General features: G+C 65.8%; 38 protein-coding genes, 1 tRNA gene and 1 rRNA gene (1 of these 40 running past the window's edge). All 40 read left to right on the forward strand.

The genetic code is table 11. The features are described 5' to 3' along the window. Positions 1–92, forward strand: a 5S ribosomal RNA gene (gene rrf / locus B2747_RS18845); the annotation flags it as partial. A gap of 156 nt (positions 93–248) precedes the next feature. Further along, positions 249–1,127: a GTPase Era gene (gene era, locus B2747_RS18850; RefSeq protein ID WP_291164706.1), complete on the forward strand. Its 879-nt coding sequence runs from the start codon at positions 249–251 to the stop codon at positions 1,125–1,127. A gap of 77 nt (positions 1,128–1,204) precedes the next feature. Beyond that, on the forward strand, positions 1,205–2,116 hold the full coding sequence (locus tag B2747_RS18855) for a PorV/PorQ family protein (RefSeq protein ID WP_291164709.1): 912 nt from the start codon (positions 1,205–1,207) through the stop codon (positions 2,114–2,116). Beyond that, positions 2,116–3,057 (forward strand): hypothetical protein, encoded by a 942-nt coding sequence (locus B2747_RS18860; protein WP_291164711.1) that lies wholly within the window; start codon positions 2,116–2,118, stop codon positions 3,055–3,057. The genes B2747_RS18855 and B2747_RS18860 overlap by 1 nt, the downstream gene beginning before the upstream one ends. A gap of 201 nt (positions 3,058–3,258) precedes the next feature. Beyond that, entirely contained in the window at positions 3,259–4,320 is a 1,062-nt protein-coding gene (locus tag B2747_RS18865; RefSeq protein WP_291164713.1) for a GGDEF domain-containing protein, read from the forward strand. Next, positions 4,317–5,123, forward strand: a complete 807-nt coding sequence (locus B2747_RS18870) for a zinc-ribbon domain-containing protein (protein ID WP_291164716.1) — start codon at positions 4,317–4,319, stop codon at positions 5,121–5,123. The genes B2747_RS18865 and B2747_RS18870 overlap by 4 nt, the downstream gene beginning before the upstream one ends. A 143-nt stretch (positions 5,124–5,266) precedes the next feature. Beyond that, positions 5,267–6,392 (forward strand): peptide chain release factor 2 gene (prfB, locus tag B2747_RS18875; protein ID WP_343125931.1). Its coding sequence is split into 2 segments (ribosomal slippage): positions 5,267–5,329 and positions 5,331–6,392, totalling 1,125 coding nucleotides; the frame shifts between segments, so codons are not numbered across the junction. A 20-nt stretch (positions 6,393–6,412) separates the two neighbouring features. Continuing rightward, complete coding sequence (gene lysS, locus B2747_RS18880; protein WP_414652209.1) at positions 6,413–7,879, forward strand: lysine--tRNA ligase; 1,467 nt, start codon at positions 6,413–6,415, stop codon at positions 7,877–7,879. Positions 7,880–7,883: 4 nt separating this feature from the next. Beyond that, the gene (locus B2747_RS18885) at positions 7,884–9,128 is read left to right on the forward strand and encodes an ABC transporter permease (RefSeq protein ID WP_291164722.1); all 1,245 of its coding nucleotides are present in this window, start codon (positions 7,884–7,886) and stop codon (positions 9,126–9,128) included. After that, on the forward strand, positions 9,121–9,852 hold the full coding sequence (locus B2747_RS18890) for an ABC transporter ATP-binding protein (protein ID WP_291164725.1): 732 nt from the start codon (positions 9,121–9,123) through the stop codon (positions 9,850–9,852). The genes B2747_RS18885 and B2747_RS18890 overlap by 8 nt, the downstream gene beginning before the upstream one ends. After that, the gene (locus tag B2747_RS18895; protein ID WP_291164728.1) at positions 9,852–10,349 is read left to right on the forward strand and encodes a UvrB/UvrC motif-containing protein; all 498 of its coding nucleotides are present in this window, start codon (positions 9,852–9,854) and stop codon (positions 10,347–10,349) included. The genes B2747_RS18890 and B2747_RS18895 overlap by 1 nt, the downstream gene beginning before the upstream one ends. Continuing rightward, entirely contained in the window at positions 10,346–11,446 is a 1,101-nt protein-coding gene (locus tag B2747_RS18900) for a protein arginine kinase (protein WP_291164731.1), read from the forward strand. Before B2747_RS18895 ends, B2747_RS18900 begins: the two co-directional genes overlap by 4 nt. Positions 11,447–11,474: 28 nt before the next feature. Next, complete coding sequence (locus B2747_RS18905; RefSeq protein WP_291164733.1) at positions 11,475–13,994, forward strand: ATP-dependent Clp protease ATP-binding subunit; 2,520 nt, start codon at positions 11,475–11,477, stop codon at positions 13,992–13,994. Between the two features lie 194 nt (positions 13,995–14,188). Further along, entirely contained in the window at positions 14,189–16,642 is a 2,454-nt protein-coding gene (bamA, locus tag B2747_RS18910; protein WP_291164735.1) for an outer membrane protein assembly factor BamA, read from the forward strand. Between the two features lie 15 nt (positions 16,643–16,657). After that, entirely contained in the window at positions 16,658–17,266 is a 609-nt protein-coding gene (locus B2747_RS18915; protein ID WP_291164738.1) for an OmpH family outer membrane protein, read from the forward strand. Then, positions 17,263–18,342 (forward strand): UDP-3-O-(3-hydroxymyristoyl)glucosamine N-acyltransferase, encoded by a 1,080-nt coding sequence (lpxD, locus tag B2747_RS18920; protein WP_291164741.1) that lies wholly within the window; start codon positions 17,263–17,265, stop codon positions 18,340–18,342. The genes B2747_RS18915 and lpxD overlap by 4 nt, the downstream gene beginning before the upstream one ends. After that, positions 18,339–19,667 carry a bifunctional UDP-3-O-[3-hydroxymyristoyl] N-acetylglucosamine deacetylase/3-hydroxyacyl-ACP dehydratase gene (locus B2747_RS18925; RefSeq protein ID WP_291164744.1) on the forward strand — a complete coding sequence of 443 codons (1,329 nt, stop codon included), beginning with the start codon at positions 18,339–18,341 and terminating at the stop codon, positions 19,665–19,667. Before lpxD ends, B2747_RS18925 begins: the two co-directional genes overlap by 4 nt. Further along, the gene (gene lpxA, locus B2747_RS18930; RefSeq protein WP_291164747.1) at positions 19,664–20,476 is read left to right on the forward strand and encodes an acyl-ACP--UDP-N-acetylglucosamine O-acyltransferase; all 813 of its coding nucleotides are present in this window, start codon (positions 19,664–19,666) and stop codon (positions 20,474–20,476) included. Before B2747_RS18925 ends, lpxA begins: the two co-directional genes overlap by 4 nt. An 18-nt stretch (positions 20,477–20,494) precedes the next feature. Then, a complete protein-coding gene (locus B2747_RS18935) occupies positions 20,495–21,571 on the forward strand; it encodes a Gfo/Idh/MocA family oxidoreductase (protein WP_291164750.1) in 1,077 nt (358 codons plus the stop codon). Next, positions 21,564–22,709 carry a lipid-A-disaccharide synthase gene (gene lpxB, locus B2747_RS18940; protein WP_291164753.1) on the forward strand — a complete coding sequence of 382 codons (1,146 nt, stop codon included), beginning with the start codon at positions 21,564–21,566 and terminating at the stop codon, positions 22,707–22,709. Before B2747_RS18935 ends, lpxB begins: the two co-directional genes overlap by 8 nt. After that, positions 22,706–23,416: a lysophospholipid acyltransferase family protein gene (locus B2747_RS18945; RefSeq protein ID WP_291164755.1), complete on the forward strand. Its 711-nt coding sequence runs from the start codon at positions 22,706–22,708 to the stop codon at positions 23,414–23,416. Before lpxB ends, B2747_RS18945 begins: the two co-directional genes overlap by 4 nt. Beyond that, positions 23,416–24,543: a tetraacyldisaccharide 4'-kinase gene (locus tag B2747_RS18950; protein ID WP_291164757.1), complete on the forward strand. Its 1,128-nt coding sequence runs from the start codon at positions 23,416–23,418 to the stop codon at positions 24,541–24,543. Before B2747_RS18945 ends, B2747_RS18950 begins: the two co-directional genes overlap by 1 nt. 23 nt (positions 24,544–24,566) lie before the next feature. After that, positions 24,567–25,877: a Glu/Leu/Phe/Val dehydrogenase gene (locus B2747_RS18955; RefSeq protein ID WP_291164759.1), complete on the forward strand. Its 1,311-nt coding sequence runs from the start codon at positions 24,567–24,569 to the stop codon at positions 25,875–25,877. Positions 25,878–25,942: 65 nt separating this feature from the next. After that, positions 25,943–26,407, forward strand: coding sequence for a 23S rRNA (pseudouridine(1915)-N(3))-methyltransferase RlmH (locus B2747_RS18960; RefSeq protein ID WP_291164762.1), 465 nt, complete (start codon positions 25,943–25,945; stop codon positions 26,405–26,407). Positions 26,408–26,436: 29 nt separating this feature from the next. Next, positions 26,437–28,140 (forward strand): bacillithiol biosynthesis protein BshC, encoded by a 1,704-nt coding sequence (gene bshC / locus B2747_RS18965; protein WP_291164764.1) that lies wholly within the window; start codon positions 26,437–26,439, stop codon positions 28,138–28,140. Further along, a complete protein-coding gene (gene murJ, locus B2747_RS18970) occupies positions 28,137–29,735 on the forward strand; it encodes a murein biosynthesis integral membrane protein MurJ (RefSeq protein WP_291164766.1) in 1,599 nt (532 codons plus the stop codon). Before bshC ends, murJ begins: the two co-directional genes overlap by 4 nt. After that, entirely contained in the window at positions 29,732–31,657 is a 1,926-nt protein-coding gene (gene uvrC / locus B2747_RS18975; protein WP_291164769.1) for an excinuclease ABC subunit UvrC, read from the forward strand. The genes murJ and uvrC overlap by 4 nt, the downstream gene beginning before the upstream one ends. After that, a complete protein-coding gene (locus tag B2747_RS18980; protein ID WP_291164772.1) occupies positions 31,654–32,799 on the forward strand; it encodes a threonine synthase in 1,146 nt (381 codons plus the stop codon). Before uvrC ends, B2747_RS18980 begins: the two co-directional genes overlap by 4 nt. Before the next feature lie 46 nt (positions 32,800–32,845). Then, positions 32,846–34,339 (forward strand): hypothetical protein, encoded by a 1,494-nt coding sequence (locus B2747_RS18985; RefSeq protein WP_291164775.1) that lies wholly within the window; start codon positions 32,846–32,848, stop codon positions 34,337–34,339. Between the two features lie 170 nt (positions 34,340–34,509). Further along, positions 34,510–35,805: a DUF512 domain-containing protein gene (locus B2747_RS18990; RefSeq protein ID WP_291164778.1), complete on the forward strand. Its 1,296-nt coding sequence runs from the start codon at positions 34,510–34,512 to the stop codon at positions 35,803–35,805. A gap of 8 nt (positions 35,806–35,813) precedes the next feature. Next, entirely contained in the window at positions 35,814–37,124 is a 1,311-nt protein-coding gene (der, locus tag B2747_RS18995) for a ribosome biogenesis GTPase Der (RefSeq protein ID WP_291164781.1), read from the forward strand. Further along, positions 37,124–37,756 (forward strand): glycerol-3-phosphate 1-O-acyltransferase PlsY, encoded by a 633-nt coding sequence (gene plsY / locus B2747_RS19000; RefSeq protein WP_291164783.1) that lies wholly within the window; start codon positions 37,124–37,126, stop codon positions 37,754–37,756. The genes der and plsY overlap by 1 nt, the downstream gene beginning before the upstream one ends. Further along, entirely contained in the window at positions 37,753–38,757 is a 1,005-nt protein-coding gene (locus tag B2747_RS19005; RefSeq protein WP_291164786.1) for an NAD(P)H-dependent glycerol-3-phosphate dehydrogenase, read from the forward strand. Before plsY ends, B2747_RS19005 begins: the two co-directional genes overlap by 4 nt. 2 nt (positions 38,758–38,759) lie before the next feature. After that, positions 38,760–39,134, forward strand: a complete 375-nt coding sequence (locus tag B2747_RS19010) for a MerR family transcriptional regulator (RefSeq protein WP_291164789.1) — start codon at positions 38,760–38,762, stop codon at positions 39,132–39,134. A 15-nt stretch (positions 39,135–39,149) separates the two neighbouring features. Then, positions 39,150–39,908, forward strand: a complete 759-nt coding sequence (gene surE / locus B2747_RS19015; RefSeq protein ID WP_291164792.1) for a 5'/3'-nucleotidase SurE — start codon at positions 39,150–39,152, stop codon at positions 39,906–39,908. Next, positions 39,890–40,549 (forward strand): protein-L-isoaspartate(D-aspartate) O-methyltransferase, encoded by a 660-nt coding sequence (locus tag B2747_RS19020; protein ID WP_343125934.1) that lies wholly within the window; start codon positions 39,890–39,892, stop codon positions 40,547–40,549. Before surE ends, B2747_RS19020 begins: the two co-directional genes overlap by 19 nt. A 68-nt stretch (positions 40,550–40,617) precedes the next feature. After that, on the forward strand, positions 40,618–41,694 hold the full coding sequence (locus B2747_RS19025; protein WP_291164797.1) for a hypothetical protein: 1,077 nt from the start codon (positions 40,618–40,620) through the stop codon (positions 41,692–41,694). A gap of 32 nt (positions 41,695–41,726) precedes the next feature. Then, entirely contained in the window at positions 41,727–42,008 is a 282-nt protein-coding gene (locus B2747_RS19030; protein WP_291164800.1) for an acylphosphatase, read from the forward strand. A 56-nt stretch (positions 42,009–42,064) separates the two neighbouring features. Continuing rightward, positions 42,065–42,625: an adenine phosphoribosyltransferase gene (locus B2747_RS19035; RefSeq protein WP_291164803.1), complete on the forward strand. Its 561-nt coding sequence runs from the start codon at positions 42,065–42,067 to the stop codon at positions 42,623–42,625. Positions 42,626–42,648: 23 nt separating this feature from the next. Next, positions 42,649–42,677: transfer RNA gene (locus B2747_RS19040), tRNA-Ser, on the forward strand (it continues 34 nt past the right edge of the window).

Here is a 42,677-nt window from a genome sequence, read left to right on the forward strand (position 1 = left end):
TACCCGTTCCCATCCCGAACACGGTCGTCAAGCCTGACAGCGCCGATGGTACTCCGGGCGAGAGCTCGCGGGAGAGTAGGCCGTTGCCGGCACCCTTAGCAACGCCCCCGTCATACTCCGGTATGGCGGGGGTTTTGCGTTTGTGGCCGTTCAGTTTCCATGGCCCCTTTCCATCAAATGACGGTAGCGTCACCACGCGCCACCGTGTACCCTTCGACTCGCTTGAATCCCACCTCTGTCCCTTTCGCATGACCCGAGCTGGCATCGTTACCGTGGCTGGATTCCCGAACGCTGGGAAGTCCACGCTGCTCAATCGGCTGGTCGGGGAGAAGCTGGCAATCACCTCGAACAAGCCGCAGAGCACGCGGCATCGGGTGGTGGGTATTCGCACCGAGGGCGAGGCGCAAATGATCATCCTCGACACCCCCGGTCTGCTCGAGCCGCGCGATACCTTGCATAGCGCCATGCGGAACGCCGCCCTGGCGGCCGTTCGCGACGCCGATGTGCTGGTGCATGTCGTGGACGCCACAGGTAATATCCCCGGCTCCTTTGCCGAGGCGGCCCATCTGGAGCAGGCGCCGCGCGCCGTGGTGCTGCTGGCGCTCAACAAGGTGGATCTGCTCGATGCCGCGAGGCGCGAGGCGTTGACGCTGCGCTACCCTGAGGCCGTGCAGATCTCCGCCATCAAGGGCGAAGGCATGGAGCAGTTGGTGACAGCCATCACCGACAGATTGCCAACGAGTCCGTATTACTATCCGGACGATGAAATCTCCACGCAGCCCGTGCGGTTCTTCTGCGCGGAGTTCGTGCGAGAGACGGCCATGGAGCAGCTTGGCGACGAATTGCCACATGCGCTGGCGTGTGAAATCGAAGAGTATCGGGAAGGCTCGTCCCCGCTGTACATTCGGGCCGTCCTGCATGTTGAACGTGAAAGTCAGAAGCGCATCGTGATCGGAGCCAACGGACAACAGATCAAGAAGTTGGGCAAGAGCGCGCGAGCCAAGATCGAGCGCTTTGTTGGCCAGCCGGTCTATCTCGACCTCTGGGTCAAGGTGTTGCCGAATTGGCGACGCAACCGCGGTGCGGTCATGCGACTTGGGTACGGCGACCCCAACTCGCGCGCGTGATGCGGTCCTCTGGCAAACGCGCGTGCCGGGATGTGCTGCAGGCTCTCGGCGCGGCTTTCCTTCTTGCTGCAGCGCCCATGTCGCTTGCTGCGCAGAGCGGTGGACTCTTTCTGCTGGCGCCATTCGGTTCGCGTGCCGTGGGCAGCGGTGAAGCCGTGGCCGCCGACACCGCGCTGGGCACTGAGGCCATGTGGTGGAATCCCGCGGCGCTGGCGCGACTGAACAAGCGCGAGCTGGCCGTGCACAACTCGGCGACCATCGTCGCCAACAGCAACATGCTGGCCTTCTCGGTGCCCTCCAAGGTCCTGGGCACACTGGCCGCGTCGGCGTATCTCGTGGACTATGGCGACCAGGAGAACACGGACAATCAGGGCAACATTCTTGGCACCATCACCAATCGCAATTACCAACTCGCGGTGTCGTATGCCACGCCCGTGGGCAAGGCCTTCAGCGCAGGACTGACGTACAAGTTCGTGATGTTGCGCTTCGCCTGTACCGGGATTTGTGGTTCTGTGCCCGTACTCTCCGGCTCAACCAGTGCCCTGGATCTCGGGGCGCAGTATGTCCTGCCGACCCGTCTGCCGATCACGGTGGGCCTGTCGGTACGCAACGTAGGCCCCGCCCTGCAAATCCGTGATGCAGAGCAGGCCGATCCGCTGCCGCGTGTGGTGCAGGGCGGTGTGCGCACCCGTGTGCCCATCAAGGCGCTGGCAGATCGTGAGGCGTCGCTTGAAGTGAGCGGCGACCTCATGAGCGCATCCGCAATTGGCGGTGCGGCGGCTGGGGTGGGGGCGGTGCTCGGCTACAAGGACGTGCTGTTCCTGCGTGGCGGCTACAAGATGCAGGAAGGGCAGGGACGCGGACCGTCGATTGGGTTTGGCATTCAACGCGGGGCATTCGGCCTCGACATCGCCCGTCGCTTCGATGCGTTCTCGTCGTCGCTGGTGGGTCAGCCGCCCACGTACGTCACGCTGCGGACGCGATTCTGATGCGCGCACGGCTGTCCTGGCAGGCTGCGCGACGGCTCGGCCTCGGCATCGTGTGCTGCGCGGCGACGCTGCCGGCACAGGCGCCGGTGGCGCTGCGTCGAGAGATGCCGTCGGTGACGCAATCGCTCGTAACGCCGCTCGTATCGCCGCGCGTATCGCCGCTCGCGTCAACGCTTGCCCCGCCGCAGGCCTGGCGTGCGGACTCGCTGAAGGCCCCCTGGTGGGCCCCACTGGCTTCGCTGGCCATCCCCGGCAGTGGACAGTATGCCCTGGGCCAGCAGCGCAGTGTCGCCTATCTGGTGGCCGAGGGCTTTCTGATCGTGCAGTACTTCTCCGCACTGCGCGACGGAAACCGGGAACGCGATACCTATCGGTCGATTGCCGCTGAGGTGGCCCGCCAGCCCTTTGCGGGACCCAAGCCGCTGGGCACATGGGATTACTACGAGACCATGCAGCACTTCCTCGAAAGCGGCGTCTACGACCGCGTTCCTGGGGGCGCCGTTGATCCCGAAATGGACCCGACCACCTACAACGGGGCTCGCTGGCAACTGGCGCGCGAGACGTACTGGCGGGACCCGGACAATGCGCCGCCGGTGGCCAGCCCCGAGTACCAGCGGGCTCTCGCCTTTTACCTCCAGTACGCCGTCACGGACGAGTACCGCTGGAGCTGGCGTGATGCCCAGCTCCAGCAGGATGTCTACAGGCAGACCATCAACTCGGCCAACCGCAGCTACCAGCGGGCGGTGAACTACCTCGGTGTGGTGGCCGTGAACCATCTGGCCAGCCTCGTGGACGCGTATGTGAGCGTCCGGGTCCGCCGCTTTGGCGGGGTGGCTGGGGTGGCCGTTGGGGACGTCAAGACGCGCTATGTGCCCATGGGCGACCCGGCCAACGGTCAAGGAGCCTGGCAGGCGGGTGTCTCCCTGCGACGGACGCGCTAGCCCAGCCATCCCCCCAGGGCAACGTTTGGGCAACGCGTGAGCAAAGTGTGAGCAAAGTGTGAGCAAAGTGTGACGCTCCGCACGCCGTGCCAAATGCCCGAAGTTGATCGTCCATAGGTTACGGCCCTTATTGGACCGATCCTCCGTTCCGCCGGGCGCTGTCCGGCGGGGCCGGTTTCGTGCCCGCTTCTCCGACTCCGCATGACCGCCACACCAGACGACCAGAGCGCGATGATTCTCACGCGACGCGTGGTCGACCCGTTGTGGCTGACGGAGTTTCTGACCGACGCGACGCGTGGTTGCCTGCGCACGGACCGGGCCGACCTCATCGTCGCAGGCTCCCTCAAGTCGCGGCCGCGTGTCATCGTGCTTGATGCCTCAACGATGGCCGGGGCCGGCGATGCCGGGGCGGACGCAACCACCGATGCTGCCTGGCTGGACGAGGCGCTGGCGGCCTGCCGTCGGCTCAAGCGCGACGCCTTCACGGGAATCATCCCGGTGCTCATGCTGGTGCCCGAAGCGGGTTTGGCGGCCGCCTTTGAGGCGGGGGCGGACGAAGTGCTCCGCGACGATGTGCCGGCCGAGGAAGCGGCCACCCGCGTGCGGGTCATGCTGCGCCGGAGCGACCGTGACGTGGATGTGCACCCGTCTACGCGTCTACCGGGCGCCCGCGAGATTGCTGCGGAGTTGGCCAGACGCGTTGCCAGTGGCGAGAAGTTCGCGGCCTGTTATGCCGATCTCGATCACTTCAAGGAATTCAACGATCGCTACGGCTACCACCAGGGTGACAAGGTCATCCAACTGGTGGCCCGCATTCTCCACGACGTGGTGAAGGGCTGGTGCGGGGCCGAGGGCTTTGTGGGGCACATCGGCGGTGATGACTTCTTGTTCACCATCCCACTCGCGGCCGTCTCGCGCGTGTGCGATGATATCGTGCAGGTCTTCGACGAATTGGTGACCTGGCAGTATTCCGAGCAGGACCGCCGCGTGGGATATTTCTTTGGCAAGGATCGCCGAGGACAGTTGCACCGCGTGCCCCTGATGACGTTGTCGGTGGGCGTGGTCACCAATCAGCGGCGTCATTTCACGCGGGCAATCGAGGTCAGCGAGTTGGCGACGGAGATGAAGAGCTACGCAAAGACGTTACCGGGTTCGGTGTGGGCAGTGGATCGTCGTCGTGATGAGCAGACGCCGGCCTTCACGCCCGCCATCCCCGACTCCCGTGTTCGCGGTGACACCCGCTCGGCCGGAGGTGCCGCGTGAACGTCAGTTGCCCGGAGTGCCGTTCGGTGTTTCGCGTGGATCCGGCCAAGGTGCCGGCCACCGGTGTACGCGCCCGCTGCAGCGTGTGCGGCGGCGTGATTGCGATAAGCGGCGGCACATTGCCGGTGTCCATCACGCCGGCCAACGCCGCGGCCGCCGTGCCGGCCTTTGGTGGTGGTGCCTCGCGCGCTACCCCTGCCCGCGGAGTGGCCGCCAGCGCGACGCCGGCGGCCGTTGCGCCGGTGTCTGCCCCACGCAACACCCCGGTGTATGCGCCGCCGCTGCGCAGCGCGACGCCGCAGTCCTCGCCCGCGCTGGTGCCCCAGTCGCCGTCCATGACGCCGAGGGCTACGCCGAGTTTGACGCCAAGGGCGACGCCCGCCCAGGACGCGCCACCGGCGCCACGTCGTTTCGGCACGCCGCGTTCCGCCACGCCGGTGGTGTCGCCGCGGATCGGCACGCCGGCCGCGGGCACACCAGCGGCCGGCATGGCTGCACGGGCCACCCCCGTCGCCGGCACGCCAGCGGCGGGCCGTCGACCCATCAATCCCTTCCTCAAGGCGGATCCCGCCGAGCGGGCGCGGCGTCTGGCGCGGGCCCTGGTCAGTGACCTCGTGGCGTATCAGCCGAAGAAGCGCGAGGAGGGGCTGCGCGACGGCACACTGCGGCAATTGTTCCGCGAGGAAATCAAGAAGAGCTACGAGGAGTATGTAGAGCAGGTGGGTCGGGACGTAGCGGAGCAGTCGCCGCATTTCCAGGACGCCCTCAACGACATTCTTGCTGGCGGACGCCGCCTCTTCTGAACCCGGCGGGAACACGCGCCCCCGACTGTCGGGACGCGCGTGGACCCGATAGCTTGCAAAGGTTCGAGGCAGGTCATGCAGCAGGCACATCCCGGGCCGCTTTCCCCTGCGGAAAGCGGCTCGCGTCGTACGTGGAGGCGACAATGCAGGACGGCGAACGCCTGAAGGTGCTCGCGCGGGCTGAAGAACGGCTCGCGGACATGCGGAGGTATCTTTGACGTCGAGAGCAAGCGCTCGACGCTGAACGCATACGAAGAAGAGATGGCCGACGCGGCTTTCTGGAACGACCAGGAGCATGCGCGCGACATCGTTCAGCAGGTCAAGGTATTGAAGGGGTGGGTGGAACCCACCGAATCGCTGACGTCGCGCATCGCGAGTGCGCGCGAACTCGACGAACTGCTGGCGATGGAGCCGGACGCGGGCATGAACGCCGACCTCGATGCGGAAGTGGAGCGCATTGTGGTGGAGCTCGATGCCTTCGAGCTCAAGTCGCTGCTCCGCGGCAAGGACGATTTCCGCGACGCGCAGGTCGAAATTTCGGCGGGTGCCGGTGGCACGGAGGCCCAGGACTGGGCCAGCATGCTGCTGCGTCTCTACACGCGCTGGGCCGAACGCAAGGGTTTCGAGATCGAGATGCTCGACTTGTCCGAGGGCGAAGAAGCCGGGATCAAGGGCGCCGTCCTCGAAATCAAGGGACAGTTCGCCTATGGCTTCCTGCGCCCCGAGTCCGGGGTGCATCGTCTCGTGCGAATTTCACCGTTCGACTCGCAGGCGCGTCGCCACACGAGTTTTGCATCGGTCTTCGTGTATCCGGTGGTGAACGAGGAGATCAACATCGAGATCCGCGAAGAGGATCTCCGGATCGACGTGTATCGTGCCTCGGGTGCCGGTGGGCAGCACGTCAACAAGACCTCGTCGGCCGTGCGCATCACGCACTTGCCCACGGGCATCGTGTGTGCCTCGCAGCAGGAACGCTCGCAGTTCAAGAACAAGGCCACGGCGATGAAGCAGCTCAAGAATCGCCTGTATCAGCTCGAGGCGGAGAAGCAGGCGGCGGTGAAGGCCGCGTTCGACGCCAACAAGCAGGATGTGACGTTCGGCAGTCAAATCCGCAGCTACGTCTTCCAGCCCTACACGATGGTCAACGACCACCGCACCGAGCTCAAGATCGCCGACGTGCAGAAAGTGATGGACGGCGACATCGATCCGTTCATCCAGGCCTACCTCAAGCAGGAGAGCGCCGCTGGCGCCGAGGGAGGCGTGGCGTGAGTGAAGAACTGAACTTCCTGATGCAGGCTCGGCGCGAGAAGCTCGACCGCTTGCGGGCGGCTGGCGTGGAACCCTTTGGGTACTCGTTCGATCGCACGCACACGGCGGCGGAAGCCGTGGCGGCATTGGGCAGCAGCGAAGAGGGTCCGGAGGTCACCGTAGCCGGTCGTCTCGTGTCGTGGCGCAGCCAAGGCAAGACGGCGTTCGCGCACCTGGCTGACATGGACGGCCGTGTGCAGTTGTACTTCCGCAAAGACGAAATCGGCGACGCGGCCTTCGCGCAGCTGGGCGATTACGACCTGGGCGACTGGGTGGGCGTGCGTGGCACGATGATGCGCACGCGCACGGGCGAGGCCACGATCAAGGTGGTGCAGGTGGAATTGCTGTCCAAGTCACTGCGTCCGCTGCCGTTGGGCAAGGAGCAGGTGGTGGACGGGCAGCTCGTGCGCTATTCGGCCTTCAGTGATACCGAGCAGCGCGCGCGGCAGCGCTATGCGGACCTCGCGGTGCATCCCGAAGTGCGGGCGCTGTTCCGTGCCCGCTCGGTGCTCACGCGCGCCATCCGCTCGCACCTCGATGGCCTGGGGTACCTCGAAGTGGAGACGCCGGTGTTGCAGCCGCTGTACGGCGGTGCCGCGGCGCGTCCCTTCATCACGCACCACAACACGCTCGACATGCCGCTGTATCTGCGCATTGCCGACGAGTTGTACCTGAAGCGCCTCATCGTGGGCGGCTTCGAGCGCGTGTACGAGATCGGCCACGACTTCCGCAACGAAGGCATCGACCGGACGCACAATCCGGAGTTCACGATGCTCGAGTTTTACGAGGCGTTTGCCGACTACACCACCATGATGGAGCGGGTGGAGTCGCTGCTGGTGGCCGCCTCCGATGCGGTGCGTGCCATTCCCATCGTGGGTGAGAAGGTGCCGCAGCTGGTGACGCCGTTCCCGCGCATTGAGTGGGTGCCCAGTCTGTCGAAGGCGGCGGGTGCCGACGTCATGGCGGCCAGCGATGCCGAGTTGCGAAGCATGGCCGAGCGCATTGGTGTGTCCAAGGTGTCCACCCTGAGTCGGCCCAAGCTGCTCGACGAGATGTTCCAGGAACTCGTGGAGTCGCGCATCGATACACCGACGTTCGTGGTGGATTATCCGAAGGAACTCTCGCCGCTGGCCAAGCCCAAGCGCGGTGGCCCGGAAGGCATCACGGAGCGCTTCGAGCTGTTTGCCAAGGGCAAGGAACTGGCCAACGCCTTCTCCGAGCTCAACGACCCCATCGATCAGCGCGAGCGCTTCGAGGCGCAGGCGGCGCTGCGTGCCGCGGGTGACGACGAGGCGAGCGGTGTGGACGAGGATTATCTGCGCGCGATGGAGTACGGCATGCCGCCCACGGGCGGCGTGGGCATCGGCATCGACCGGTTGTTCATGTACCTCACGGACACGCACAACATTCGCGATGTGATCCTGTTCCCCACCATGCGGCCGGAGTAGTCGCATGCGTGCGCTCGAGATGGCGATTGCCTGGCGTTACCTGCGCAGTCGGCGCGGGTCGCGGCTGTTGTCGCTCAGTAGCGTCATATCCATCGCTGGCGTCGTGGTGGGCGTTTCGGCGCTCATCATCGTGATGGGGGTGATGAGTGGGTTGCAGTACTATCTCCGCGAACGCATCCTCGTGGGCAGTCCTGATGTGCGCGTGCTGCCGTATGGGGACGACATGCGGCTGCGAGACTGGCAGCCGGTCCTGGAGCAAGTGCGTCGTGCGCCCGGTGTGGAACGCGCCGCGCCCTTTGTGCAAACGCAAGCGCTGGTGCGCAACTTGCGCGGGTATCCGACGGGTGCGCAGGTGGTGGGACTGCCACCTGCCGGCGACGGCGAAGTCACCGCCATACGGCAGCAGGCCATTCTGGGGGAGTTCGCGTTCCGCCGCGAAGGCGTGGACCTGCCGGGTGTGGTATTGGGCCGCTTGCTGGCGTCCAAGCTGAACGCGTTCCCCGGTGACACGGTGGTGCTCTACGGTGTCGGCACGCAGGAGATCAACGCGTCCACCGGCATGCTCATCCCGGGCTACGATTCACTGGTGGTGACCGGGCTCTTCGAAACGGGTCTGTACGACTACGACGATGGCTGGGCCTATGTCTCGCTGGAGGCGGCGCAGCGATTCTCTGGGTTTGGCGAGGATGTGACGGGCATCGAAGTCAAGACTGCCGATCGCAACGCAGCGCCGGCGGTCGCCGACACACTGCGCGCCACATTGACAGCGCCGGTGCGGGCGATTTCGTGGCAGGAGCACAATCGCTCGTTCTTTCAGGCCCTCAGTCTCGAGAAGCTGGGCATGGGCTTCATTCTGCTGCTGATATTTGTGGTGGCAGCATTCAACATCGTCAGCACACTGACCATGGTCGTGTCGGACAAGACCCGTGAGATCGGCATTCTGCGTGCCATGGGCCTGTCGGCGACGTCTGTGCGTCGGGTCTTTCTCTGGCAGGGCGTGGTCATTGGGGCGGTCGGCACGGTGGGCGGATTGGTGCTCGGCATCAGCCTTGCCTGGCTGCTGGAGGCCAAGCAGTTGATCGCCCTCGATCCGTCGGTGTACCTCATCGATCATCTGCCGGTGAGGCTCGATATCCCAGACATCGTGCTCATTGTCGGTGTCAGTTTCGTGGTCTCCACCCTCGCGACCCTGTATCCGGCCGCACAAGCGGCCCGCCTCTACCCGGTGGAGGCCATTCGCCATGAGTGAGACCGCTCAGCAAGCCCAAGGCGCTGTGGCCCCAGTGGTGGCAGCCGAGGGTGTGGTCATGGAGTACCGCGGCGGCGATGGCATGATTCTGCGCGTGCTCGATGAGGTCGCCATCGAGGTACAGCGCGGCGAGATGGTGGCCATCGTGGGGGAGAGCGGGGCCGGCAAGAGCACCCTGTTGCATGTGCTGGGGGCGTTGGACCGCCCGACGGCCGGCCGGGTGCGCCTGGATGGTCAGGCGGTGGAAACCCTCAGTGACGAAGCGGTGGACGCGCTGCGCAACCGGACGGTGGGCTTCGTTTTCCAGTTCCACCATCTCCTGCGCGAATTCTCGGCTATCGAGAACGTCATGATGCCGCTGAGGATTAGTGGAATGGAGGAGGCCGAGGCCCGGGAACGGGCGGCCGGTCTGTTGGCCCGCGTGGGGCTGGGGGAGCGCCTGCATCACCGGCCGGCGGCCATGTCGGGCGGAGAGCAGCAGCGTACGGCGGTGGCGCGGGCCCTGGCAGCCCGCCCGGCGGTGCTGCTGGCAGATGAACCAAGTGGCAATCTCGACCGTTACAACGCTGAGCGGTTGCACGACCTGTTTGCGGAACTGGCCCGCGAGCAGTCTCTGGGGTTGGTGGTAGTCACCCACAACCAGAGTCTGGCGGCACGGGCCGATCGAGTGCTTTCGTTGGTGGGAGGACGGTTGGTGGAGTCGGATGTCCGGGGGGACGGCTGATGCTGTGCGACAGCTGCAAGGAACGGGATGCGGTGGTGCACCTGACGCGGATCGTGGATAACGCGGTCACGCAGTTGCATCTCTGCGAAAAGTGCGCGGCGGCGAAGGGCGTGGAGACCACGCTTTCGGTGCCGCAGCACCCGTTGGGTGACATTCTGCAGGCGGTGCAGCAGCAGGCGCCCAGCACAAGTGAAGACGCGGCGGCCTGCGCGTTCTGCGGAGCCACGGCGCGTGATTTCCGCGCCAGTGGCCGGCTGGGTTGCGCGCACTGCTACGATGCCATGGAGCACAGCCTGCGCGAGTTGCTGCGGCGGCTGCATGGCAGCTCGCGTCATGTGGGTCAGCGTTACGATGCGCCGGTCACCCATGTGCTGGAGAAACCGGACACGCTGCACGACTTGCGGGACCGTCTGCGCCGCGCCGTCGAGGCGGAGCAGTTCGAACTGGCGGCGTCGCTCCGCGACCGCATTCGCCAGTTGGAGACGGAAACCGTATGACGAGTCCGCGCCCCGAGCTCGACTTGTCACTGCTGCCCGATGGTGGTGTGCAGTGGCTGGATGCATCGGGCCCCAATAGCGACGTGGTGATCTCCACTCGCATGCGATTGGCGCGCAACGTGAGCGGTTATGCGTTCACCGGACGGGCCCGCGATGGCGAGCGACTGCGTTTGCTGGCCCAGGTGCGTGATGCGCTGGGCGGTGTGCCCACACTGCGCAGTTCGGTGCTGGTGCGCCTCGATGAACTGGAGGCGGTGGATCGCCAGCTGCTGCATGAGCGGCATCTGGTGAGCAAGGAACTGGCCGGCCTCGATCCGCAGCATCCGGTGCGCTCAGGTGCTGCGGCCTTTCTGGGTGAACAGGCCGGCTTGCTGGTCAACGAAGAGGATCACCTGCGGCTGCAGGCTTTGCGGTCGGGCTTCGCCGTGGCGGAGGCCTTCGGAGCCGTAACGCGGCTCGATCGTGAGCTGGGCGCGCAGCTGCCCTATGCCTATCACCGCGAGTTCGGATTCCTCACGGCCTGTCCGACCAATACGGGCACCGGATTGCGGGCCTCGGTGTTGATCCACTTGCCGGGACTGGTGCTGACCAAGGAAATCGGCAAGGTGCTGGCCGGCCTGCAGCAGATGGGCCTCACGTATCGCGGGTTGTACGGCGAGGGGAGTGAGGTTGTGGGCAACTTTTTCCAGTTGTCCAACCAGACCACGCTGGGACGATCGGAAGAGGAGTTGCAGGACCTGCTCGTGCGCGTCGTGCGTCATGTGATCGAGCGCGAGGAGGAAGCCCGTCGTGTGCTGGTGCGGGATGCGGGCTATATTATCGAGGACAAGTTGTGGCGCGCCTACGGCACATTGCGGTACGCCCGCAGTCTGACGTTCGACGAAGCCATGAACTACCTGAGTGGCGTGCGACTGGCGGTCGGTCTGAAACTGATCACCGGGCTCAGTGTATACACTCTCAACAAGCTCCTGATTTTTGCGCAGACGGCACACCTCTCCCATGGCGAGGGGCGGGTGCTGACGGATGGCGAAGCAAACCTGGCCCGTGCCCGCTATGTGCGGCAGGTCCTGGTGAGCGAAGGCGGTGGTGTCGAATGAACCGCTTCCCAACGACCCTGAGGGGACGATGAACGGCTACAACTTCACCGAGCGGGTGCGGAAGGTCCTGGCCATGGCGCGCGAAGAAGCCGCGCGACTGCACCATGAGTACGTGGGCACGGAGCACATCCTGCTCGGCCTGATCCGCGAGGGGGAAGGGGTTGCGGCAGCAGTGCTGCAGAACCTCAACGTCGATCTCGACGACGTGACCACCAAAATCGAGGATACGGTCAAGAAGGGGAAGGCGGCGCAGGCCACCGGCCCGGATCTGCCGTATACATCGCGCGCCAAGAAGGTGCTGGAATTGGCCATGGCCGAGGCGCGCGATCTCAACCACAGCTATGTCGGCACCGAGCACCTGCTGCTTGGCCTGCTCCGTGAGGAGAAGGGCATTGCCGCGCAGGTGTTGACGGACGCGGGCGTCAACCTCGAAGCGGCGCGCGCTGAAACGCTGCGCCTGCTCGGCACGGAAATGCCGCAGGGTGGCACACCGCCGGCCGCCGAAAAGGCGGGCAGCGGGGCACCGCCGTCGGCCGCGTCGTCCTCGTCGGCCAAGGGCGAGAAGAAGTCCAAGACGCCGGCACTCGACCACTTCTGCCGCGACCTCACGCAGCTGGCGGCCGAAGGGCAGCTCGATCCCACGATCGGGCGTGCCAAGGAAATCGAGCGCGTCATGGAAGTGCTCACGCGCCGCAAGAAGAACAATCCGGTGCTCATCGGCGAACCCGGTGTAGGCAAGACGGCCATCGTCGAAGGGCTGGCACAGCTCATCGCGAACGGCGACTGCCCCGATTCGCTGCGCGACAACCGCGTGCTGTCGCTGGACATGGCGGCGGTCATTGCGGGCACCAAGTATCGCGGTCAGTTCGAGGAGCGCCTCAAGGCGGTCATGAACGAGATCGCGCAGAACAAGCAGGTCATTCTGTTCATCGACGAGCTGCACACGCTGGTCGGTGCCGGAGCGGCCGAAGGCGCCATCGACGCCAGCAACATGCTCAAGCCGGCGCTGGCGCGCGGCGAGCTGCAGTGCGTCGGTGCGTCCACGCTCAACGAGTACCGCAAGTACATCGAGAAGGACGGTGCGCTCGAGCGTCGCTTCCAGACCGTGGTGGTCGATCCGCCGTCAATCGACGAGACCGTGCAGATTCTGCAGGGCCTGCGCAAGAAGTACGAGGATCACCACCGGGTGAACATCCCCGACGAAACGCTGTTGGCGGCGGCCAAGCTGTCGGAGCGCTACATCACCGATCGCTTCCTGCCGGACAAGGCCATCGACGTCATCGACGAGGCGGGTGCGCGCGCGCGCCTGGCCGCGCAGGTGCCGCCGGCGGAAGTGGCGGAGCTCAAGGAACAGCTCGAAAAGATCAACGCCGACAAGGAAGCGGCGGTCCGCGACCAGAACTTCGAGCGCGCGGCCTCGCTGCGTGACACGGAGCGCGAGCTGCAGGGCGAAATCCGTCGCAAGCAGGACGAGTGGGAGCAGCGGCGTCAGTCGTTCCGCCCCACGCTCGGCGAGGAAGAGATCTCCTTCATCGTAAGTCGCTGGACGGGCATTCCCGTTACGCGTCTGCAGGAAGCGGAGACGTCGCGCCTGTTGCGCATGGAAGACGAGCTGCACGGCACCGTGGTGGGCCAGGACGAGGCCATCAAGGCGCTCGCGCGGTCCATCCGCCGCAGCCGCGCCGGTCTCAAGGATCCGCGTCGCCCCATTGGCTCGTTCATCTTCTCGGGTCCCACGGGTGTCGGCAAGACCGAGCTGGCGCGTGCGCTGGCCAAGTTCATGTTCGCGGACGCCTCGGCGCTCATTCGCGTGGACATGAGCGAGTACATGGAGAAGTTTTCCGTCTCGCGTCTGATTGGTGCGCCGCCGGGTTATGTGGGCTACGAGGACTCGGGGACGCTCACCAAGGCCGTGCGCCGCAAGCCGTACAGCGTCATCCTGCTCGACGAAATCGAGAAGGCGCATCCGGATGTGTTCAACATCCTGCTGCAGGTGCTCGATGAGGGTCACCTCACCGACAACTACGGTCGCGTCATCGACTTCAAGAACACCGTGGTGATCATGACGTCCAACGTGGGCGCCAAGGACATCACCAAGGGCAAGTCGCTGGGCTTCGCGACCAACGATGCGCGTGGGGATTTCGAGCGCATTGCCGACAAGGTCAAGGAGGAGATGGGCCGGGTCTTCAATCCCGAGTTCCTGAACCGCCTGGACGACGTGATCGTGTTCCACCCGCTGGGCAAGGAGCACATCTCGCAGATCGTGTCCATTCTCTTCGCCGACGTACAGAAGCGTCTGGCCGAAGAGGAAATCACGATCAAGCTCACGGCGGAGGCCACGGAGTTCCTGGTCGACCATGGGCACGACGAGCACTTCGGTGCGCGTCCGCTCAAGCGGGCCATCCAGCGCTATGTCGAGGATCCGCTCTCGGAGAAGATTCTCACGGGCGAGTTCTCACGCGGCGACGATATCGAGGTGGCGGTATCCACGTCCGAGAAGGACAAGTTGGAGTTCCGCGTGCTCAGTCCGACCCCGCAGGCGTCCTGATTTTCGACGCCCCGGGGCGGGATTCCGGGGAAACGATCGCGCGGGACTTGGTGTCAAACGGCTGGCCCCTCTCAGGGCCGGCCGTTTGTGCGTCGGGCCAACGGGATGCCCGTTCGGCGGCGTGAAGAATGGCCCGCCAAGCCACCCCCTTCCGGGGGCGTCGCCCGCTATATTTCGAGGCTATGCTGAAACGCGTGTCCCAAAAACTGGTGCAGTGGGTGCTGCCGGCCGCGGCGGTCCTTGGTGCTTTCCTGGGAAGCCCGAGGACCCTTGAGGCGCAGGACGCGAGTGGACGATGTGCCACCGCCGATTCCGTGGTGGTGCGTGGCAATGTGCGGGTGGAAGCGTCGCGCATTCGGACCGAAGCCGGCATCACACCGGGTATGCAGCTCAGCTTTCCGCCGCTGCAGCGCGCCATCAAGGCGCTCTATCAGTTGGGCGAATTTGACGACGTTCAGATTCTTTGCGATCTGGAGACGGTGCCGGAGCGCGTGCTCACGGTCATCCAGGTGCGCGAGCGTGCGATTCTGGGCGATCTCAAGGTCACCGGGCCTTCGGCGTTGTCCGAGCGCTCCGTGTCGGACAAGATCGATCTTCTCATCGGCCGTCCCATTGATCCGCTGCAAGTCGCGCGTGCGCGCGCGCGCATTGACTCCACCTACGAAGCGGCGGGTTATTATCTCGCCGAGGTGAAGATCGATTCCACCGTCATGGACGACGGGCGCATTGCGCTGACGTACACGGTGGATGAGGGACGGCGCCTGGCCATCTCCGGCATCGACATCGTCGGCAATGACGCGGTGAAGGAGAAGGTTGTCGTGGGCGCCATGAAGACCAAGCCCGAGGGCTTCTGGTTCTTCCGCAAGGGTGAGTACGACGACGACAAGTACGTGGGCGATCTGGGCGAGCGCATTCCGCAGCTGTATGCGCGGCTCGGTCATGTGGACATGCGCATCACGCAGGACACACTCATTGTCGATCGTGAGCTCGGCAAGGGACTCGTCCGCATTGGGGTGGATGAGGGGCCCAAGTTCCGCGTGGGCAGCTTTGAGATCGCGGGCAACCGCCGGTTTCCCACCGATGCCCTGCGTCGTTTTTATCCCTTTGATGGGCAGGACCCCTCGCTCAGTCAGCGTCTCAAGGGGCTCATTCGCCGCCAGCCGGCAGCGCCTGAAGGCATCTTCGATCAGGCCAAGTGGGATGAGTCCATCGAGAAGCTGAACAACGAGTACCGCAACAACGGCTATCTGTATGCGCAGGTGCGGCCGGTGGTGGAGCGTCGCTATGAGGGGGCCGATTCGGTACCCACGGTGAACCTCCGCTGGGAAATCGACGAGCGGAATCCCGCCATCGTGAACCGCATCGAGATCATCGGCAACGACTACACGGCGGATGACTGCATTCGCCGACAGATCTTCCTGGTGCCCGGCGGCCCGTTCAATCAGGCGGCGCTGATTCGCAGCTACCAGAGCATCGGCAACATGAATTTCTTCGAGCAGCCGATGCCGTTCCCCGACTATCGCCCCATCAATGATCAGGGCGACGTGGACATTGTCTTCCGTGTGAAGGAGAAGCGCACGGGCAGCATCAACTTCGGCGCCAGCATGGGCCAGGGTGGCGTGGGCTTCGGCGGCTTCATCGGGCTCGAGCAGCCCAACCTGTTTGGCCTCTGCAAGTCGGGTCGCCTCAACTGGCAGTACGGCCGCTTCTTCAACGACTTCACGGCCACGTACACCGACCCCGCGCTGCGTGGCACCCGTCTGTCGGGCGCCCTCAGCGCCTATCGCACGCAGTCGCGCTTCATCGTCGGCAACCTGGGCCAGAACATCCGCACGGGTGGCCAGTTCCGCCTCGGCCTGCCGGTGCCCTGGTCGCTGTTCTCGAGCCTCGGTATTTCGTACAACGGTGAATCCGCCACGTTCACCTCGGGTACCATTCAGGGGAGCTGCTCGCGCAACTGCTTCCGCTCGAACCTGGGTCTCGAGTACACGTCGGATACGCGCGTGGACCTGCCGTTTGCCACGGAGGGCTCCATGAAGATGATCTCCACCGACTTCAGCGGCGGCCCGCTGGGGGGGACGGTCAACTTCCAGCGTGTCACTACGGAAATGCGGGCCTACTCGCTGCTGGGGCAGCTTGGTGGCGGCAACCCGGGCTCGCAGCCGATCAAGTTCACCATGGGCCTGACTGCCCGCGCTGGGGCCCTGTTCGGCAACTCGGGTCCGTTCTTCTTCCAGCAGCAGTTCGCCGTGGGTGGCGTGATGTTCGGTCAGCAGCTGCGTGGCTACCCGGAGTTCTCGATCACTCCGGGGGGCTTCAATCCGAATACGGACCAGTTCCGCTCGGACCCGGCCTCGTTCGGCAACGCCTTCATGACGATGACGGGGGAGATCGGCCTCCGCTTCAACCAGATGTTCTACGCGAACATCTTCGCCGACGCCGGCAACAACTGGGCCTCGGCCCGTCAGATCAACCCCACCCGCCTCTTCCGTTCTGCCGGATTCGGGGTATCTACCGTTACGCCCCTCGGTCCTCTGGGACTCGACATGGCGTACGGCTTCGATCGCACGACGGTGGACGTGCTGACGGGACGGATCCGCAAGGACCCCCGCTGGCAGTTCCACTTCCGGCTCGGTCAGCTCTTCTAAACCAGGACTTTTCTCATGCGTCTCATCCCCGTACTTGGTGCGTGCGCCCTGCTGGCGGCGGTACCGTCGCTTTCGTCGGCTCAGGCCGCTCAGAAGTTCGCCTACGTGAATTCGCAGGCACTGCTGCAAAACGCCCCGGGTCGTGCCGAGGCGGAAGCGGCGTTCGAGAAGGACATGGTGGGCATCCGCACGCAGCTGTCCAAGCTGCAGGACTCGCTCAACACCATGCAGGAAGCCTTTGCCAAGGAGGAGGTTTCGCTCTCTCCCACGGCCAAGGAGGCGCGCCTGAAGACGCTGCGCGAGAAGGAAGCCGCGTGGCAGCAGCAGGCGCAGAAGCTGCAGGAGCGCGCGCAGGATCGTCAGGAAGAGCTCATGGCGCCCATCATGGAAGGGCTGCGCAAGGTGCTTGACGATGTGCGCCAGGAAGGCGGCTACTCGTTCATCTTCGATGTCACGGCGGGTGCGTTCATCGTCTCGGCCGACAAGAACCTCGACATCACGGATCGTGTGCTCAGCAAGCTGCGTCTGAGCGCGCCCAAGGCCACCGCGGCGCCGGCGGCCAAGCCGGCCGGTCCGACGTCGGCCCCGGCGGGTGTCACCACCAAGAAGCCGCCCACGACGTGAGTCCGGCGCCTGGTGGGTCAACCACCACCTGGCAGCAGAACGGCGGTGATGGGCAAGAGCCCATCACCGCCGCTGCCATTGCAGCACAGGTCGGTGGCGTGCTCATTGGCGATGGATCGGTGCTGGTGCAGGGCATCGCGCCGCTTGATCGCGCGGGTGCACAGCATCTGAGTTTTCTGGCGCATCCCCGTTATGCGGCGTCGTTTGCCGACTCCGCAGCCGGCGTGGTGCTCGTCACCCCGGCCTACGCCGAGCAGCCGGGACGTCCGACCACGCGTATTGTGGTGGAGAAGCCCATCGACGCGCTGGTGGGCCTGCTCGCGCGCTTCCACCGCCGTGAGCCACGCGCCGAGGGCGTGCACGCCACGGCGGTTGTCGCGCCGTCGGCTCGCCTGGGTGCGGGTGTGACGCTCGACGCGCATGCCGTCGTGGGTGACGATGTGGTGCTGGGTGATGGCTGCTGGATTGGCGCGGGCGCTGTCGTGGGGGCGGGCAGTGTGCTCGGGCGCGACGTGCGGCTGTATCCGAACGCGGTCGTGTACCCCTTTACTGAACTCGGGGATCGCGTCGTGCTGCATGCCGGGGCGCAGGCGGGCCGCGAGGGCTTCGGTTTTGTGCCGCGACCCGATGGCGTAGCGCGGATTCCGCATATCGGGCGCTGTGTGCTGGAGCATGATGTGGAGCTTGGCGCCAACAGCTGCGTGGATCGCGGCAGTGTGGACGACACCATCATCGGGGCCGGCACCAAGATCGACAGTCTCGTGCATATCGCGCACAATGTGCGTGTGGGGCGGTTCTGCTTCTTCGCCTCGCAGGTGGGCGTGGCGGGATCGGCGCGCATTGGTGACGGCGTGCAGTTGGGCGGTCAGGTTGGAGTGGGCGGCCACCTTACCGTTGGCGCGCGCGCCCAGTTGGGCGGTCAGGCCGGTGTCATTGGTGACGTACCAGCCGGCGAAACGTGGTCGGGTTATCCGGCACGTCCGCACAAGGAGCAGCTGCGTGCACAGGCTGCGCTGGCGCGACTGGTGAAGCTCATTCGCCCACTCGAGCGCCTTGTGCGTGGAGACTCGGCATGATCGCATTGGCCGGAGAGGGAGCGACCTCCGCGCGTGGACCGCGCTCGTCGCTGCATGCGCCGCGGTACACCATTTCCCGCGACGTGCAGGTCGAGGGTATCGGTCTGCATCTGGGGCAACCCTGCCGCCTGACCTTCCGGCCGGCTGCGCCGGGCACGGGCATCGTGTTCCGCCGAGAAGACCTGCTGGATCGTCCGATCATTCCGGCCAGAGTGCAGATCGCAGTGGAGGCCGAACGCCGGACGCAGTTGGGCACAGGTGCCGCGGCGTTGCACACGGTCGAACATGTGCTCGCGGCCGTCGGTGGGCTTGGCCTCGACGACCTCGAGATTGCGATGGATGGTCCCGAGCCGCCCATCATGGACGGCAGCGCGCGGCCATTTCTCGAGGCACTGCAGGCGGCGGAGCCCGTGGCGCACGGCGGCCGGCCCGAGTGGCTCGTGCTGCGCAAATCGATTCGCGTAGTGGATGGCGAATCGGTCTATGAGGCGCATCCGAGCATGGGCTTCGACCTTGCGGTCACCATTGATTTTCCGCATCCCCTCATCGGCGCCCAGCAGTGGGCGGGGCGCGTGACGCCCTCGACGTTTGCCGGGGAGCTTGCGGCCGCCCGCACGTTCGGCTTCATGCACGAAGTGGACGCGCTGCGGTCGAAGGGATTGATTCAGGGGGCGTCCACGGCCAATGCCATCGTGCTTGATGGGCAGGGGCTGGTGGACACCAGTTTGCGTTGGTCCGACGAGTTTGCGCGCCACAAGGCGCTGGACTGCGTCGGCGATCTCGTGCTGGCGGGGGCCCGGTTGCGGGCTCGCGTCGTGGCCCACAAACCCAGTCATCGGGGCACGGTTGCCCTGGTTCGCGCCCTCGTGCAACACGCTGTCCCGGAGCCTGCCGTGTACACCGTCGAAGACATTCTGCAGGTGCTGCCGCACCGCTATCCCTTCCTGCTGGTCGATCGCATCCTCGATATCGAGGAAGGCAAGCGCATCGTCGGGCTCAAGAACGTCACGATCAACGAGCCGTTCTTCCAGGGGCACTTCCCGGGGCATCCCATCATGCCGGGCGTACTGATCATCGAGGCCATGGCGCAGGTGGGCGGCATGCTGCTCATGCGCACCATCGACGATCCGTCATCGAAGGTGGTGTACTTCATGTCCCTCGACAACGTGAAGTTCCGGCGGCCCGTCAAGCCTGGCGACCAGCTGCGTCTGGAGCTCGATGTGCTGCAGATGCGTGGCACCATGTGCAAGATGAAAGGCACGGCCTACGTCGACGGCCAGGTCGTCACCGAAGCGGAGATGGCGGCCATGGTCCGCGATCGATGAACGCCGAGACTCTCGCGTCTACCACCACGACATCATCCGTGCGCATCCATCCGTCGGCGCTCATCGATCCGTCGGCCGAGATCGGTCAGGACGTGGAAATCGGTCCTTGGGTGATCGTCGGTCCCCAGTGCACCGTGGGGGACGGGTCACGCATTGCGGCGCGCGCCACGCTCGAGCGCAACGTGCGCCTCGGTCAGCGCGTGCAGGTGGGCATCGGGGCCATCCTCGGTGGTGATCCCCAGGACCTCAAGTACCGCGGTGAAGAGACCTGGGTGGAGATTGGAGACGACACGGCTATCCGTGAGTACGCCACGGTCAACCGGGGCACGTCGCACTCCGTCACCACGCGCGTGGGCAAGCACTGCTTCCTCATGAGCTACGTGCACCTCGCGCACGACTGTCATGTGGGCGACCATGTCATCATCTCGAATGGCACGCAGCTCGCGGGCCATGTGATGGTGGAGGATCGCGCCACGATCTCCGGTCTCTGCGCCGTGCATCAGTTTGCCCGCGTGGGCAAGCATGCGTTCATCGGGGGCTGCTCGCGCGTGTCGCAGGATGTGCCGCCCTATGTGCGTGCGGTGGGCAATCCCATCAAGCTCTTTGGGCTCAACTCGGTGGGCCTGCAGCGCAGCGGCTTCGACGACGCGGTGGTGCGTGAGCTCAAGCGCGCGTATCGCTTCTGCTTCCGCTCCGACCTCAACCTGTCGCAGGGCGTTGAGCGCGCGCGCGCGGAGATGACGATGATTCCCGAAGTCGAACACTTCCTGGGATTCATCGAAGCGAGCCAGCGCGGCGTGGGGTTCTGAGCCAATCATGAGCGCCTCATGAGCAGCACCCCGGCGGTGGATCTGCAGCGATTCAGTGGACCGAGTGCCCCGCGTGTTGGTGTGGTGGGCGCCGGTGGCCTCGGCATTCATCACGTCCGCATTCTGCGCGATCTGTGCGGTGATCGGTTTGTCGGCTTTGTCGACGAGAACCCGGCGCGCGCGGCGCAGGTGTCCGAACAGCACGGGGTTCCGGCGCTGCCATCGCTGGAGGCCCTGCTCGAGCAGGCCGACGCGGTCTCCATCGTGGTGCCCACCACGGCGCATCATGCCGTGACCTCGGCAGCCCTGCGAAAGGGGCGTCACGTATTTGTCGAGAAGCCATTCACCGTCACCCTGGCCGAGGCGGACGAGTTGCTGGCGCTGGCGCATGCGGCGGGTGTGGTGCTGCAGGTCGGGCATGTCGAGCGCTTCAATCGGGCGGTGCGTGCGGCCATGCCGTACGTGGACGGACCGCGCTTCATCGAGAGCGACCGTCTCGCACCGTTCAATCCGCGTGGGTCGGATGTGGCGGTGGTGCTCGATCTCATGATCCACGATCTCGATCTCGTGCACACGCTCGTGGGCACGCGGGTGGTGGATGTGCAGGCCATGGGCATTCCGGTCCTCACGCCGCAAGTGGACATTGCGAACGCGCGACTCACGTTTGCGAATGGCGCCGTGGCCAACATCACGGCCAGCCGAGTTTCGCGTGAGCGACTGCGCAAGCTGCGCATCTTTCAGCGCAGCGGCTATCTCTCGCTCGATCTGGCCGCCGGCACGGGTGAGTTCTTCCGTCTGCGCGGCGATTTCGATCCGCGCCTCCTGGCCCGTGCGCCCCGTGCGCTTGAAGAGTTCGTGGAGCGCGTCGAACTCAACGCGCCCGACGGTGAACCGCTGGGGCTCGAACTGGCGCAGTTCATTGGCGCCATCATGGGACAGAACCCGGTGGCGGTGACGGGTGAGGAAGGCCGCGAGGCGCTCGAGGCGGCGCTTCGCATTGTGTCGGCCATCGAACAGGCGCATGCCGCCATGGGCGAGCACGCCCATCGTGACGGTCTGCCCGACGGACCGCCTGACGGACCACCGCGTGCGTGACGTGCTGTTTGTCGTCGGTGAGGCGTCCGGCGACCTGCATGCGGGCAAGGTGGTGGAAGCGCTGCACGCGTCCTGGGATGCGGATGGCGTACCGGCGTCGTCGCGCGCGCGGCTGCGTGGTGTGGGCGGGCAGCACATGGCGCGGGCTGGCGTGGACATCATCGAACCCGTCGAGCATCTCGCCGTGATGGGGTTCGTGGAAGTGCTGCAGCATGTGCCCAAACATTGGGCGCTGCTGCGTCGTCTCAAGCGCGACATGGCGAGTGGTCGCGTGGGGTTGGTGGTGCTGCTGGACTATCCCGGCTTCAATCTCAAGGCGGCGGCGGCGGCGAAGGCGGCGGGCATTCCGGTGCTGTACTACATCACGCCGCAGGTATGGGCCTGGGGCGCCGATCGTTTGCCGCGCATTGCGCAGGTCGTCACCAGGGCGGCGTGCATTCTCCCGTTTGAGGAAGCGCTGCTGCGTCAGCATGGCGTGGATGCCACGTTTGTCGGCCATCCGCTGCTTGATCGCGCGCAGCACTTGCCATCACGCGAGGAGGCCTGCGCGCAACTGGGCCTCGATCCGGCGCGGCCGGTGCTGGCGGTGTTTCCCGGCAGTCGGCGCGCGGAGATCGCTCGCCATCTCGCGCCGTTCGTTGAGGCGGCGCAGGCGGTGCAAGCGCAGCGTGCCGACGTGCAGGTCATCGTGGGCGTAGCGCCCACGGTCTCGATTGATCAGGCGCAGTGTCCGTTCCCCCTCGTATCGGGGCAGGGCTTCGTGGTGCAGCGTGCCGCCACGGCGGGCTTGCTGAAGAGCGGCACCAACACGCTCGAAGCGGCGGTCGCCGGTCTGCCGCACGTGATTGGCTACATGACCAACCCGCTCACCTATCGCATTGCGCGGCGGGTGGTGAAGATCCCGCACATCGGCCTCGTCAACGTGGTGGCCAAGCGCGAAGTCTCGAAGGAGTTTGTACAGCAGGATTTTGTACCGGCGCAGGTGGCGTCCGCGTTGTTGCCGCTGCTGGACGTGCAGAGCGCCGCGCATCGCAACGCACTCGAGGGTTTGACGGCGGTTCGTGATTCGCTGGGGTCCCCCGGCGCTTCCGCTCGTGTGGCGGCCATGCTGCGGCAGCTGCTGGAGCCCGCGACATGACCGCGTCCGAGCCGCGCGCTGCGCAAGGGCTCGATTGGAAGACACGTCTCAGCATTGCGCTGGGCTGGATGGTGTTTCGCGTGCTGGGGCTCACCTGGCGGAGCACCGTGCATGGTCGGGAGGCCATCTGGCCGCGCCGCGAAGGGCAGACCGCCTGTGTATACACGCTCTGGCACGGGCAGATGCTTCCCGTGCTCTGGTCGCATCACGTGCGCACGGGCGTGCTGGTGAGTGAGCACCGTGATGGTGAAATCATCACGCGCATTCTCGAGAAGTTCGGCATGTTCGGCGTGCGAGGCTCCTCGTCGCGCGGCGGCACGCGCGCCTTGCTCGAGGCCGTGCAGGTGGTCAAGCGCGGCACGGACATGGCCTTCACGCCCGATGGACCACGTGGGCCGCGACACAGCTTTGCGCCCGGTGCGCTCATTCTGGCGCATCGGGCGCAGGTGCCCGTCGTGACCATCACCGCGCATGTTGATCGCAAGTGGCAGTTGCGCAGCTGGGATACCTTCGAGATTCCCAAGCCGTTCGCTCGCATTACGGTGGTGTATGGCGAGCCGCGCCTGCTCACCGATGGGGATGTGCGGGAGGCGGCCGCGCGCACCGAAGAATTTGCGGCACATATGGCCGCTGATCAGGCGCAGGCCGCCGCACTGGCCGCGGCGCCGTCAGGTCCATCACGCAACGGATCGTCCGGAGCGACGTGATGGCACCGGAGCTCGGACGTCGCGCGGCCGAATGGCTGTGGTACGCCGATGGGCTGCCGGGCGAGCTGGCGCGGACGGTGTTGTGGCCCGCTGAGGCGCTCATGCGCCTTGTCGTGGCCCGACGCGGCCAGCGCTATGATCGCGCGCAGCGCGAGGGGAGTCTGCCCGCCATGGCGCTGCCGGCGCTTTCCGTGGGCAACCTGACTGTTGGTGGCACTGGCAAGACACCGGTGGCCGCCTGGTTCGCGGCGCGTCTTCGCGAACGGGGCGCCCATCCGGCACTCGTCATGCGCGGCTATGGCGACGACGAGTGGCGCGTGCATCAGGTGCTCAACCCGGCGGTGCAGGTGCTACGCAATCCCGATCGTGTGCACGGCACCGGCGAAGCGGCCCGAGCGGGCGCAGACTGCGTGGTGCTTGATGACGCCTTCCAGCATCGTCGGGCGAGACGAGTGGCCGATGTGGTGCTGGTCAGCGCTGACCGCTTTGACTCCGCGGTGCGTCTGCTGCCCGCCGGACCCTACCGGGAGCCCCTCGCTGCGTTGCAGCGGGCGACGGCCATCGTCGTAACGGTGAAGGCCGCTGGGCCGGAGCAGGTCGATCGGGTACTGCAGGCAGTGCAACGAACCGCCCCAGAGGTGGGGGTGGCGGTGCTGCGGCTGGTTCCCGGCGCCCTGTGCCAGCTTTCGTCATCCGATCCACATGACGGGCTGGCACCGGTGGCCGGCTCTCCCCCGGCAACGGAGGGAAACCGGGAGCGTGGGCCGGTGGTGCTGCTGTCGGCCATTGCCGACCCCCAGGCCTTTGAAACCCAGATGCGCGGGTGTGGTTTGGACGTGCGCGCGCACCTGGCCTTCGGGGATCACCACACGTTCACGGCGGCTGATGTGGAGACCGTGCTCGCGCGGATGGCACAGCAGGCGGCCTCGGCGGGTACCACACCGTCGACGCGTGTCGTGTGTACCCTCAAGGACGCCGTCAAGCTGGCACCGCTCTGGCCTCGCGTCGGACCGGCGCTTTGGTATGTTTCCCAGCATGTCGCGGTTGAACGCGGCGCGGCACTTCTCGACCAGCAGGTCGAGCGGGTCATCACCGCGCGCGACACCGCGGTTCCTCCCCCCGGCTGAGCCGGCCCACCACCTACTGCCTCATGGCCATCGACCTCCTCCGCCTGCCGACGGACAGCATCGTCCGCCCGGACAAGGATCGGTTTCTCAACGAAGAAAATCCCTTCGAAGCGATGATGTCCCGCTTCGACCGCGCCGCCGAGCTGCTCGACCTCGAGCCCGGCATTTACAAGATTCTCCGCAACCCGGAAAAGCAGCTCATCGTGTCCGTTCCCGTCATGATGGACAACGGGGACGTGGAGGTGTTCACCGGCTATCGCGTGCTGTACAACACGTCGCGCGGACCCGCCAAGGGCGGTATCCGCTTCGACATGAATGTCACGCTGGAAGAGGTGAAGGCGCTCGCCGCGTGGATGACCTGGAAGTGCGCCGTGGTCAACCTGCCGTTCGGCGGCGCGAAGGGCGGCGTGATCTGCGACCCCTTGCAGATGAGCGTGGGGGAGCTCGAACGCGTGACGCGCCGCTACACCAAGGGCATCATCTCGCTGCTCGGTCCCGATACCGACGTGCCGGCGCCCGACGTGAACACCAACGAACGTGTCATGGCCTGGCTCATGGACACCTACTCCATGCATGTCGGTCGCACGGAAAACGCGGTCACCACGGGCAAGCCCGTCGAGATGGGTGGCTCACTGGGCCGCAAGGAAGCCACGGGCCGTGGCTGCATGCTGGTCACGAAGGAAGCACTCGCGCACCTCGGCATGGACATCAAGGGCGCGACGGTGGCCGTGCAGGGCTTCGGCAACGTGGGCTCCATTGCCGCCAAGCTGCTGGCCGAGCAGGGGGCCAAGATTGTCGGTATCAGCGACCGCTTCGGTGCCTTCCACAACGCCGCAGGCATTGATGTGGACGCGGCCATCAAGCACGTGCAGAAGCATCGGTCGCTCGAAGGGTTCACCGGCGGTGACGCCATCGATGCGGACACGCTGCTCACGCTGGAAGTGGACGTGCTGGTGCCGGCGGCACTCGAGAACGTCATCACCACCAAGAACGCGCCGAAGATTCGCGCGAAGGTCATCTGCGAAGGCGCCAACGGCCCCACCACGGCGGCGGCCGACCCCATTCTCGACGAGAAGGGCATCTTCGTCATCCCCGACATTCTCGCAAATGCGGGTGGCGTGACGGTGTCCTACTTCGAGTGGGTGCAGGATCGCATGGGCTACTTCTGGTCGGAGGAAGATGTGAACTCCCGACTCGGTGGCATCATGACGCGCAGCTTCCAGGACGTGCTGCAGTTGTCCAAGCAGCACCGCGTCAACATGCGTACCGCGGCCTACATGCTGTCCATCAGCCGTGTGGCCACCGTGCACCGGCTGCGCGGGATCTACGCGTAATGCCTGGCTGTACCCGAGCGTCGGATGCCGGCACGTGCCGGCTCCGGCGCTGACGGCCCAGTCCCATGCGGGTTCTCGTGTGTGTCATCGGCCGGCCTCGCCATGCGGGGCTGGCCGATGCCATTCAGGACTACGAGACGCGGGCCCAGCGGTATTGGCCGCTCGAGGTGCACGAGCTGCGCGAGGAGTCGGGCCGAGCGCTCAGTCCCGAGCAGGTCAAGGATCGCGAAGGCCTGCGATTGCTCGAACGAATTCCCGGAGACACGCTGGTGGTGGCCTGCGATCCGGGGGGCGTGTCACAGGACTCGGCCCAGTTTGCCGCCTGGTTGCAGCAGCAGCGGGAGAGCGCACGTCACGTGGCCTTCATGATCGGCGGCGCGCACGGGCTGTCTGAGGCGGTCCGAACCAGGGCTTCTCGGCGTCTTTCACTGGCGCCGTGGACGCTTCCTCACGAGCTTGCACGTCTGGTGCTGGCTGAGCAGTTGTACCGCGCCGGAACCATCGTGCGCGGGGAGCCTTATCACAAGTAGACTCTCGGGCCAGCTAGCGGAACCGACCCGTGATCCGATCCACCGACCTGACCAACCGACCTGAGCGAGAATCCGAAGGCGTGAGCGACCTTGAAGCGTTGAGGCAGGAAGGCCTGCACATCCGCACGGCCGCGTTGGGAGGCAGCGCCCTCTCGCGTGCGTTGCAGACGGGGCAGGTGGGTGAGAACTGGTTGGCGCCGCGTCCACGCTCCGTTGCCGCGTGGCGCACGCACGCCACCACGGTACGGGCCGATTTCCCCGACGACGCGTGGTGTAGACGGCTGGCGCCGGCATTTGCCGCCACCGGTGCGGCGGCCGAGCGTCTGCAGCGCGCCGCCCAATCGGGCGTGGTGGTGACCACTGGGCAGCAGCCGGGACTCTTTGGCGGCCCCACGTACACGTTCAGCAAGGCCATGGGGGCCATTGCCCTCGCGGATGCACTTGAAGCCGCACTGGGCATTCCGGTCGCGCCGGTGTTCTGGGCCGCGACGGATGACGCCGACTGGATGGAAGCGGCAGTGACCTGGGTGGCTGGTGCCCGTGGTCTCTCCAAAGCGCAATTGGCAGGACCGGCCACCGACGGTGTGGCCATGGCTGATGTCCCACTCGGTGACATCAGCGCCGCGCGCGCGGTCCTGGGCAACGCGTTTGGCTCGGCGGCTCACGGGAGTGTGATCGACCTCATCGACCGCAGCTACGTGCCGCAGGCCACGATGGGTGGTGCCTATCTGCAGTTGCTGCGGGCCTTGCTCGAGCCGCTGGGTATGGCGGTACTCGATGCCGCGCATCCCGCCTTGCGTGAAGTGGCCGATCCGCTGCTCCGCCGTGCGCTCAAGCAGAGCGCGAACATCCTGGAGTCGGCACAGACAAGGGCGCGAGACATCGAGCGCGCCGGCTACTCGCCGCAGGTCGATGTGGTGGATGGCTTGTCGCTGGTGTTTCGTACCGCAACGGCCAGTCAGGGCGGACAGGTGCAGCGTGTGCGAGAGCGCGTGCCGGTGGCCGAGGGCATGCAGGTGGCACGTGAGGCGGAAGTCGGGGCGCTCGGCGCCAACGTGCTGCTGCGTCCGGTGATGGAGCGAGCCATACTGCCCACCGTCTGTTATCTCGCGGGTCCTGGGGAGTACGCCTACTTCGCACAGGTCTCACCGGTGGCTGAGGCCCTGGAGGCTGCCACGCCGGTGGCCGCGCCGCGCTGGGCCTGCGCCCTCGTGGAAGCACGCAGCCTGATGCAGCTCGAGCAGCTCGGTCTCAGCGAAGAGGATCTGCTCGATCCGCACCGCGCCGAGCAGCGCGTGGCTCACGCGCATGTGGATGCCGAGTTGGCTGATACGCTCGAGCGCCTGCGCATTACGGTGGATGCGCAACTGCGCGCACTGCACGATGCGGCCACCGGTCCTTCGACACCGTTGGCGGCGGAAGTGGTGGACGGTCTCACGCGTGATCTCACCCATCGCATTGATCGCTTCGAGCGGCGCGTGGTGGCTGGCGTCAAGCGTCGCGAAACGGAACTGCTCACGCAGGTGGCCGCGGTGCGTGCGTCGCTCAGGCCCAACGGGCAGTCCCCGGAGCGCGTGCTCAACCTCATGCCGCTGCTCGTGCGATACGGGCCACGCGTGCTCTCGGGCATGCGCGAAGCGGCAGCGGCTCATGCCGACGCGCTACTGCATGGCACGGGGGCCGACGCGGTGGAATCGGCGTCGGTACGCGCGGAGACTGCCGCGCACTCATGACGGACGCGCGGCCGGGGCGGGAGGACGGCGGCCGGTACGCCATGGTGGTGGCCGCCGGGATCCTGGTCAGCCGAGTCGTGGGTCTGCTGCGCAACACGGTGTTTGCGCACTACTTCGGGGCTGGATTGGCCTCGGATGCCTACAATGCGGCATTCAAGATCCCGAATGCCATGCGCAACCTGCTCGGGGAAGGTACGCTGTCCGCGGCCTTCGTGCCCGTGTACAGCGCGGCTCTGGCGCGTGGCGACGAACGGGGCGCCCGTGCGCTCGCCAATGCCGTGCTGGGTCTCCTCATGGCGGTGGTCAGTGCGCTGACGCTGTTGGGCATCGTGGCCGCCCCATGGCTGACCACGATGCTTGCTCCTGGTTTCGATGCCGATGCACGGGAGCTCACCACCCGGCTCGTACGCATTCTGTTTCCGATGACTGCCGTGATGGTGCTGAGCGGCTGGTGCCTCGGCATTCAGAATTCGCACAAGCGATTCTTCTGGTCGTACGCGAGCGCCGCATTCTGGTCCATCGCGCAGATCGCGCTGCTTCTGGTATGGGGCCCGCGTGCCGACTCGGCGGCTTCTCTTGCCGTCGCGCTGGCCTGGGCCACGTTGGTGGGCGCGCTCTTGCAGGTGGCCGCGCAGTGGCCTGAAGTGGTGCGCGTGTTTGGGGCCGTGCGTCCCACGCTCAATCGACAGGATGCCGGGGTCCGTCAGATTCTGCGGCATCTGGTGCCGGTGCTCACCGCGCTGGGTGTGGTGCAGTTGTCGTCGTTCGTCGACTTGCAGATTGCGTCGTATCTGCCGGTGGGCGCCACGACCACCATGACCTACGCCAATACCCTGGCGCTGCTGCCGGTTTCCCTGTTTGGTGTGTCGGTGGCGGCCGCGGCGCTGCCGGATCTTTCACGCGATTCGTCCGCGATGGCGTTTGATGTGCTGCGCGAGCGGCTGCGTGCAGGGTGGCAGCGCATCCTGTTCTATGTGGTGCCGAGTGCGGTGGCCTTTATGGTGGTGGGCGACTACTGCGTGGGTCTGTTGTATCGCAGCGGACAGTTCGGCGCGGTGGAGCAACACGCTGTACATGTGACACTCGCGGCCTATGCCGTGGGCCTGGTCAGCTTTGGCTCGGTCAAGTTGCTGGGCAGTGTGCACTACGCGCTGCAGGATTATCGCACGCCGCTGCGCGCCTCATTGCTGAGCATCGTGATTTCGGCGGCGGCGGCGGCGTCGCTGGCGTATCTCTTTCGGAGTTCGACGTTGGCGGTGGCGGGTATTGCGCTGGGTTCCGCGCTCGGCTCGTATGCGAATCTTGCCGTGCAGGTGCGCGGGCTGCGTGCGCGACTCGGTCCGCTGTACACGCCGGCCATGTGGAAGGGTACTGGGCGCATTGTGGTGGCCGCGGTGATGGCGGCATTGGTTGGGGCAGGGCTGCGTCTTGCCCAGCAGCGCTATGCGCCGGGCTGGCATCCACGCCTTGCGGCGTGGCCTGTGCTCGGTGGATTTGCGCTGACGTATCTGCTCACGGCGTGGGCGTTCGGTAGCCGCGAGGCTTCTCGGTGGTTGCGTCTCGCCCCACGCGTGTCACCAGACGCGGCGACATGAGCACGCTATCCGATCGTGTGGAGCTGCCGGACGACGAGTGGACGCGCGCTGCCCTGGCGCGTGGCATGCCACCGGCGGTCGCGCAGAAACTGCCGCACTTGCCGGACTCCCCGGGTGTGTATCTCTGGAAGGATGGCGAAGGCGGCGTGCTGTATGTGGGCAAGGCCAAGCGCCTGCGCGCGCGTGTGCGCAGTTACTGGGCGCAGGATCATGAGAGCAGCCCCAAAACGCGCGGCTTGCTGCGCAAGGTGCGCGACCTCGAGACCATCGTGGTGCCGTCCGAGGCGCATGCGCTCATTCTCGAGGCCACGCTCATCAAGGAGTACCGCCCGCGCTTCAACGTGGCGTTGCGCGACGACAAGTCGTATCCCTGCATCAAGGTCACGGTGCAGGAACCGTTTCCGCGCGTGCTGGTGACTCGCCGCATTCTCGACGACGGCGCCCGCTACTTCGGGCCCTATACCGATGTCGGCGCCATGCGTCGCGCGCTCAATGTGGTCAAGCGGCTCTTCACGGTGCGCTCCTGTCATTACGACCTGCCGCGTGAAGCGCCCGAGCGACCCTGTCTCGACTACTTCATCAAGCGGTGCAAGGCGCCGTGTGTGGGCTATCAGGATCAGGCCGACTATCGCGCGATGATCGATGAGGTGGTCTGGTTCCTCGACGGGCGGACCAGCGACGTGGTCGTGCGCGTCAGGGAGCGCATGCACGAGGCGGCGGAACGGTTGGACTTTGAACGCGCGGCCGAGTTGCGCGATGCCCTCGGCCATCTCGAGCGGATGGAAGAGCCTACGGTGGTGCTCGAGGTGGAGGGCGGCGACCGCGATGTGGTGGGCTACGCACGCGACGGCGCCGATGCCTGCGTGGTCATCCTGCGCATTCGTGGCGGGAAGCTGCTGGCGCGTGATCATCGGCTGCTCGAGCACGCCGACGATGAGGAGGATCAGTCGGTGCTCGGCGCCTGCCTGGCGCAGTGGTATCGCACCATCGAGGGCCGGGCCAGCGAGGTGCTGGTGCCATTCGAGTTCGAGGATCGCGAGATGCTGCAGGCGGCGCTCGAGCGGACCGCCATTCGTGTCCCGCAGCGTGGACCACGCCGCGCGCTCGTGGACCTTGCCGACAAGAACGCGCAGCATCTGCTGGAAGAGTTCAAGCTTGCGGCCCTCGAAGCCGAAGAGCGGGCGGCCGACCCGGTGTACGAGCTGCAACGCGAACTGGGGTTGCCACGCCTGCCACGCTCCTTCGTGACGTTCGATATCTCCCACGCGCAGGGCACCGACGTGGTGGCCAGTGCGGTGTGGTTCGAGAACGCCCGGCCCAAGCGCAGCGAGTACCGCAAGTTCAAGATCAAGACCTTTGAAGGCAACGACGACTTCCGGTCGATGCATGAAGTGGTGACGCGCTATTTCCGTCGCCGCCTCGACGAGGAGCGGCCCTTGCCCGATCTGGCCGTCATCGATGGCGGCAAGGGGCAGTTGAATGCCGCGCGCACGGCATTCGACGAGCTGGGCCTCACGCAGGTGGGACTCATCAGCCTCGCCAAGCGTGATGAAGAGATCTTCCTGCCGGGCAAACCAGACCCCGTGCGTCTGCCGCGCCGGTCGCCCGCGCTGCGCATGCTGCAGCAGGCGCGCGATGAAGCCCATCGCTTTGCCATTACGTTCCAGCGTCAGAAGCGTGCCGCACGTACCATCACGTCGGAGCTGCTGAGCATCCCGGGCGTCGGCCCCTCAAAGCGCCGCGCACTCCTGCACGTGTTTGGCAGTGTGCAGGGAGTGAAGGACGCGACCGTGGAGCAGATTGCTGCGGTGCCCGGCTTTGGTGAAGCCTCCGCGCGCAAGGTCCTGCGTGCGCTTGGGGTTCCCGACAGCGCGCCGGTGTCAGCTCCCGACCCAACGCCTTCAACCGAATCGAACGCATGACCGCTCCTCACTGGACTCTGCAGTGTTCCGCCTGCGGCAGCGCCGCCCCACTGGCGCGCGCCGGTCTGTGCCCCGCGTGCAGTCAGCCACTGTTCGCCCGCTATCCCAACGTGCCCAAGAGCACGACGCTTGATGCACGGTGGGATATGTGGCGCTACCGTCCGCTCATGCCGCTGGCGGCAGGGGAGTCGCCCGTCACGTTGGGTGAGGGGCTGACGCCGCTCATCGAGTCGACGTCATTGGCCGCCGATGTCGGCGTGGCCCGGTTGTGGATCAAGGACGAGGCACAGAATCCCACGGCCTCGTTCAAGGCCCGCGGCATGAGCGCGGCCGTCACGCGGGCGCGTGCCGAGGGCTATCCCGGTCTGGTGGTGCCGACGGCTGGCAACGCAGGGGCCGCCCTTGCGGCCTATGGTGCCGCCGCCGGCATGCCGGTCAAGGTGTTTGCACCGCGCACCACGCCTCGGCCCATTCTCGACACCATCGACGCCTTCGGTGCCGACCTTGTGCGCATCGATGGCCACATCGGCGACGCCGGCAAGCTGGCGCTGGCCCATGCCGCCGAGACGGGCTTCTTTGCCATCTCCACGCTGCGTGAGCCGTATCGGGTGGAAGGCATGAAGACAATGGGTTTCGAGATGGCCGAGCAGCTGGGCTGGCGTGTGCCGGACGTGGTGGTGTATCCGACAGGCGGCGGCGAGGGCACGGTGGGTATCTGGAAGGCGCTGGAGGAACTGGCCGCCGGTGGCTGGCTCGCGAGCGAGCGCGTGCAGCCGCGATATGTGGTCGCGCAGGCCGCGGGCTGTGCGCCCATCGCACGCGCGCATGCCGCCGGACTCGATCGCGCCGAACCCTGGGTGGATCCGGTCACCTATGCGGCGGGCCTTCGGGTTCCGTCACCGTTGGGTGACCGGGTGCTGCTGCGCATTCTGCGCGAAACGAACGGCGTGTCAGGGACGGCCGGCGAGGAGGACATCCGTGAGTGGACGCGTCGCCTGGCTGAGGCGACTGGTATCGACGCGGCGCCGGAGGGCGGATGTGCCCTCGTGGTGCTCCGGGATGCCGTCCGGGCGGGACGGATCGCCGCCGATTCAGAAGTGGTGGTGTACAACACGGGGAGTGGCGCGTCCTACCGCGCCTGAACCTATATTGGGACGAACGGCAGGACAGACTCACCGAGGAGACGAGATGAAGGGCAAGACCTGGATGCACGCCGTGGCGACGGCGGTGGTGGTGACACTCGGCACGACGCCGGTGGCCGCTCCCCTCGCGGCGCAGGAGTGCAACATCAACGACAAGAGTCCGTTCCAGCTGGCCAGCGCCCGGCAGTACGTGTCGATGGCGGCCAACTCGCGCAAGGACGACGAAATTCCGCGTCATCTGGCCAACTCCATCCGGGTGCTGACCGACGCGCCGGACAAGATCAAGAACGAGCCGGGACGCCAGTTCCTGCTGCTCCGCACGTACCGCCAGTACCTCGAGAAGAACGAGGGCGTGTACGAGATGAAGCGCGGCGACATGGGCTTTACCACCAACAAGGAAGGCACGCACAACCTGCTGCTGGCGGTGGACTCCGCCGCATCGGCTGTTGAGCGCCTGATGCCCGAGTGCGCGGCGGAGGTGCGTCCGTTCCGCACACGATTCTTCAGCGACATTCTGAACAAGGCCATCAACGCCATGAGCGCCGACCAGGATGACTCGGCCTCGTACTACGCGCACATGTCCATGCTGGTGGCGGGTAAAGATCCGCGGCCCTGGAACGTGCTCTCGTCGGTGTACCAGAAGCGCGGGCAGATGGACAGTGCCACCATCGCCATGGAGCGCGTGATCGAGTACTCGGGGACCGACACCCTGTATACCCGCGTCAAGCAGCAGAGCCGCTACAATCTCGCGGTGCTGACGCTGCAGCAGGCGGAGGCCGGGGAAGGGTCGGCCAAGGAAACCAAGATCACCAAGGCCCGTGGCTTGCTCGAGGCGTTCCTCAAGGAGACGCCGGGTGATGCGAATGCGTCGCAGGCGCTCGGCCGGGCATTGCGCCTGTCCGGCGATACGGCGGCCGTGGCCAACATGTTCGGCGACATGGTCAAGGATCCGGCAAAATTCACGGCCGACCAGTTGTTCGAGGCGGGATCCAACGCGGCGGCGGCTGGTCGCTCGCAGGATGCCATCAACCTCTTCGAAGCCGGGTTCACCAAGAACCCCAATCACCGTTTCGCGCTGTATAACTACTCCACCACGCTCTTCGACCTCAAGGACACGCAGCGCATGGGACCCGCCATCACGCGGCTCATGACGCTCGATCCCAACTTCGAGCGCGGCTGGCGCCTCATGGCCGGCTACTGGCAGCGTTTGGCGCAGGCCGAGTCGGACGCGGCCAAGAAGAAGGTCTACAACGACTCCGTGCTCTTCTACCTCGACAAGCAGCAGAAGACCACGCCGAAGATCGAGATCACCATGGCCTCAAAGGCCGGCGCCGCATTTCAGGTGGGCGGCTCGGTCACGAACGATGGCCAAGCCACCGGCAGCTGGACGATGAAGCTCGAACTGCTCGATGAGACGGGGGCGGTGGTGGCCACCAAGGACGTCGCCATCGGACCTGTCGAGGCGGGGTCAGGCACGACGTTCAGTGTGAAGGTGGATGCGCCCAAGGCGGTGGCCTTCCGCTACGCGCCGCTCAAGTAGTTCGGAGGCTGCAAAGCACTCGCATACGCGCACCGAAGTGCATGAATTTGATTGACTTCGGTGCGTCGAGTTCGTAGATTTTCTCAAGTGGGCGGCAGCGCAAGGTTGCCGCCCGCTTGCGTCCCGGGGGAAGGCCAGCGCGCCGGTCCCCCTTTTTTGTCCCGGGTTTCATGGTTCGCGTCACGCACGTCGAGCCGGGCAGCCTCGCCGAGTCCCTCGGTCTGGTGCCTGGCACCGAACTCCTCACGGTCAACGACCGTCCGCTGGAGGATTTTCTCGACTGGGAGTTTCTCACGGCCGAGGAGTCGTTCGTGGTATCCGCACGTTTGCCCGACGGGGGCGAATTCGTAAAGCGCGTCGATCGTGGGGACGGGCGCCCCATGGGCCTCGAGCTGGCGCCGCCCACCGTGCGCCGCTGCGCCAACCGCTGCGAGTTCTGCTTCATCGAAGGACTGCCCAAGGGACTGCGCAAGGGCCTCTACATTCGCGACGACGATTACCGCCTGTCCTTTGCCTACGGCAACTTCGCAACGTTGTCGAATGTGAAGGAACGTGATATCGCGAGGATTCTGGAGTACCGCCTCTCACCCCTGTATGTGTCGGTGCACGCGACGCCGTGGGAAGCCCGCAAGGTGCTGCTCAACAACCCGCGCGTGCCGAACATTCTCGAGCAGTTGCAGCGGCTGGCCGAGGGCGGCATCCAGTTCCACTGCCAGATGGTCATCGTGCCGGGCCTCAACGACGGCGAGGTACTCGAACAGTCGCTGACCGACCTGTGGAATCTGGGTCAGGCGGTGTTGTCGGTGGCCATCGTGCCGGTGGGCCTCACGCAGTTCTCGCATCTCTACACCGGCAAGTCCATGGATGCAGCCAACGCCGGTGCGCTGCTCGACCGGGTGCATGCCTGGGAAGAGCGGGCGCTGGCCGAGCGCGATGATCGCTGGGTGTTTGGCTCCGACGAGCTGTACCTGTTGGCCGATGTCCCGTTGCCGGACGAGGAGCACTACGGCGAGTTCGCGCAGATTGAGAATGGCGTAGGCGCCGTGACCTCACTGCGTGCCCGGGTGCGCGACGGACTCGACCAGCTTCCGCGTCTTGATGGCAAGCGCATTGGTGTGGTGACGGGTGTGTCCATGACGCCGCTCATGCCGGAGCTGCTCGAACAGATCAGCGCCGTGACCGGGGCCCAATTCGATCTGATCACCGCGGAAAACTCACTCTTCGGTCCCACGACCACCACCGCGGGACTGCTGGTTGGCGCTGACATCAAGCGCGTACTGGCAGGGCGCCACGACCTCGATCTTGCACTCATTCCGGCGGAGTGCATCAACGACAACGGACTGTTCCTCGATGAGGAGTCCTTTGTAGCCGTTCGGGAATCGCTTCCCATGCCGGTCTATCCTTCCTACGATTTCATCGATGCGCTCGTCCCAGAAGGGGACGCGGCGGTTCGATCCGCCGCCTGAGCCCATATATGAGTTTACCTGTTGTTGCCCTCGTCGGTCGCCCCAATGTGGGCAAGTCGCATTTGTTCAACCGTGTGATTGGTGAGGCCACGGCCATCGTCAGTGAGGAGGCCGGCACCACGCGCGATCGCCACTTTGGTGAAGCCGAGTGGGCGGGGCATCACTTCTGGCTGGTGGACACCGGCGGCCTGGTCGAAGACTCGGATCTGCCCATGGACAGCGCCATTCGTCAGCAGGTCATGCAGGCCATCGATGAAGCCGACCTGCTGCTGTTTGTCGTGGACGCCAAGGTCGGTGTGCATCCCAGCGATGCGCGCATTGGCGACCTGCTGCGCAACTCGCGCAAGCCCTGGCTGCTGGTGGCCAACAAGGTCGACAATCCGGACAGCACGGACTTCTACGAGTTCTACCGTCTGGGCGTGACCGATGTGTATCCGGTGTCCGCGTCCAACGGTAAGGGGTCGGGTGATCTGCTCGACGCCGTGGTGAAAGCCATTCCCGAGACGGCGGACGAGCCGTCGAACGCCACACGTGTGGCCGTCATTGGCCGCCCGAATGTGGGCAAGTCCAGCATCGTGAACCGCCTGCTCGGCGAAGATCGCCTGGTGGTGAGCGACGAGTCGGGCACCACGCGCGACGCCATCGATGCGCCCATGTCGTACCATGGGCAGGAACTGATCTTCGTCGATACGGCGGGCTTGCGTCGGCAGTCGCGCATCGATGACGGCATCGAGTTCTATTCGTCGCTGCGCACGCGCCGCGCCATCGATTCCGCCGATGTGTGCGTGCTGGTCATTGATGCCACGGAAGGCCTGCACAATCAGGATCTCAAGATTGCCACGATGGCCTGGGAGGCCGGTCGCGGCCTGATTCTCGTGGTGAACAAGTGGGACATGTACGAGGACAAGACCGACAAGAGCGCCGACAAGTTCCGCAAGGATGCTGTGGAAAAGGTGCCTTACCTCAATTTTGTGCCGTTCCTCTTCACGTCGGCCTTGACCGGGCAGCGCATTACCAAGGTGCTGGACGTTGTGCTGCAGGTGCAGGAACAGCGCACCCGTCGCATCAGTACCTCGCAGGTGAACGATGCGCTCGAGGAATTGCTGGCCCGTCGCCAGCCGCCGCAGGCTGCGGGTCGCGAAGTGAAGCTCAACTACGCCACGCAGGTGGAAGTCGAGCCGCCTACGATCGCGGTGTTCGGCAATCATCCCGAGACCATTCCCGAGCACTACATCCGCTTCCTGCACAACGGCTTCCGCGAGAAGTGGGGATTCCTCGGGTCGCCGCTGCGCGTCATTCTCCGGAGAAAGAACAGCTGATGGCGACGCCGTCGATGTTGGCGGGCGGTGTGGCGTTGGCCTACGTGGCCGGTTCCTTTCCCACGGCCTATCTCGTGGGCCGCGCCAATGGCATTGACCTCCGCACGGTGGGGTCGGGCAACCTCGGCGCCACCAATGTGCAGCGCACTTTGGGCTGGGGTTGGGGCGGGCTGGTATACCTCGTGGACTTTCTGAAGGGTTGGCTGCCCACCCTGCTGCTGCCCGGCGCGCTCGGCGTGTCGGCGGGCTGGCCGTGGGGCGTGTGTTTCGGGGTGGCCACGATTGCGGGCCACGTCAAACCCATCTTTCTGCTGGGCCGAGGCGGAGGGAAGGGCGTCGCTACGGCGAGTGGTGTGTTCATGGCGCTGGCGGCGCTGCCCACGGCCATCGCCATTGCCGTGTTTGCGCTGGTGGTCGCGGTAACGCGGTATGTGAGTCTCGGCTCCATGGTGGCCGCGATAGCGCTCGCGTCCGTCCTCCTGGTCACGGCCGGCCCACGCTCACCGTTGTTCGGGGTGTCGTGTGCAATTGCCGCTTTTGTGATCTGGGCGCACCGGGAGAACATCGGGCGTCTGCGCCGCGGTGAAGAGCGTCGGCTTGGCAGCCCCCGTCCGGCGGAGCGTGTGTCATGAGCGAGACGATGCGCTGCGCGGTGGTGGGGGGCGGTGCCTGGGGCACGGCCATCGCCGACCGGCTGGCACGCAACGGATGGCCCACCATGTTGTGGGCCCGCGAACTCGATGTCGTGGAGTCCATCAACACCACTCACGAGAATCGTCGCTTTCTGCCTGACCTGCCGCTGACGCCCGCGCTGCTGGCGAGCGACGACATGTCGCACGTGCTAAGTGACGCCACTCTGGTGGTTTATGCCGCGCCTTCGCATGTGCTGCGTCTGGTGGTGCAGGCCTCGCAGCCCTCGCTCAAGGCCGGCGCGGTCCTGTCGGTTGCCACCAAGGGCATTGAACGGGAAACGCTGGCGCTCATGACCGACGTGGTGGAGCAGGCAGCGCCTGCGCACGACGTGGTGGCCATCAGCGGGCCGAGTTTTGCGGCGGAAGTCGCCAAGGGACAACCCACCGCCATTGTTGCAGCGGGGGCGTCGCACGACGCCGCCAAGCTCGTGCAGCGCGCCCTCAGCGCGCCGGCGTTCCGCGTTTACACGTCCGATGATGTGGTCGGTGTGGAATTGGGCGGCGCGCTGAAAAACGTGATGGCGGTGGCAACCGGCATTCTTGATGGGTTGGGCATGGGCTTCAATCCGCGTGCGGCGCTCATGACGCGCGGGCTCGCGGAGATGACGCGACTCGGTGTGGCGCTTGGCGCCAAGCCCGATACCTTCGCCGGTCTGGCTGGACTCGGCGATCTGGTGCTGACCTGCACCGGCGCGCTTTCGCGCAATCGCGCCGTGGGTGTGGCCATCGGGCAGGGGCAGACACTCGAGCAAGCGCTGGCCGGCAAGGACAGCGTCGCTGAGGGGGTGCTCAACACCGAGAGCGCCAAGGCCCTGGCCGACAAGGCGGGTGTGGAAATGCCCATCATCGACGCCACGCACCGCATTCTGTTTCAGGGACAGTCGCCGCGAGATGCGGTGGCGGAACTCATGGCGCGCGAACTGCGCCCGGAGCGCGACTGATCGTGGCCTCGCCACGTGGGGAACTGCTGCAGGAGTTCTACTCCATCGGCGACGTGTGCACGTTGACCGAGCTCAAGCCGCATGTGCTGCGATATTGGGAGAGCCAGTTCAAGGTGCTGAGCCCGGCCAAGAATCGTAGCGGCAATCGCGTGTACTCGCGCCGCGAGGTCGAGCTCATCCTGCTGGTGAAGCACCTGCTGTACACCGAGAAGTACACCATCGACGGGGCCCGTCAGAAGTTGGATGAACACCGAAAGGGTGGCGCCATCCGTACGGCAGCTCGCGCGGCACTGGAAGTCGAGGTGCTCGAAAGCATCGAGCGTGAACTGGCGGAACTGCAAGCCCTGCTTAACGATATGCCGGACGACCGGCGCTGATTTCTCAACTCCCTCATGCGCATTCTTCTCAGTAACGACGACGGAATTCTCGCCAAGGGTCTCAAGGTCCTTGAGCAGGCCTGTGAGCCTATCGGCGAGTTGCACGTGGTAGCCCCGGACCGGGAGCAAAGCGCCACGAGCCATTCGCTCACGCTGCATCATCCGCTGCGGCCGGTGCAGTTGGGCGAACGGCGCTGGCAGGTGGACGGCACACCAACCGACTGCGTGATGCTGGCCTGTGAGATGCTGCTCGAGCAGCGGCCGGACTTCGTCATCAGTGGCATCAACCACGGCCCCAACATGGGCGAGGACGTGCTGTACAGCGGCACCGTGGCTGCCGCCATGGAAGGACTGGCGCTCGGCATTCCGTCGATTGCGTTGTCCTTTGCGGGTAGCGTGCTGCGTGCGGATGCCGTGCTGGAGACCCAGGTGGGGCAGGTGCGCTCGCTGCTGTACCATCTGACCTCGTTGCCGCAGTTTCCCGCGGATACGCTGCTCAACGTGAATCTGCCTGCAGTGCCCGGGCCCGACATCAAGGGTGTGCGGCTCACGCGCCTCGGTCGTCGAGTGTTCAGCGACTCCATCAAGAAGATGAAGGACCCCTGGGGTCGCGACATTTTGTGGATTGGCGGTGGCACCGTGGAGTGGAGCGGCAGTGACGACTCCGACTTCCGCGCCGTGAAGGATGGCTACATCTCCGTGACCCCGTTGCATCTCGATCTCACGCACCGCGACGTGCTCAACTCCGCGACCGACTGGTGGCAAGCCCCGTAGAGCCGGAGTTCCGCGGCGCCAGACGGCGCCTTGTGGAAACACTGCAGGACAAGGGAATTCGTGATCTCGCGGTACTGCGGGCGGTGGACATGGTCCCTCGGCATGTCTTTGTGCCGGAGACCGTGCGCCATCGCGCCTATGAGGATTCTGCGCTGCCCATCGGGAACGGGCAGACCATTTCGCAGCCCTCGGTTCACGCCCGGTCGGTCGAGCATCTGCAGTTGACCGGCAAGGAGAAGGTGCTGGAGATCGGCACCGGCTCGGGCTATCAGACCGCGCTGCTGGCCGAACTGGCCGCCCAGGTTTTTTCGGTGGAGCGATACCGGGAGCTGCTCGATCGCGCGCGGCCCATTCTGCAGCAGGCCAATGTGCGCAATGTGTCCCTGTCCCTCGGCGACGGCACCCTGGGCTGGAGAGAGTACGCCCCGTATGACGGCATTGTGGTGTCGGCTGGCGCACCGCATGTGCCACCGGCACTCGAGGAGCAGTTGGCGGAGGGCGGTCGCCTGCTCATTCCCATCGGGGACCGGGAAGAGCAGATGCTGACCCTCTTCACCAAGCGCGGCGGCCGACTCGAGCGGCGTGACATCACGCCGGTCCGCTTCGTCCCCCTTATTGGGGCAGGGGGCTGGCCGAGCTGATCGGTCCGTCCTGAATTGCGCCCGTGGCATTCCTGCGCCAACTTCGCGATTCCTCGACCGGATCTCCCATGGCCGTTCCCGCCCGCGTCTCCACCGATCCGCACACTCCCATGAGCGAGCTGACTAACACGCCGCGTCCGTATGCTGGGCCGACCGCTGCGTCGGCGGCTGCGCTCGAGATTGCGCGTGGCCTGCTGGACGCAACGGCCAACGGCCCCTATGTGCCAGCCGCCTGGCGGAGTGCCGATGCGGCGCCGGCGCGGGTTGCCGAACTCACGCCATCCACGCCGATGGTGGCTGTGGCGGCTGAGGCGGCTGAGGCGGCGGCGGTTCACGTTGAGCCTCAGTTCGCCGAGCCGGTCGTGACGGAGCCGGTCGTGACGGAGCCGGTCGTGACGGAGCCGGTCACGACCGACGTGCAGACGACGATTTCAGATGACCTGCCGTGGATTGATTCGTTCCTGGCCAGTACGCCGCCGCTTCCGATGATGGCCATCGAGGACGCCTCGACGACCGTTGTGGCGGATGAGGTCTCGGATGTAGTCGCGGATGAAGTCGCGCTTGACGTGACTGTTGAAGAGCTCGTCCAGCAGGTTCACGTGGAAGAACCGGTGGTTTCGGCGGCTGCGTCTGACGTGTCATCTGAAACGCCAGACGATACCTGGCCGCTCGACGAAGCCACGCCGGACTTTGAGCGTCTTTCGCAGCAGATCGATGCCTCGCATGGGCCGGAGGTGTTGGCCACGCCCGCGCGGACCACGCCAGCGGAGACCACGCCGCCGCAGCCTGCGCCCGCTGTGCCGCTCGGTCAGTCGCTGCCCGCGACACCCGCCATGGCACCGTGGTCGGACGAAGAGTTCATGGACATCATGCCGGTGCGCCGTGCGATGCGCACGCCGATGTCATCGGCGGCGGTGGATCAGTCGTCGCAATGGGCGGAGCGTGCACGAGCGGCGCAGGTTGCGCGCGACGCCGCGCAGGATGCCGGCGTAGGCCGTGCGAGCGAGGCGGCGGAGGCGCTGGAGATGCTGGCGCGTCGTGTGCGAAGCGGCGAACTGGCGGTTCCCGAGTTCGACGGTCGCAACGGCGAGTCGGCGGCGCTGGTAGCGGCACTGGCCGCCGTGCTTGGCGTGCGCTTGCGCTGATGGCGGATATGCGCGTCTCACACGGCGGCTGAATGCTGGTGCGCGCGTTTGTGGTGGAAGGTCTGGTGCAGGGCGTTGGGTTTCGCTGGTTTACGCGCGAACAGGCGCGCCGGTATGGCCTGCGCGGCTGGGTGCGCAACGAAGCCGACGGACGGGTGCGCGCGGTGGCGGCCGGGCCGGCCGCGTCCCTTGATGCCTTCGAGGCCAGGCTGCGGGAAGGGCCCGCCGGTTCCCGCGTGGACGCCGTGATCGTGGAGCCTGCAGGGCCAGTGCTCATTGACGACCTGCCGCAGCCGTTTAGCGTGTTGCGATAGCGTGTTGCGATAGCGTGTTGTGACAGCGTGTTGCGCTAGCCTCCGACCTCTCCCGCATGCAACAGACCGTACACAGTCGAGCCATGGTGGACCGCCATGCGCTCGCCGCGCGCATCCTGGCCACGCTTCGCGACGTTCCGGATTTCCCCTCGCCGGGTATTCTCTTCAAGGACATCACGCCTTTGCTGGCTGACGCCGCGCTGTTTGCCGACGTGGTGCAGGCCATGGCCGACCCCGCGGCAGGCGTCACGCACGTCGTCGGCGTGGAGAGCCGAGGGTTCCTGTTTGGCGCGCCGTTGGCGCTCGCGCTCGGGGTGCCGTTTGTACCGGCCCGGAAGCCCGGCAAGTTGCCTTGGCATGCGGAGCAGGAGGCGTACACCCTCGAGTACCGGCAGGACGTGCTCGAAATGCACCGGGATGCCTTCGCCGGTCACGCGTCGCCGCGCGCGCTCGTGGTGGATGATGTGCTGGCCACCGGTGGTACGGCAGCGGCCACGTGCCGTCTGTGCGAGCGGTTGGGCGCCACGGTGGCTGGGATAACGGTCCTGCTGGAGATTGGCGCGCTTGGTGGTCGATCGCGTGTCACCCATCCGGTGGACGCGCTTGCGGCCTGCTGACTAATTTGTCGGAGCTCCACCCAGCCCCCGTAGCTCAGTTGGATAGAGCAGC

Origin of the sequence: Gemmatimonas sp. UBA7669 (assembly GCF_002483225.1) — a bacterium.
GTDB lineage: Bacteria > Gemmatimonadota > Gemmatimonadetes > Gemmatimonadales > Gemmatimonadaceae > Gemmatimonas.

What these genes read in the sequence shown, in the direction of transcription:
- B2747_RS18980 (WP_291164772.1), top strand. Translation starts at nt 31,654, where the DNA reads ATGACCGCTCCTCACTGGACTCTGCAGTGTTCCGCCTGCGGCAGCGCC.
- B2747_RS18915 (WP_291164738.1), top strand. Translation starts at nt 16,658, where the DNA reads ATGCGTCTCATCCCCGTACTTGGTGCGTGCGCCCTGCTGGCGGCGGTA.
- B2747_RS18950 (WP_291164757.1), top strand. Translation starts at nt 23,416, where the DNA reads ATGGCACCGGAGCTCGGACGTCGCGCGGCCGAATGGCTGTGGTACGCC.
- B2747_RS18855 (WP_291164709.1), top strand. Translation starts at nt 1,205, where the DNA reads ATGTCGCTTGCTGCGCAGAGCGGTGGACTCTTTCTGCTGGCGCCATTC.
- B2747_RS19035 (WP_291164803.1), top strand. Translation starts at nt 42,065, where the DNA reads ATGCAACAGACCGTACACAGTCGAGCCATGGTGGACCGCCATGCGCTC.
- B2747_RS18955 (WP_291164759.1), top strand. Translation starts at nt 24,567, where the DNA reads ATGGCCATCGACCTCCTCCGCCTGCCGACGGACAGCATCGTCCGCCCG.
- B2747_RS18865 (WP_291164713.1), top strand. Translation starts at nt 3,259, where the DNA reads ATGACCGCCACACCAGACGACCAGAGCGCGATGATTCTCACGCGACGC.
- B2747_RS18860 (WP_291164711.1), top strand. Translation starts at nt 2,116, where the DNA reads ATGCGCGCACGGCTGTCCTGGCAGGCTGCGCGACGGCTCGGCCTCGGC.
- B2747_RS18945 (WP_291164755.1), top strand. Translation starts at nt 22,706, where the DNA reads ATGACCGCGTCCGAGCCGCGCGCTGCGCAAGGGCTCGATTGGAAGACA.
- B2747_RS18960 (WP_291164762.1), top strand. Translation starts at nt 25,943, where the DNA reads ATGCGGGTTCTCGTGTGTGTCATCGGCCGGCCTCGCCATGCGGGGCTG.
- B2747_RS18925 (WP_291164744.1), top strand. Translation starts at nt 18,339, where the DNA reads ATGATCGCATTGGCCGGAGAGGGAGCGACCTCCGCGCGTGGACCGCGC.
- B2747_RS18990 (WP_291164778.1), top strand. Translation starts at nt 34,510, where the DNA reads ATGGTTCGCGTCACGCACGTCGAGCCGGGCAGCCTCGCCGAGTCCCTC.
- B2747_RS18885 (WP_291164722.1), top strand. Translation starts at nt 7,884, where the DNA reads ATGCGTGCGCTCGAGATGGCGATTGCCTGGCGTTACCTGCGCAGTCGG.
- B2747_RS19025 (WP_291164797.1), top strand. Translation starts at nt 40,618, where the DNA reads ATGGCCGTTCCCGCCCGCGTCTCCACCGATCCGCACACTCCCATGAGC.
- B2747_RS18985 (WP_291164775.1), top strand. Translation starts at nt 32,846, where the DNA reads ATGAAGGGCAAGACCTGGATGCACGCCGTGGCGACGGCGGTGGTGGTG.
- uvrC (WP_291164769.1), top strand. Translation starts at nt 29,732, where the DNA reads ATGAGCACGCTATCCGATCGTGTGGAGCTGCCGGACGACGAGTGGACG.
- plsY (WP_291164783.1), top strand. Translation starts at nt 37,124, where the DNA reads ATGGCGACGCCGTCGATGTTGGCGGGCGGTGTGGCGTTGGCCTACGTG.
- surE (WP_291164792.1), top strand. Translation starts at nt 39,150, where the DNA reads ATGCGCATTCTTCTCAGTAACGACGACGGAATTCTCGCCAAGGGTCTC.
- B2747_RS18900 (WP_291164731.1), top strand. Translation starts at nt 10,346, where the DNA reads ATGACGAGTCCGCGCCCCGAGCTCGACTTGTCACTGCTGCCCGATGGT.
- B2747_RS19030 (WP_291164800.1), top strand. Translation starts at nt 41,727, where the DNA reads ATGCTGGTGCGCGCGTTTGTGGTGGAAGGTCTGGTGCAGGGCGTTGGG.
- der (WP_291164781.1), top strand. Translation starts at nt 35,814, where the DNA reads ATGAGTTTACCTGTTGTTGCCCTCGTCGGTCGCCCCAATGTGGGCAAG.
- B2747_RS18935 (WP_291164750.1), top strand. Translation starts at nt 20,495, where the DNA reads ATGAGCAGCACCCCGGCGGTGGATCTGCAGCGATTCAGTGGACCGAGT.
- lysS (WP_414652209.1), top strand. Translation starts at nt 6,413, where the DNA reads ATGCAGGCTCGGCGCGAGAAGCTCGACCGCTTGCGGGCGGCTGGCGTG.
- B2747_RS18890 (WP_291164725.1), top strand. Translation starts at nt 9,121, where the DNA reads ATGAGTGAGACCGCTCAGCAAGCCCAAGGCGCTGTGGCCCCAGTGGTG.
- B2747_RS19005 (WP_291164786.1), top strand. Translation starts at nt 37,753, where the DNA reads ATGAGCGAGACGATGCGCTGCGCGGTGGTGGGGGGCGGTGCCTGGGGC.
- murJ (WP_291164766.1), top strand. Translation starts at nt 28,137, where the DNA reads ATGACGGACGCGCGGCCGGGGCGGGAGGACGGCGGCCGGTACGCCATG.
- lpxA (WP_291164747.1), top strand. Translation starts at nt 19,664, where the DNA reads ATGAACGCCGAGACTCTCGCGTCTACCACCACGACATCATCCGTGCGC.
- B2747_RS18905 (WP_291164733.1), top strand. Translation starts at nt 11,475, where the DNA reads ATGAACGGCTACAACTTCACCGAGCGGGTGCGGAAGGTCCTGGCCATG.
- era (WP_291164706.1), top strand. Translation starts at nt 249, where the DNA reads ATGACCCGAGCTGGCATCGTTACCGTGGCTGGATTCCCGAACGCTGGG.
- B2747_RS18895 (WP_291164728.1), top strand. Translation starts at nt 9,852, where the DNA reads ATGCTGTGCGACAGCTGCAAGGAACGGGATGCGGTGGTGCACCTGACG.